Origin of the sequence: Gordonia sp. (in: high G+C Gram-positive bacteria) (assembly GCF_049647785.1) — a bacterium.
Classification (GTDB): Bacteria; Actinomycetota; Actinomycetes; order Mycobacteriales; family Mycobacteriaceae; genus Gordonia.
This window is the reverse complement of the sequence record NZ_JBARYI010000059.1, coordinates 1-44,230: the sequence shown is the minus strand read 5'-3', so window position 1 is coordinate 44,230 and position 44,230 is coordinate 1. Positions and strand designations below refer to the sequence as shown.

Here is a 44,230-nt window from a genome sequence, read left to right as displayed (position 1 = left end):
CTGGCCGCCACGCAAATCGAATCGCACGTCGGCTACGACAGTTGCCCGGTCAAATACCGCTGCAATGTTGGTCCCACCATGTCGGCGAGGTCGGCGAGGGGCATGGTCGCGATGGGATCAAGCTTGAGGATGTGCCGCGACACCAGGACTCCGAGGAGTTGGGATGCGGTTAGCGAGGTGCGGAGCGCCACGTGGTCGCCGGACGTGAGCCGTTCACCGATGGCTGCGAGGACGATCTCCGTCAGGAACGACCGCAGCATTGCCGGATCGGGCGCGGACAAGTTGGCTTTCACCAGCGCAACCGCCGCCGGGCCCGCGTCACCGTCCCACAGTCCAACGATGGTGAGGATCAGTTGCCGCCCCAGGTCTTCCACCTCTACGGCCATCAGGCCGGACAGGACTTGCTCGGGATCCACCGGAATCTCGACTGCCGCGATGAACAGTTTTCGCTTGGTCCCGAAGTAGTGGTGAACGAGTGCAGCATCGACACCTGCGGCTTCGGCGATGGCGCGCACAGAGGTTTTGTCGAAGCCGTCACGTGCAAAGGATTCTCTGGCGGCAGCGAGGATGGCGTCGCGAGTGTCGGGCGCGCCCGGCCTGCGTCCTCGTCGTCGCGGTGAGTCGGTCACGGGGTACGACGTTTGAGGGTCGCCGCCGCGAGAGTCAATGCAACGATCGTGCAGGCCAGAATGATTGCCATGTCACGCCACATCAGGCCGGTGGCCGAAGTGTGCGTCGCGACTTCTTGCAGCCCCTGCACCGCATACGTGAGAGGCATCGCAAGGGACAGTCCTTCCATCCAGCCGGGCAGATCGTTGCGCGCCACAAACAATCCGCAGAGGAACAGCTGGGGAATCACCACGATCGGCATAAACTGCACCGCTTGAAACTCCGTTTGAGCGAAGGCACTGGCCAACAGGCCGAGACCGACGCCGAGCATGGCGTCGAGCATCGCGATCAGGAACACCCAGCCGATCGAGCCCGCAACATCCAGACCCAGCAGCCAGTACGAGACGCCGACGGCCAAGACGGCTTGCACTGCCGCGACAACAGAGAATGCGATGCCGTAGCCGCCGAGGAGGTCGAGCCGACTCATCGGGGTGGTGAGGAGCCGTTCCAGGGTGCCGGATCGTCGTTCGCGCAGCATCGCGATGGAGGTGATGAGGAACATCGTGGTGAACGGGAGAATCCCGAGCATTACGGTGCCAACGCGGTCGAATGGATCGACGGGCACCATCGGATTCCGCGGTGCCTCGGAGAACATGTAATACAGCAGCACCATCAAGATCACGGGAATCATCACGATTAGCGCAACGGTTCGCGGGTCGGTACGCAGTTGCCGGAGAACACGGACCGCGGTCGCCAGGAGTAGTTTGGGTCGGATCGCCGCCGGGCTGCTGGTCATGCCGCACTTCCTTGAATGAGGGACAAGAAGGCGTGCTCGAGGTTCTCTTCGCCAGTTTGGGCGCGCAGTTCGTCGGGCGTCAGTTCCGCAACGAGTCGCCCGCCGCGCATCAAGATCAGGCCGTCGCAGTGTTCAGCTTCGTCCATCACGTGGCTGGAGATCAGCAGGGTGACGCCAGATTCGGCGAGCCGCGCAAACCTGGCCCACAGGTCGGCACGCAGGACCGGGTCCAGTCCGACGGTCGGTTCGTCGAGGATCAATAGTTGGGGCCGGGTCACCAATGCACAGGCGATGGATACCCGGTTGCGTTCACCGCCGGACAGGTCGCCCGCCAGGTGCTGGAGACGATCTCCCAGGTCGACTGATTCGATGGCTTCGGCGATCTGTTCTTCCGCGTCGAAGATCTGCGCGAAGTAGCGGATGTTTTCCTCGACGGTCAGGTCGGTGTAGATCGACGCCGACTGGGTGACGTAGCCGACTTCGCGGCTCAGGGTTCTCGCCCCGGCTGGGCGACCGAGAACGTCGATTCGCCCCTTCACGCGCTGCTGGGTTCCGACGATGGCCCGCATCAGCGTGGTCTTTCCACAACCTGATGGTCCGAGAAGTCCGGTAATCGACCCGCGCGGCACCGACACCGTGATGTCATCGACGGCCAGCACCTTGCCTCGTTGCACCGTGACGTTCTCGCATCTGACAGCCACCGGATAATTCACCATGTGATGAATTAAATGCCGGTCGACCGTCTCAGTCAAGGGACTGCGCCTACAAAAACTGGCCGTCGTTCGTACGGACTACACGCCTTCAACTTGCGCAAATCCACCTCGACCCGTTCTAGTGGAAGTTATCCAGGCCACCTCTCGAGGAGTTCACGTGAAGGCATCCTTCAAGCTCGCCGCCATTACCGTCGCTACGGCAACCGCTGCCGTTTCTGGCGTTGCACTCGCGCCGGGCACCGCTGATGCGGGCACCGTCGGTAAGTACTCGCAGCCGGCCTCGGGCGCGGTCTCGATTACGTCGGGCACCAGCGAGATCAACGTGATGATCATCAACCGCAAGGGCGCCGATTCGTGCACGGTCACCGCTACCCGCCCCCTTGGCGGCGGCGAAGTCCGAACCCTGACGCGGGTCGTCAAACTCACGGCTTTAAATCAGTACACGGCGATCGCCAACTTCCCCGAAGCACTGAACAACCGCACCTACACGGTCAGCGGCACCTGCGTGGGCACCAAGGCTCCCGAAGCCACGGACACACCCCCGTCAGACGTCGCCGAGCCCACCGAGAAGGTCACCACCAACCTGCTTGGCGGCAATAACAAGGTTGAAGTCAAGGTCAACGACGCCGTGAACTCGAACTATGGGCAGTGCTTGCAGATCGTCAAGGGCATCTCCTGGGACCTCGGCCTGCGTGGCGCTCCCCTCGAGACCGTTATGGGCATCGCCACCGCGTTCTGCCCCCGCTAGCACCCACCGCAATTAATCGTGCGGGTTTTTACCAGGTAATGGTCAAACCCGCACGATCAATTGTCTGCCCTAGACCGGGAACGCGCCCGCCCGCGGAAGCAGAGCCGGAACCGTGGCCCCGAGAACCTCGCTGAGCCAGTTGGCCGTACCCATCAACGATTCGAGGTGCAGCCCCGTCTCAATCCCACTCCGATCGAGCAGGTAGACGAGGTCTTCCGTTGCGATATTCCCGGTGGCATTGGGTGCGAACGGGCAACCGCCGATCCCACCGATCGACGAATCAAGCACCGTCACACCGGAATCCAGTGCGGCGACGGCATTCGCGTAGCCGGTGTTGCGGGTGTTGTGGAAGTGAGCACGCAGAGTTGTCCCCGGAGCCACCTCCGCAACGCCGGTGATCAGCCGCTTCACCTGAGACGGCACCCCGACGCCGATGGTGTCGGCCAACGAAATCTCATCAACGCCAAGTGCGGCCACCGCGCGTGCCAACTCAACGACGCCAGCCTCGGACACTTCACCCTCAAACGGGCAGCCAAAAGCGGTCGCGATCGTCACCGACAGTCCGAGTTTCGCCGCGCGCGCATCCTCGACCAGATCTTCCACAACGCGCACCGAGTCAGCGACCGACATCTGCTGGTTGCGCTGACAGAAAGTCTCGGATGCCACCACCACGCAGTTGATCTCATCAACCCCGGCCGCGAGCGCCCGATCAAAGCCGCGCCGGTTCAACACCAGCCCGCTGTACGAGACATCGTCGCGCCGTGGAATACCAGCCATCACCGCTTCAGCATCAGCCATCTGCGGTACCGCCCGGGGATGCACAAAACTGGTGGCCTCGATCCGGCGCGCCCCGCTGTCGATCGCCCGCTCGATCAGCGAAATCTTGTCGGCAGTCGAGACGGGAACGGCTTCATTCTGCAGTCCGTCACGCGGACTGACCTCGACGATCTGCACGGTCATCGGACCACGCTGTCCCGACGCAACTGCGAGATCGTTTCCGCGTCCACGCCGACCACATCCTGCAGGACGGAATCGGTGTCAGCACCCAGTTCGCGGCCAGCTACCGGCGTTGCAGGCGTCGACCGCGAGAACTTCGGAACCACGCCCGGTGCTGGCACCTGCTTGCCGCCGCTGTTGAGCAGTCGGATCACCATGTCGCGAGCCGCATAGTGCGGATCGGTCAACGTATCCGCGGCCGTGTAAATCCGACCGGCGGGCACACCGCTAGCTTCCATCCGCGCCAACAGTTCTTCGCCGGTCATCGTCGACGTCCATTCGCCGATCATCGCATCGAGTTCGGCCATTCGCTCACCGCGCGGCCCGTGCTCGGCAAAGCGCGGATCGTCCGCGAGGTCATCGCGCCCCATGGCACCGCAGAGTCGACGGAACACCCCGTCTGCGTTGGCGGCGATCAGCACCTCAACGCCGTCGGAGGTCGGATACACATTGGACGGGGCAACGCCGGGCAGCACCGAACCCGTTCGACCGCGGAGCACCCCGGCAATATCGAAGTCGGCCATTGACGATTCCATCAGTGCCGCCACCGCCTCGTAGATGGCGACGTCGACTTCCTGGCCCCGGCCACTCCGCTCACGCTCATGCACGGCCGACAGCGTGCCGATCACCGCAAACATGGCCGCGAGCGAATCCCCCAGGCTCACGCCGGTCCGACTCGGCGGATTCTCGGGATCACCGGTGGTGAACCGAATGCCGCCCATCGCCTCGCCGACGCTGCCAAATCCCGCGTCTGTCGCCCGCGGACCGGTCTGACCGAAGCCGGAAACGTGCACCACGATGATCCGCGGGTTAATCGCCGCCAGATCGTCGTAGCTAAGGCCCCATCGCGCCAAGGTGCCGGGGCGGAAGTTCTCCAGGATCACGTCGGCCTCGGCGGCAAGCTTGCGCACCAGGTCGCGACCAGTGTCGGTGTGCAGGTCGATCGCCACCGACTTCTTGTTGCGCGCGATCGACGGCCACCACAGGCTTTCACCGTCGACGTTGATGCCCCAGCGTCGCATCGGGTCGCCGTTCTCGGTGTTCTCCACCTTGATGACTTCGGCGCCGTAGTCGGCGAGCAGTTGCCCGGCAAACGGGCCCGCAATAAAGCTGCCAAGTTCAATGACCCGCAGGTCTGCGAGAGGTCCTGTACGAGGATTCTGAATGGTCGCCATGTCCATGATTGTACACAATCTGAAGTTCTGGACGCCAAACTCTTCGCGATTGCCCGGACCATCGACTGCGACGAATATGCTTAGCCCACAGCCACCACCAAAGGAGTCGCGTGACGTCGCCCGGTCAAACCGCCTACACCCGGATCCGCGAAGCGATCGTCGAAGGTCGGTACCGCCCGGGGCAACGCCTCATTGAACAGCGCATTGCCGAGGAAATCGATCTGTCACGCACCCCCGTTCGCGAAGCCCTGCGACGACTTGAGGCCGAAGGCTTAATCGTTAGCGAACCCAACCGGGGCGCGGCAGTCCGGTCCGTAAGCGTCGATGAACTCACCGACCTGTATGAACTCCGCGCCCGCCTCGAGGCCTACGCCACCGAACTCGCTGCACAGCGCATTGATGCTGACTGCTTATCTGAACTCGATTTGGCCATAACCGCTTTCGGCGACGCACTCGATGCGAACTTCCCGTCCGACCTGGAGCGAGTGCGCGCCATTGACGACGCGAACCACCGGATTCATCGGGCGATCCACCTCGGTGCAGGCCACCAACGCCTGGCCGGGCAACTCGAACGCACCACCGATGTCCCCCTCGTCTTCCAAGCATTCCGCCAGTACGACGCCACCCAAACGCTCAGGTCGCATAGCTTCCACCAGCTCATCCGCGACCTCATCGTCGCTGGCGATGGCCAGCGTGCGGGGGCCCTAATGTACGAACATGTCCTTCAAGGCCGCGATGTTCTCCTGGCACATCTTGAGGCCGCTGGCACCGACGACGTCGATTCCGTCTTCGACATTCCCGACAACAATTGAACAGCCGGGACTCACTTTGCATACAATGTGCGTATGACAGTCACCGACACGCACCGCATGCAGACCGGGCTTGAGGAAGTTCTGACCGAAGCTTTGGGCGAAGGCGATGCCCACGTCTTCGAGCTCTCCCGCGTGCCAGCCGGCGCATCCCGGCAAACATGGTCGCTTCGGGCCACCACCCCCGCAGGCACTCACGATCTCATCCTGCGCCTCGACCTCCCCGGCGCCCGAGAGGATTCCTCCCTCACCCGCGAGGCCGCCCTCATGTCGAAGGCCGGTGCCGCCGGTGTCCCGTCACCACGAGTTATCGCCGACGGCATCGAACACCCCGGGATCGGCGGCGACTTCATCGTGATGAGTCGCGTCGACGGCGAAACGATTCCGCGAAAGCTGCTGCGCGACAGTCAATTTGCCGAAGCCCGGCAGACCCTGCCAGCACAGCTCGGTGCTGCGCTGGCACGCCTGCACACCGTCGACGTCTCCGACCTCAACGATCTCCCCGACGGGGATGAACTCAACGTATGGCGCGATGAACTGCACCGTCTCGACGAGCCGATGCCGACTTTCGAGTACGCGGCTCGCTGGCTCGAGCAGCATCGCCCACCCTCCTCGCGTCGCACACTGGTTCATGGCGACTTCCGGAACGGCAACTTCATCGTCGGACCGGAAGGCCTGCGCGCCGTCCTCGACTGGGAACTCGCGCACGTCGGTGATCCGTTGGAAGACATCGGATGGCTGTGTGTGAAGGCATGGCGCTTTGGCGGCGATAAGCCCGTCGGCGGGTTCGGCAACCTCGACGACCTCGTCACTGCCTACGAAGCATCGTCGGGGTACCGCATCGACCGCGAAGCACTCCACTGGTGGCAAATCCTCGGCACCCTCAAATGGGGAATCATCTGCGTCCACCAGGCCCAACGGCACCTCAGCGGGGCTGCCAGATCAGTGGAGCTGGCCAGTATCGGCCGACGCGTGAGCGAAAACGAATGGGAACTCCTCGAACTACTGCGTTGAGTGGTTCGAGGAGTCCCCGGTTCGGTCGGACCGGCAGCTAGCGCAGGCCGAATTCCCAATTGCCGCCCGCCCGGTACTCCTTCAACACGCGGCGACCGACGGTGCTGATGTGAACTTCGTCGGGACCGTCGTACAGGCGGGCAAAGCGTGCCTCCCGGTACATACGCGACAGTGGGGTGTCGTCGGTGATGCCTTCGGCACCGTAAACCTGGACGGCGCGGTCGATAACGTTGTGCAACATGCGCGCGCCGTGCACCTTGATGGCTGCAATCTCCACGCGTGCCTGATCACCGCGGTCAATAGCCTCGGCAGCCTTCAACGTCAGCAGTCGGCTCGCCTGAATTTCGGTGTACGACTCGAAGACGTGCTGCTGCATTAGCTGCTTGTCGGCCAACGGTTCGCCGAAGGCGACGCGACTGGTCAGTCGGTTGCACATGAGGTCGAATGCCCGCTGAGCTTGGCCGAGCCAGCGCATCGCGTGGAAGATGCGACCGGGGCCGAGTCGCTCCTGAGCGATGACGAAGCCATTACCGCGCTCGCCCAAGAGGTTCTCGGCCGGGACACGCACATTGTCGTACTCCACCTCGTAGTGGCCACTTTCCATGCCCAGCACCGGGGTGTCTCGGACAAGTCGGTAACCCGGGTTGTCGGTCGGCACGATGATCATGCTGAATGCACTGTGTGCAGGCGCATCAGGCTCGGTCCGGCACATCACCGTGGTGTACGCGGCGATGCCGGCACCGGTGGTGAACCACTTGCGGCCGTTGATCACCCACTCGTCGCCGTCTAGGACCGCGCTGGTCTGCAAGCCGGTGGGATCAGATCCGGCGATACCCGGTTCGGTCATGGCGAAGCTCGGTGAGATTTCGCCGCTAACCATCGGCGCGAGATACTTTTCCCGCCATCGCGGCGATGCGTGCAGGTTCAGCATGATCGAGTCCTGCAGGGTCCACGTCCCGAGGGCAAGCTGCCCGTACTCGCTACGGCCCTGGACTTCGTTGATGTAGACGTAGTCGAGGAACGGCAGCCCGCCGCCGCCGATGTCTTTCGGGTGGCCCAGCGCCCACAGCCCGCGACGCTTGGCCTCGGCCTGCAGTTCCGCTAGCTTGGCGCGCGAGGCCGCGTCGCCTGCGTGCAACTCGTCTTCGGCGGGTTCCACGAGCTCGGTGATGAACTCGTATACCTGGTCGCGGAGCGGCCGAATATGTTCGGGCACTTCAAAAGTCATTTGTTTACTTCTCCAGAAGTCTCGGATTGTCGACCTGCAGCTTGGCCGCGACGGCCCGGGTCAGCAAGGCATTGAGTTCACTGCTCCGGTCGTCGAGATCGCCAGCCGCGATAGCCTCGGCGAATGCCGCACTGTCGGGATAGCCGAGAGCCGCGATCTCGCGACGATAGTTGTCCGGAGCGTCGTCGGAGGCCGTCAACTCCCGGTGGACGATCGACAGCGCATTAATGGCGACACGGACGTGAAACCCGACGCTGCCCGACGTGGCATCGAGAACCTGGTCCTGCAGAAATTCGCGCACCGCGTCGACTAATTCGGCTGCCGTCGGGGAGTTGTAGAAGGCATCTTCGGACGTCACTGACGATCCTCGGCCAGGCTGGTGGCGGCACCAACGTCGAACGCGTCGTAGCCTTCCGGAGCAGCGACCTCGACGATCGGATCGTCGCGGTCGTCGAACTCCACACGTAGCGCGCGACTCATCACCGCATGCATGTCGTACAGGCACGTAATGTATGTCAGTTCCAAGATTTGCTCGTCGCTCAACTCCTTGTGGAGGGCAGCAACGATCGCGTCGTCCACCCGACCACCGTCGTAGACGAGGGCATCGGTGTACGCCAAGACGGCGCGCTCGATCGGCGTGAACAGTTCCGACACCTGCCACGACGGGATGGCCTCGATGCGCTCCTGCGAGACACCGAGTGAACGGAGCGACTTACAGTGCTGAGAGAACACGAACTGACTGCCGCGGGCCCATCCGGCGCGGGTCTGGCCGAGTTCGCGCAGCACGGGATCGAGCAGACGCTTGGGGCTTCGATACAGCGCGAAACCCCGAACCGCATGCTTGAAGACATCGGGGACCAGCGCAAACACGGTCCACCAATCGCCGGGAGTTCCGGCTTCGGTGCCGGGCTCGGCGACGGGGTCGCGGTCCGGGCCAAACAGTTGGTCGTACATCCGCACGACGATGTCGGCGTCAACCTCGGAGCGGGGTACTTGGCGCAGGCGTGGCATTAGATTTCCAATCGGTTAGTTGTCGGCGACGGTGCGATCCGCGGCGGTCTTGGGTTCGTGGCGAATATCGGCGGCGGTCAGCTCGCGGGTGTAGGCCGCGAACTCGAGCAGGATGCCGTCGGGGTCTTGGAAGTACAGCGACCGCACAAATACGCCGGGATGCATCTCACGTGCGACGCCGGAGACGCTGTCGTCGTGGTTGAGGATGTACCCGACACGGACACCCTTGTCCTTGAGCTTTTGGCGGTACTCGTCAAACTTGTCTTCCGGGATGGTGAAGGCAACGTGGTTCATGGAGCCGACGGCGCTGGTGATGTCGGCCTTGCCGGGGATCCCGGATGCAGCGGCGATCCCGGGTGCAGCCTTGGGTGCGTTGGGGAACCAGAAGAACGCGAGGTGGTTGTCGCCGCCCATGTCGAAGAAGAAGTGCTGGCCTCCCCCGTCGGGTATTTCGATGGTCTTGATGAGTGGCATGCCGAGAACCTGGGTGTAGAACTCCACGGTTCGGGCCATGTCGGAGCAGACCAGGGCGAGGTGGTTGACGCCGCTGATCTCGAATTCAGTGTTGGTTGCGGTCACGATGATCGACCTCTCAAAAGCGTGGCGGGCAGCTCGATTGAGCACCCGATGGAACTTGACATGATTGTCATATCATATCCGATCCGCTCGCACTGGCTGCTACGATTCACGGGTGACTGAGGTCGGACTACCGGCGACCAGCCGCGGCCGAGCCACCCGCGAGAAGCTGATCGATGCCGCCAAAACCGTGTTCGCCGAACGCGGATTCGTCGACGCCCGCGTGTCCCACATCGCCAAAGCCGCGCATGTCGCCTATGGCACCTTCTACACCCACTTCGAGTCCAAAGAGGCGATCTTCTACCAGGTTGCCGACGAACTATTCCGCGAAATGTTCGCGCCACACGAACCCGTCGCCCACGCCGACGAGAGCCCAGCCGAACGCCTGACACACGCCAACCGCGTGTTCTGGGATCGCTACCGGGACCGTTCAGCGCTCATGGCGATCGTCGAGCAAGTCGCCACCATCGACCCGGAATTCGCGAAGTTGCGACACCAACATCGCGCAGAGACCAATGCGCGAACCGCAAACTCCATCCGCCACTGGCAACAGCAGGGCTTAGTTCCCGCAGACTTGAACCCACACACCGCAGCCCAGGCGCTCGGAGCAATGGTCGATCGCACCCTGTACCTGCGATACGTCTTGGGTGAGAACGACGAGCCCGACACCGCGTTCGAGACCGTGAACGCTCTCGCCGTGCGAGCACTGGGCCTCACCACCTAGCACTCCGGGGCCTTCCACCTGCCCACAGTCCAGCCATCGCCATGCGCCAACTTTCACCAAAACCTTGACACCATCCGAAAACTGAAACTAACGTCAGTTTTAGTTTTTCAATCGAAAGGGAGCTTTGCAATGAAACTGGGTGTCATGAGCCTCGGCGATCACCTCGCCGATCCCCACACTGGAATCCGCACAACGCAGGGCGAACGCCTCCGGTCGATCGTCGACAGTTCGATCGAAGCCGAACAGTTGGGCTTTTCCATGGTTGCCCTGGGTGAGCATCACTTCAACGACTACATCATCTCGTCGCCGAATATGCTGCTGGCCGCGATCGCCGAACGCACCAGCACGATTCGCCTCACCACCGCCGTTACCCTGCTCGCTACCTCCGACCCCGTTCGAGTGGCCGAGGATTTCGCGACTCTAGACCTACTCTCTGGTGGACGAGCAGATATCGTCGTCGGCCGCGGCATCAACAAAGATGCCTACGCCGCCTTCGGCCAACTCGACCCCGCCCGCGGTGCCGAAATTCTCGCCGAGAAGACTGCCCTGCTCAATCGCCTCTGGACCGAGAAGGAACCATTCAGTTGGTCCGGCGAGTTCCGCGGCCCCCTCGACGAGATCCAACTGAAGCCGAGTCCCGTCGCCGCTCCGCGGGTATGGATGGGCACCGGCACCACCGAAGAATCCGTACGCCGTACCGCGGCGCAAGGATTGCCACTGATGCTGCCGAGTATCTTCGGAAGCCTCGACGGATGGGGGCCGCTGGTCACGCTGTACCGCGAACTGATGACCGAGAAGGGCCTCGAGCCCCTCGTCGGATCGTGCAGCTACGTGCACGTTGCCGAAACCACCGAGCAGGCCCGCGAGCAGTGGAAGCCGTACCTGACAAATTATGTTCAGTGGGCCTACGACCTCATGGGAAACACCCGGGCAGTCGACTTCGACAAGCTCCTCGCAGGCACCGCAATGTGCGGCAGTCCCGATGTTGTCGTCGACCGGATGCTGGCAGTGAAGAACACCGTCGATCCCGACATTCACTTGGCGGTGTTCGACGTGGGCGGCCTTCCGCACGACATACTGATGGACAGTATGCGGCTGTTCTCCAAGCACGTGATGCCTAAGCTCTAACGCGGACCTTGGACGGATAGGATGTCGTCGAGCCGGGCCAGGTGGAAAGTCGATGGAGGAAGTTCAGATGGTCGATAGTCGCGCCGACCGCACCGGCAAAGGCGCCAAAGGCCGCCAGACGGAACAGACCATCAAAGATGCTGCACGCACCGTCTTTGCCAGGGACGGGTATCTGAATGCCCGGATCGCCGACATCGCCGAAGAAGCCGGCAAGTCCCCGGCGACGCTCTATAACTACTTTGACGACAAGAGCGACATCCTCGAAGTCCTGCTGGACGACTTTCTCGAACGCGCCCGTTTGACGACTACCGAACCGCTCCAAGACTTTTCGGTCAGTATGCTGCGCGACTCGATAGCCGCGTTCTGGCAGACGTATACGGAGTTCCTTCCCGAAATGGTTGGAGTCACACACGCGGCAGCCACCGACCCGCTTTTCATGGACATGTGGATGCGAATTCGGGAAGTCGGCGTCCGCAGCTTCGCGCACCTCGCCGCAGCAATGCAAGACAATGGCCGTCTTGACCCTTCGTTGGACCCCTACGTGGTCGCGTCGGCCCTCTCTTCGATGCTCGAACACAGCTGCAATCTCTGGCTGGGTACCAATGCCCAGGGCCTCGGTCGGCCGTCTTCGGACGAGGAAGCAATCAATACGATCACGGTCCTGTGGTCGCAGGCCTTGGGCATCGCCGACTAAACCTCCTGGCCCGAGCCCCCGCCTAGGTCCACCATCTACTCCCGAATCCCGATGGCGATGCCTCATGTCGACGATGTCGACGCCTGCAAACAACCTCTCGAGCAAGAGTCGACCCTCACCGTCGGAACTGGACGGTCGTCGACGGCCCGAGACTTCAAGGAGAGAAATGAAAACCTGCCAACCCGACATTCGCGATGCGTTCAAAGAGGTCATGGCTAACGTCGCCAGTCCGGTCTCCATCGTTACGACCTTCGATGGCGAGACTCCTTTCGGAACCACGGTAAGCGCATTTTCATCGTTGTCGATGAACCCGCCGATGGTTCTTGTCTGCCTCGACCGTCGATCGGACACCCTGGCCTCAGTCCAAGCATCTGGGCGATTCGGACTCAACATCCTGGGTTCAAACCAAACGGACACCGCGATGACGTTCGCAAAGAAGGGCACCGATAAGTTCCACGGCACACATTGGGATGTCCACGACGGCTTGCCGCGGGTCGCCGAAGCGCCCGGTTGGGTGGCATGCACCGTTACTGACTTCATCGAAGGCGGCGATCACCTCATCGCCGTGGGTGCGGTAGAGACCGCTGAACTCACCGATGGCCGCCCACTCGTCTATCACCGGCGGCTCTTTGGAACGCACGCACCACAAGGCTCATAAACCTGCTCGCACCACTGAACCACGAGGCGCAAGTCGGTGCAGGCAGATCTCCAAGAACTCAACTTTCCATACAATTTATGGACAACGTGCCGACAAACCACTGAATTGCGCGGCAATATGCTACATAATTCACTCAGATCACAGTCATTGTATGCAATCGACCGTGCTCCCAATAACAACGAGGAGACTCAATGCACTACACGGACGTCCTGCGACGCAACGCATCACGATTCCCCAACCGTCTCGCGCTCGCGATGTGCGACACCGAAGACCGCCGGACATTCAGCGAGCTATACCTCAGATCCACACGACTCGCGAACGCTCTCAGAGGCATCGCCGCCCCAGGATCTCGCGTCGCGATCCTGTCGGAGAACAACCTGGAGTACATCGAGGCGTACTACGGTGTCCCCGCCGCCGGGATGACGCTGGTTCCGCTGAACTTTCGACTGCACCCGCTCGAATGGGTCTGGACGCTCAATAACTCTGGCGCCCGGGTGATCCTGGTGACTCCCGACTACCTCGAAGCAATCGCCGACTATCGGAACGATCTGACATCGGTCGAGTCCATCGTGGTCATCGGCGGCAATGCCCCCGAGTTCTACAGCTACGAGGATCTACTCGGTGCCGCATCCGAGACTGCTCCCGACATCACCTTCAGCGACGATGACGACGCCTGGATCCTCTACACCAGCGGCACTACTGGAAAGCCCAAGGGTGCGCGCCTAAGTCACCGAAATCTCAACACCGCGCTCATTCAGTCGGTCATTGAGTACGCGCCCGGCCCCGACACCGTAATGCTCAATGCGATGCCGCTGTGCCACATCGCTGGCTATCTGGCTCCACTGCATCAGTACCGTGGCGGTTCGGTCTTGATGATGTCCGGTTGGGACCCCGAACGTTGGATGCAAATCGTCGCCGAGAGCCGCGTCACGAGTGGTGGCTTTGCTCCCACGATGATGCAGATGCTGCTGGCTCATCCGAAGATCAACAGTTACGACCTCAGCAGCCTGGAGTGGATGGGCTACGGCGCGTCAAAGATCCCCGCTGAAGTTCTACGCCAGACGATCGAAAAGTTCGGGCCGATTGTGTACGCAGGCATGGGCATGACCGAAGTCGGCGGCAACATGATTACCCTCGACAAGGCCGCTCACGTTCGGGCTGCGTCGGGCGAAACCCACCTGCTAGATGCTGTTGGTAAGCCGATGTCTTTGGTCGATATCCGTGTTGCCAATCCCGATGGCGAGACCTGCGCACCCGGGGAGATCGGCGAAATGGTTGTGCGCGGTGATCAGGTGACCACCGGCTACCTCGACAATCCCACCGCCAACGCATCCGCCTTTACCGACGGCTGGTTCCGGACCGGCGACCTCGCTCGCGCCGACGAGGAAGGGTTCCTTTACATCGTCGACCGAGCCAAGGACATGATCATCACAGGCGGCGAGAATGTCTACTCCGTCGAGGTGGAGAACGCTATCCACACGAACCCAAATGTGCTGGCCACCGCAGTCATCGGGCTCCCCGACGAGCGCTGGGGTGAGGTCGTCACCGCCATCGTCGTACCAAAGGCTAACGCCACCGTCAGCGAGGATGACGTCATCGCGAGCTGTACCTCCCAGTTGGCCCGATTCAAGCAACCGCGCCGCGTCATTTTCGCTGACGAGTTGCCTCAAACCGTCAGCGGCAAGGTCCGCAAGAACGTGCTTCGCGAGCAATACAGCTAGCTGCACTCCCGCCCACGCCCCAATCACCCCAGCCCAACTCGAAAGCGAAACCCCATGAGCAATTTGCCCTTCGAAATTGTCACCACCGGCCTGCTATTTCCGGAAGGTCCGGTCGTGCTCCCCAACGGCGACGTCCTCACCGTCGAGATCCACCGCGGAACCCTGACCCGGGTGTCGCCCGACGGCACTCGTACCATCGTCGCTGAACTCGGCGGCGGGCCAAACGGCGCCGCGATTGGCCCGGACGGTCGCGTCTACATCGCCAACAGTGGCGGCCAGAACCGGATTATGGTTGGGGAGTATGCGTTCTCCGGAGGCATCCCCGACGATTACGTCACCGGCAGCCTCCAGGCTGTCGACCTGACCACCGGCGAAGTCGAGACGCTTTACACCGAGTGCGACGGCCGCCCCCTCCGTGGCCCAAACGACATCGTCTTCGACGCCCACGGTGGCTGCTACATCACCGACTACGGGAAGAGCGACGGCGTCACCTCCGACCGCGGACGCGTCTTCTACTGCAAGGCCGACGGTTCCGGAATCACTCTCATTGCGTCCGACATGAACAACCCGAACGGCATCGGGCTCTCACCCGACGGGTCTCGCCTGTACGTCAGTGAGACGCTGACCGCCACCGTTTGGTGGTGGGACGTCGAAGGGCCCGGCCAGATCAAAGGCGGCCGCACCCTGGCGGGATCGGGTGGCGCCAACTATCTCTGGGGCTCGCCCGACTGGCGAAACTTCGACTCGCTCGGCGTTGAAGCCAACGGCAATATCTGCGTCGCGTCGCTGGCAACTCCGGGGATCATGGTCATCAGTCCCGAAGGAGAGACCGTGGAATTCGTCGAGATCGACACCGACGGCGACCCCGGCATCACAAACATCTGCTGGGGCGGCGACGACATGAAGACCGCCTACGTAACTGCGTCTTGCACCGGAAAGCTGCTGAAGTTCGCCTGGCCCCGCCCCGGCACGGAACTCAACTACCAGGGTTTAGCTAAATAGCCTCGCTCCGGATTAACTGTGCGGAACTAGCGCACGTCCGTACTCAGCAAAGCGGTCCCGCTCCCCACCGGGGAACGGGACCGCTTTGTATTTCTCCAAATTATCCGACGACGAGGCCTTCGCCGTCGTCGGTCACGTCGACCTTGACGGTGTCGCCGTCGCGGACGGTGCCTGCAAGCAGTGCCTTGGCGAGCTGGTCGCCGATGGCTTGCTGCACGAGGCGGCGGAGAGGACGGGCACCGTAGAGCGGATCAAATCCGCGTTCGCCCAGCCATTGCTTCGCTTGCGGCGTGACGTCGAGTTCCAGTCGACGCTGCTGCAGTCGCTTGGCGAGTCCGTCGAGTTGAATGTCGACGATCCGCACCAACTGGTCCGGCGACAGGGCGTCGAAGATGACGACGTCGTCGAGTCGGTTGATGAACTCCGGCTTGAACGCCGAGCGCACTGCCGCCATCACCTGGTCCTTGTCACCGCCGGCACCCAGGTTGGACGTCAGGATGAGGATGGTGTTGCGGAAGTCCACCGTGCGTCCTTGACCGTCGGTCAGGCGACCTTCGTCGAGGACCTGCAGCAGCACGTCGAAGACGTCCGGGTGAGCCTTCTCGACCTCGTCGAACAGGACCACCGAGTACGGGCGACGACGCACGGCTTCGGTCAGCTGACCGCCGGCCTCGTACCCGACGTAGCCGGGAGGAGCACCGACGAGCCTTGCGACGCTGTGCTTTTCGCCGTACTCGCTCATGTCGATACGAACGATGGCGCGTTCGTCGTCGAACATGAACTCGGCCAATGCTTTCGCGAGTTCGGTTTTACCGGTACCGGTCGGTCCCAGGAACAGGAACGAGCCGAGGGGTCGGTTCGGGTCGGCGACGCCAGCACGGGCGCGGCGGACCGCGTCCGAGACGGCCTTGACCGCGTCGAGCTGACCGATGACGCGCTTGCCGAGCTCATCTTCCATGCGCAGCAGTTTGGCCGTCTCGCCTTCGAGCATCTTGCCCGCGGGCACACCCGTCCATGCCGAAACCACTTCGGCCACCTGGTCGGGTCCGACCTCTTCTTGCAACATGACGTCGCCGGTATCCGGGTCGCCGCCGGACTTTTCGATCGCCTCCTCGAGTTGCTTCTCGAGGCCGGGGACCTTGCCGTACCGGAGTTCGGCGGCCTTGCCGAGATCGCCGTCGCGTTCGGCACGATCGGCCTCACCGCGCAGGCGTTCCAGCTCTTCCTTGACGTCGCGGACTGCGTCGATGGCGGTCTTCTCCGACTGCCATCGCGCCGACAGTTCGCTCAGCTTTTCGCGGTGGTCGGCGAGCTCGCTGCGGAGTGCTTCGAGTCGTTGCTTCGACGCGGCGTCGGTCTCCTTTTCGAGGGCGACTTCTTCCACTTCGAGGCGTCGGACGATGCGCTCCACCTCGTCAATTTCGACGGGGCGCGAGTCGATTTCCATGCGTAGGCGCGACGCGGCTTCGTCGACGAGGTCGATGGCCTTGTCGGGCAGGAACCGCGAGGTGATGTACCGGTCGGACAGGGTTGCCGCCGACACCAGCGCGGAGTCGGTGATGCGCACGCCGTGGTGCACTTCGTACCGTTCCTTCAGTCCGCGCAGGATGCCGATGGTGTCTTCCACCGACGGCTCCCCGACGTACACCTGCTGGAAGCGGCGTTCCAGTGCGGCGTCCTTCTCGATGTACTTGCGGTATTCCTCGAGGGTGGTCGCACCGACCAGCCGCAGTTCGCCGCGGGCCAGCAACGGCTTGATCATGTTGCCTGCGTCCATCGCGGAGTCGCCGGTGGCACCGGCGCCGACGATGGTGTGCAGTTCGTCGATGAACGTGATGATCTGTCCGTCGGCGGCCTTGATTTCGTCGAGGACAGCCTTCAGTCGCTCTTCAAACTCACCGCGGTACTTGGCACCGGCCACCATGGAACCCAGGTCGAGGGAGATGACGGTCTTGCCGCGCAACGACTCTGGGACGTCACCGGCAACAACACGTTGCGCCAAGCCTTCGACGATCGCCGTCTTACCGACGCCGGGTTCACCGATGAGGACCGGGTTGTTCTTGGTGCGACGGCTCAGCACCTGCACCACGCGACGAATTTCGGAGTCGCGGCCGATCACGGGGTCGAGCTCGCCGTTGCGGGCCCGCTTGGTGAGGTCGGTCGAGTACTTCTCGAGCGACTGGTACGTCGATTCCGGGTCTTCGCTGGTGACGCGTGCGGTACCGCGGACGGCGACGAATGCATCGCGCAAAGCTTCGGGTGTTGCGCCGGCACCGGTCAGGAGGCGTGCAGCATCGGAGTCGCCCGTCGCCAAACCGACCATGAGGTGTTCGGTGGAGACATATTCGTCGGTGAGCTCGGTCGCGAGCTTCTGCGCCGCGGTAATCGCAGCAATCGACTCCCGACTCAGCTGCGGCTGAGCGCTTGCGCTGGAAACCGTCGGCGCGCGGTCGACCAATCCCTTTGCCTCGTTGCGGATCCGGACCGGATCGACGCCGACGGCCTTCAGCAGCGGTGCTGCGATGCCATCGGTCTGCTCAAGGAGCGCTACGAGAATATGAGTGGGCCGCACATCGGGGTTGCCCGCTGCAGCCGCGTCCTGGACAGCTGCTTGCAGCGCTGCCTGCGTCTTGGTGGTGGGGGTGAAACTATCCACTGACATTCGCCCTTCTGTTGGTTACGCGTTCGGATCTACTCCGAACCTAAGTCTACGAGGCTCATGTTGGCCTCACGCATAGTCCAACCGTTCAAGACTTGAGCGTATTCCGCTTAAGTTTGGGGATTGAGTGATGTGCGACACGCTGTAGTAGGTGACTGCCAACGAGACCCGGCACCGATGACGGCGGCTCTCCGCCAACGGAATTCGGGCCAGGTAGCTATTCCACCCCGCCCGCAACCCGGTAGAGCAACCTTTAGCAAGTCTGAGGATTTCCCCAGTCGACAGATCGCCGGTCGGCGGCGCGCTAGTCCACAACCAGATTTGGGATACTAAAAGTCGTAGAAAATTACCGGATCGACCCCGATCGAGAATTCGGTCACGCGGGAGGTCGATAATCTGTCGCCCCCGGCAGCTATCGTGTGGGTTCTGACCAAGGAGATTGATGAGCGACGAATCCGGCACAGTCGTGCCCGTTTGGACTCTGTCCACGATCGAAGGCGCGACCGTCCCCGCCTTGGCGGACGAGGGTTCCCTTAGCCCCGAGCGTCTGTCCGAGCTCCGGTCCGCACTGGCCGCATTTGCATCGGCGCCGATGGTCACGTTGGAAGCGCGCCCACTTCCGGCCAAGCAGAAGCGATCGGGCGGCCTGCAACTCGACGCCATGAGCCCGCTAGCGCAGGAGCTCTCGCGACTGGTGACCAACTCATCGAAGGTGCCTGCTGTAGTTGAGGTCGCCCAATCCACTGAAACGCTGTACCGCATGCACGTGCCAGCGAAGTTCGCCTCAGAGTTCGGTAAGGGCCTTGTGAAGCAGATGCCGTCGAAGGCTGTCGACGGCGGTTTCTACGGCGACCTGATGAGTAGCACGGGTGTGGTAGCTAAGGCCACCTATGTGCCGGTCGAAGCAGCATCTGCCGGGGCAAAGGGAGCTGTCGTCGGCACCGCAACAGGCGCAGCGGCCGCAGGAGGTGCCCTGACAGTGGCCGCTCCGCTTGTACTCATGGCCGTCGCGGTGGCTGCCAGCGCGTACGCCGACCAACAACGCCAAAAAGCCATCGAAAACATCACTGCACTCCTGGAGAAGCTCCACGTCGACAGGCTGGAGGCCGAACGAAGCGAGCTTGATGGGTGTCGCGACGCGATCGACAAGGCCACTACCCTCCTCCTGGATCACGGCAAGGTCGGGGCATCTCTCGGACTCGACTCCGCTGTTCACGCGATCAGTGCTGCGACGCAAAGGGCGGTAACTCGCGTGACGAGGTGGGAGTCCGCGCTCGACGCGCTCGCTGGCAATCAGGTTGATGTTGCCGAACTGGAAGTAGCTTTCCCCGGACTCACCGACGACGGTGGCGGCGAGTTTCGCGCTCATCTCGAACTGGCGGCGCTCGCGATCGCACTTAAGCGCCGGGTCGTTGTCCTACAGGGCGTTGAGGTCGGCCAGAGCGATGTCGACAACCCTTTCGAGAGCTTCACACGGAGCCTCCGAGATGACCAGCGGCGAATCGCGGATCTGGAGGGTCGCCTAGAGATTGTCCTACGGCGGCTGTCGGTGCTCGAATTACGCTCGCCCAAACGGCTCCTCGACAAGGTGATGACCCGGAAGCAGGTCGATAGCCTTCTGGACACCTCGTACCGGCTGCATGCGCTAGCCCCAGCTCACAGCACAACGTGCCCGAACGCTGATGTCGTGATCGACATCGAGAAGCACAGCGACGGCACGTTGCTGGTGCTCCCGGCACGTGCCTCCTGAGCCGAGAGGTCTCTGAACGTACTGAAGTGATCGGCTACACCTGGTCCAAGAGACGCACGACCTCGCCGTCTCGCGCATTCTCATCGAGGGAATACCCAGCGAGGCGCTGGCGTTGACTCGACTGGATCGGTCGCGTTCCGTGTCCCCCGGGCTCAACCCATTGCCTTCGCGGAGTTCCGTTCGGCTGGAGCCGCGTTGCGCCTTTCGCCGTGAGGCGACCGAACGCGGCCGGTCCCCTACTTCCCCCCTGCCCCCAGCACCGCCCGCAGCGCCCCAGCGAACTCTTCCGCATCACGGCCACCAAGTCGCGAGTAGTTCAGCACCAGCCCCGCCACCGGATACCGTCCCGACTGGCTACTCAGGGAGCGCGTACGCCAACCGGCTTCTTCGAGAGCGGAAACCACATCGGCGTCGTCGTATCCCGGTAGCAGAACACATAAGTGCAGGCCAGCCTCGACACCGGTCACCGCGAGGTTGGGGCATTCGCGTTTGAGCGCGGCCACCAACCGGCTCCGACGATCGCTATAGACGCGGGCGGCGCGAGCCAAATGACGGTCCATCGCCCCCGAACCAATGAAGTGGCCCAACGCATCCGCCGGCAACGACGACGGCCCGCGCCGATGCACCGCCAACCACCGCTCCACCGACCGCCGCATCGCCTTCGGCGGCACACACCACGCAACCCGGAGGTCCGGTGCCAACGACTTCGACGACGTCCCGACGTAAGCCACGGACTCGGCGGCACCCGGCAAAGTCACCAGCGCGGGCAGCGGCGCGACGCCGTAGCGGAACTCACCGTCGTAGTCGTCCTCGATCACCAACGAACCCGTACGACGCGCCCACTCCACCAGCGACACCCGCCGATCGACGCTCATGCGATGGCCCAGCGGATACTGGTGCGCCGGGGTCGTGAACACGATCGCGGGCTGGTCACCGAGATTGGCCACATCGATACCGTCGGGATGAACATGGTGGAACCGCACCTGCAGCCCCTGCTCACGAGCCATCAGCACTGCGCCGCGATACCCCGGATCTTCGGTATGAAATACGACGTCCCCCACCTCTGCGACGAACGCCGCACACAGCGCCGCAATGGCCGAACGCGAACTGTCGAACAGCATCGGGTCGGCAGCCCCCATACCGCGGTGCCGTCGTAGGTGTCCGGACAACTCGGTACGCAACCGCGGACTGGGCTCCTCCCAAGGGTTCAGCCCGGCCAGCCCTTCCGCCGCCGCTTTCCGCACGGCACTGCGCCACGCGCGTTCGTCCACCAACGTCGCATCGGGGATGCCGGGCCGTAGGTCGCGCAACGGTCGCCCCTGCCGCGGCACAAACGCGGTCGCCGACGCCGGGTCTTGAACTTCGCGAGTCCGCGCCCCGGCTCGCGCAGCTTGACCGGCCCCGTCGCTTATCCGTGTCGCCGAACCGTGCACGGCGACAATGAAACCCGCGGCCGCGAGCTCATCGAACGCCCGCACGACTGTCCCCCGAGACACCCCCAACTGTTCGGCAAGCGCACGACTCGACGGCAACCGGTCACCGTCGGAGAGTGCTCCGTCGGCAATCCGGTCGACGATGGCCCCCACCAGATCGGCAGCCCCCGAGACGTCCCCGAGGACGAGGGAACCCGGACCAACAGTGCGCGCCATACGACCACCCTAAGTGGTCCCCCAAAATTGCGGGAAATGGACCTTCCAGCGCCGCCACTTTCCGGGTGGAATGACGCCATGAAGGTTTTCCGCCAGTCCGACCGTCTCCGCAACGTCCGCTACGACGTCCGCGGCCCCATCCTCACCGAGGCCATGCGCCTGGAAGCCGAGGGCCACGACGTACTCCGACTCAACCTGGGCAACATGCGCCCGTTTGGGCTCGACGCGCGACCGGAAATCGTCGACGCCGTTGCCGCGAGTCTCGGTTCGGCTCAGGCATATTCCGATTCCCGCGGAATCCTGCCCGCCCGCGAGGCCGTCGCCAATCACTACCAGCGGTGCAACGTGCCCAACGTGTCGCCCGACGACGTGTTCCTCGGCAACGGCGTCAGCGAACTCATCACCCTGACCTTGCAGGCGCTTGTGAATCCCGGCGACGAGATCTTGGTGCCCGCCCCGGACTACCCCACGTGGACAGGTGCGGTGAACCTCACCGGCGGCGTGCCTGTGCACTATTTGGCCGACGAGGAGAACGGTTGGAATCCGTCGCTCGCCGACATCGAGTCGAAGGTGACCCCGCGGACCACAGCGTTGGTGATGATCAATCCGAACAATCCCACCGGCGCCGTGTACAGCGCGGAGACTGTTCGCGGCATGGCCGACATCGCCCGCAGACACGGCCTGGTGCTGCTCAGCGACGAGATCTACGAGGACCTCGTCTTCGGCGATGCACGCCATCACCATGCCGCGCTCGCCGCCGGCGACGATGTTCTTTGTCTGACGTTCGGCGGTCTGTCGAAATCGTTCCGCGTCTGCGGCTACCGCGCCGGTTGGGTTGTCGCGACCGGTCCGGTGGAGAACGCCCGCGACCTCCTCGAGGGCATCACCCTGCTCTCCAACATGCGTGTGTGCCCCAACGTGGCTGGCCAATATGCGATCCCGATGGCGCTGAACGCCGGAACGCCGGGCTCGCCGATGCCCACCGATATCGTCGATCCCGGCGGCCGCTTGGAGAAGCAACTCGCCCTGACCTCCGACGCCCTCAACGCCATCCCCGGAGTGAGCTGCGTTCCGCCACGCGGCGCCCTCTATTGCTTCCCCCGCGTCGACCGGGAACTCTTCGGCATCGACAGCGACGAAGAATTTGTCCTCGACCTCCTCCGCTCCGAACACATCCTGGTAACCCACGGCACCGGCTTCAACTGGCCCGAGCCCGACCACTTCCGCATCGTCTGCCTACCCGAAGGCGCGGTGCTGGAGCGAGCAGTGTCGTCGATCGCCGGATACCTGGAACGTCGCAGCCAGCGAGGCTGACGTTCGCGTAGTTCGTTGGTCTTCGCTCCGTCCCAGACGGAGCGGAAGCCGAGGAAGTACGCGAACGCGTCGGTAGATCCACCTCGACATCCCTCCGCTGCCGTCGAGCGGAAGGGAGAGGCAAATCTCAAACCGCAGGTGATTCCCAGGCCCCGGGTGAGAAAGAACTCGAGAACCGTGTCTCCCAGGGGTGCCGCCGCGCTGACGACATTGATCGCCTCATCGAGTCCCCGGCTCGCGCGCAACCCAGCAAAGACGACGCGTCTGCCAGTGCGTCGGCTTAATGCAGGAATCCAACGCGACGAAGACTGTGGTTAACGACATCGAGGAGTTCGTCGACACGCTGGGGAAGCTAACCGAACTCACCCGTTAAGGCGTTGCCGCGGTCCGTTCGGGGATGCGATAAACCACCGCCGTGATGCCGGAACTCCTGCGATCCGCGCGTCCGTGGTGTGTGATGAGTTCACCCGCCGAGCATGTCTGAAAGGACTTCCAATGTCCAGATCACAGCGTCTCCAGAACTTCCGTGAGCGGCGTGGCGTGCGTTCCGCCCAACGCCTGGCATTCCTGGCCTTGCTAACAGTGGGCATACTCTCCCTCACTGGAGTCCCGGCCGCGCATGCGGCACCGTCATCGACCACCGGTTTCGCGCTCCCATTCTCCGGTGCGCCAGCTTTCGAATACGTCGCGCCGACCAAGCTGACCAGGCCCGGGCAGCTCAATCAGCCGCTCGGCCAGAAGGCCGCGGACGCGATCGCCGCCAGGATCGGCCTGCATCGCAACGATGCACTGTCGGAGAAACAGTCCCGCGACCTGGTGAGCGGTCGCGGGGCTGGCGGCAACCGTCAGGCCGCCAAGACCATCGACGCCTCCATCCTCATCCTCACCAACACCGTCGGACGCCCCATGCTGTCCAAGATCGACGGCCAGGTCACGAAGTCAGTGCTCGGCAGCTACGGCGTCTATGTGAACACGCGGGGACAGTTGCAGAGCCCCGCCAACGCCGACGCGCCAACCCGCCAGGTCAATACGCTGATCGCACCCGGCGGGTATGTGGGCCAGTGGTTGCGTGCCAATGGCGCCACGCACACCCTGGCCGCGCTTTACCGATCGGCGTACACGGTGGAAGTGCCGTTTGGCTTTGTCGCGCAGCAGATCTCGGGCACAGCACAGTTGGTGACCAACACCAAGGGCGGCGTCAAGTCGACGGTCGGCATGTCGATGGCTCCCCCGCTGTGGATCGTGAACTTTGCACTCATTTACATCGTCAGTCCCCGACTCGCTGCGGCGATGCCTGCCTACTGGACGCCGATCCCGCCGGTCGTCGCGCGGGCTATCGAAGCCAGCCCCACGGGCCAGGTACCCTACGCCCGCTACCAGAAGTACTTCCGTTGACGGGACAATCGCTCAATACTGCGAGTGATCGGGCGGATCGAGGTTGACCATCATCTGCCGGTAAGTGGCAAGATCTGCGGGCCGTGGGTCGCGCAGTTCTACCGAACTACGGAACGACGAGTAGGTGTCCGGGTCGAGGCGCACCGCGATTTTCGGTGTTGGTGCCGAGATTGCCGTCAGCGTCGGTCTGCCGCCGCTCCGACCCCCTACGCCCCAGTGCTCGGGAATGCCTGGCTCCCGGACCGGCAAACCTGATCGATGCGGCGGAACGGCTGGTCGGAGCCTACCCGGTCGCTGTTAGGTGCGATCTGGCCCAGCACTTCTTCATCACCGGCGAGAGTCACGTCGCCAACGCGAAACTACCCACCGTTACCCAGCCGAACTACGCGAATGCCCCACGCGACTATCCTTGGTGCCAAGTGCCACCGGCCCGTGGCACCAGAAACACAAGACTGTGGAAACACCATCGTCGAAGACGGAGAGGCGGCAATCATGCGCGAGAAGACCCGACTGAACTGCCCGTGCGGCGTGGCACTCAAAGGCGAGAACGAGGACGACATCGTCAAGAAGGCCCAGGAGCACCTAGCCGAAGACCATCCCGGAAAGGACTACTCGCGCAACGAGATCCTCTTCATGGCCCACTAGGGATCTTGTCGCCGCCGACCGCATCGCGCGCGGCCTTCATCAGCCGCATGCCGTGATAGACGAGCAGGGCGGCCACGGAGCCGAGTGAGATCCCGGTGAACGTGAGATCGCCGATCTGCCAGGTGAAGTCGGCGATGCCGATGATCAGCGGGATGGCTGCGGTCATTTGATTAATCGGCTGGGAGAAGTCGACGTGATTGGTAAGCCAGATCCGGACACCAAGGATGCCGACGAGCCCGTACAGCACGACCGTCGCGCCGCCCAGCACACCCGGTGGGATGGCCGAGATAATCGCGCCGACTTTCGGGCACAGCGACAGCACAATCGCGACCGCCGCCGCAACCCAGTACGCGGCGGTGGAGTAAACGCGCGTGGCCGCCATGACGCCAATGTTCTCGGCGTAGGTGGTGGTCGCGGTACCGCCGCCAGCACCGGCAATCATCGTGGCGAGGCCATCGCCGATCAGGGCGCGGCCGGTCACCGGGTCAAGATCGTGACCGGTCATCTGCGCAACCGACTTGACGTGTCCAATATTCTCCGCGACCAGCGCGATCACGGCCGGAAGGAACAGCGGCAGAACGGCCAGGTGAAACGTCGGGGTCTCGAAATCTGGCAGGCCAATCCACGGGGCAGCTGCAATCGCGGACGTATCAACATCGCCCATCGCCAATGCCAGCAGATAGCCCGCAATCACCGCAATAAAAATCGCCAGCCGGCCGATCAGGCCACGGAAGAACGCCAGGACCACCACCATCAACACCAGGGTCACGACGCCGACGACGGGCCCCTTCTCGAAGTTGTCTTTGGCGGCCGGAGCGAGGTTGAAACCGATGAGCGCCACCACGGCACCGGTGACAATCGGCGGAAGCACAACATCGATCCAGTGCGTACCGACCAAATGCACCACCGCACCGATCGCCACCAGTACCGCACCTAAGACGACGAGCCCGCCCAGCGCGCTTCCGGTGCCGTGCGATCCGACCGCCGCGAGCACCGGGGCAATCACCGCGAAGCTCGACCCCAGATAGCTGGGCACCCGATTCCCGGTGATGAGCAGGAAAACGACGGTGCCGATGCCGGAGAACAGCAGGGTTGTCGCTGGCGGGAATCCGGTCAGAACCGGGACCAGGAACGTCGCGCCGAACATCGCGACAACGTGCTGCGCGCCAATGCCGATGGTTCGCGGCCACGACAGTCGTTCATCAGGTGCAACGACGGCAGCGTCCGACGACACTGGCTTCCACGTGAGCATGGGTCGCAGGTTATCTGGTTGAGCCCCGCCCAGACGGCGCAACGCGTAGACGCCTAGCCAGAGTGGCCCGACAGCCAGTCAGCGGCGTTGGTGAAGAAGTCGGGATGACAGATCAGTTCGGCTTGGGTTTGTGGCTCGATCTCCATCAGCGTCGTCTGGATGTCGGCGTCTGCACTGAGGCGCATCGCGCGCTTGATCTGCTGTGATGCATACCCTGGAACCTCCGACCATCGCCTCGCTATCGCCAGTGCTTCGCCGAGCGCGTCGTCCGCGATCTGAGTAACCAGTCCCAGCCGCAGGGCTTCCTCACTACCGATCAATTCGCCGGTGAGCAGCATGTCGAGAGCCTTCGCCTCGCCGACGATACGGGCCAGGGTCTTGGAGACGCCGGCGTCCGGGCCGAGCGCCATCTTCGCGAAGGTGGCACCAAATCTGGCTGTCGGCGAGGCAATCCGCAGGTCGCAGCCGAGTGCCATCCCCAGGCCCCCGCCTATCGCGGGTCCGGGAACGGCCGCAATTGTCGGTTGCGGAATGCTCGCGAGCGCCACCGAGAACGCGTGTAGCTGCTGCATCCACGCGACCGTCGGCTCGACCTCGCGCGGTGCCATTTCATCGAGTCGGCTCAGGTCCATGCCGGTACAGAATGCGCCGCCAGCACCGGTCACGATCACTACGCGCACCTCGCGATCGGCGGCGAGCGTGTTCACCGCGTCTACGAGATGCGGGATGCAAGACGGGCTCATCGCATTCTTGCGATGCGGCCGGTTGAATGTCAGGACGCCGATGCCAGGCTCCGGCCAATCCACCATCACCACATCGTCGCTATTGGATTTCTCCGCATTCACCGCGCACCTCCATCACTCTCGACCGCTGTTCAGTGGCTGACCTAACCCCAAATCATACTGACTGTACGTCCGGTCACCAACGCTGGGTTAGCCCAATTTTCCGTTCAGGGCCTGAGCAAGCGGTCTACTCGACGCTAGACTGACCGTACGTTCGGTCAGTATAAGGAGTTCTCATGCCCTACGTCATTACTCAGCGGTGCTGCAACGATGCGACCTGCATCGATGAGTGCCCCGTCGACTGCATCCGGCCAACGCCGTCCGACCCGGATTTCGCCACGGCCGAGATGCTGTACATCGAACCGGACACTTGCATCGACTGCGGGGCATGTGCGGACGCTTGCCCGGTTGGTGCCATCTTCCCCACGGAGTCGCTGGCCGACTCCCTGTCGAAGTATCCGAAGATCAACGCCGACTACTTCCAATCGCACCCCTTGGTCCCCGACTCCGCACCGATCTCCAAACCGGCACGACCGTCGCACGAAGCCGGACCACTCCGGGTGGCAATTGTCGGGGCGGGTGCGGCGGCGGGCTACACCGCCGAAGACCTGCTGTCCCGCGGGAACGTCGAGATCGACATCTTCGATCGCCTACCCTCGCCGTGGGGTCTGGTCCGGTACGGAGTGGCGCCGGATCATCCGGAGACCAAAGAAATCACCGACGGCTTCACCGCTGCGCTCGCCCGCGATTCAGTGCAGTTTCACCTGAACGTCGACGTCGGACGCGATATCACGCACGCCGAACTGCTCGAGCACTATCACGCCGTGATCTACGCTGTCGGCGCGTCCGCCGACAAACGCATGGGGATCCCCGGCGAGGATCTGCCCGGAAGTCACTCCGCGACTGAGTTTGTCGCCTGGTACAACGGTCATCCCGACTACGCCGACCGCACCTTCGACCTCAGCGGCGAGCGCGCGGTGGTGATCGGCAACGGAAACGTCGCGCTCGACGTGGCCCGGATTCTGTGCAGCCCGCACGACCGTCTCGCCTCCACCGATATCGCCGACCACGCCCTGGCGGCGCTGCAGCAGAGCCGCATCAGCGAAGTGGTGATCGTCGGGCGACGCGGCGTGGCAGACGCCGCGTTCACCTCCCCCGAGTTCCTAGCACTCGGAAACCTGCCCGACGTCGACGTCATCGTCGACCCCGCCGACCTCGAGGGAGTAGCGGCCGACGCCGCGTTTCCAGCATCGCTCAAACTCGACCTCGCTCGCGAATACGCCGGTCGGACCAGGACCGAGGCATCCAAGCGCATCGTCTTTCAGTTTCTGCGATCACCCGAGCGCCTTGCGGGAGACGACCGCGTTTCAACCATCGATTTGACGCTCAACCGTCCCGCGCCGTCACCTGACGGCACGCGCATCGAGCCCACCGACAACACCGAGTCACTGTCGACCGGGCTCGTGCTGCGCGCGATCGGCTATCGCGGCCAACCCATCGCTGGCTTACCGTTCGACGATGGGGCCTGCGTTGTCCCCAACACAAACGGCCGGGTGGAACCGGGAGTTTACGTGACCGGCTGGATTAAACGCGGCGCGCAGGGCGGCATCGGCTCCAACAAGCCCGACGCGGCCGAGACCGTCGACGCCCTCCTCGCCGACTTCAACAGCGGCACCCTGCGGACGCCAACCCGGACCCGCGAGGGGATCAGCGACCTCGTGCGCGACCGGTGCCCCACCGTCATCGACAAGGCCGCCTGGCTAAAGATGGACGACGCCGAACGAGCCGCCGGGGCCCTACAGGGCAGGCCGAGGGTGAAGTCACCGCACCCGGCGCGCTGATCGCGCCACATCAACCAACCAAGCCGTATCAACCAACCAAAAGGAGGCCGGCCAGTGCATTTCGCACCGGCCGGCCTCCTTCGCGCACAATCCCCAGTTTGCCCTTTTGCTTACGCGTAGAGCTTGTCGATTGTGTCGACGTACTTGGCGTAGATCGACTTTCGACGCAGCTTGCCAGTGGGCGTCAACTCGTCTCCACCCTCGGTCCATGAGACCGGCAGGATGGCGAACTTCTTGATCTGCTCCACTCGCGAGAGCTTCCCGTTGCCGACGTCGACGGCCGCCTGCACCGCATCGCGAACGGAGTCGACTTGCGCGAGGTCAGCGAGCTCGCCGGTGAGCCCGCGGTCGACCGCGAACTCCTGCGCTGCCGTCGGCTCCAGCGTGATCAGCGCGACGTTGTACGGGCGACGATCACCGACCACGTACACCGTGCCGATCAACGGCGACTGGGGCACAATCGCGTTCTCGATATTGGTCGGCGACATGTTTTTACCGCCCGCATTGATGATGAGTTCCTTCTTGCGGTCGACGATCGTGTAGTAGCCGTCCTCGTCCACCGTCACAACATCGCCGGTGTGCACCCAGCCATCCGCATCCTTGGCTTCGGCGGTCTGGCGCGGGTCGTTGCGGTATCCCTTCATCGTGAACGGGGCTCGAATGAGCAGCTCACCGTCCGCCAGGACACGTGCCTCGTAGCCCGGCAGCAGCGTGCCGATGGTGCTTACGCGCGCCAACTCCGGCGGGGCCGCCGTCACCATACCGACCTCCGACATACCCCAAATGTCGGTGACGGGAACCTTGAGCTTTCGCATAAATGCGAACACCGCGGGCGGGCACGACGCCGCGCCGGACATGGCCCAACGAACCTGCTCGAGCCCCAACTGCACGCGGATCGCCTCGATGACCTCCGGGACATCGGCATCGAAAGCGGCGCGCAGGTCGTCGTTCGCGGCGAGCTTCGCCTCAACGCCGGCCTTGAGCTTCTCCCACACTCGCGGCACCGCCGAGAAGATGGTGGGCCGGACCTTCAGCAGCGTCGGCAGCAGCTGCGCCATGTCGTTAAGCGTGATCAGATGCACGCCGTTGATGACCCCGAAGTAGTAGGTGATGCATCGGTCGGCGGCGTGAGCTGCGGGCAGGTACGAGATCACCCGGTCGCCGTCCCGCATTTCAAACACTGAGGTCAGCGCATTCCCCATCCCGAGAACACCGCGATGGGTGTGCTCCACACCCTTCGGTGGACCGGTGGTTCCCGAGGTGTAGATCATGCAAAGTACGTCATCGGGCTGCACTGCCTTCCACACCGCTTCGAAGTCGAAGTCGTCGGCGGGGCTCAACGTATCGAGATCGCCGTCTTCGACCACCAAGATGTGTCCCACGGCCACCCCCGACTCGTGCACCTTGGCCACATACTGGCGCTCGGTCACGAGGATCGATGCGCCGGAGTGCTCGAGCAGGTACTTCACCTGATCCACCGACGAGGTGTTGTAGATGGAGAAGGTGGTGGCACCGAGGTGATTGGCGGCCATCTCAACGAGATTGAACTCGGTCCGGTTGGTCAGCAGGCAGGCGAAAACATCGCCCCGGCCGAGGCCCAACTTCGCGAGCCCGCCCGCCATTCGGCGCACTTCTGCGTTGTACTCGGCCCATGTATAGCTGTGGCTTCCGTCGAAGCTGCTCAGTGCCGCAGCGTCGGGGTTTGCAGCCACCCGAGACTGAAACGCCTCGGGAAGGGTACTGAATTCTGCCATGGGATCTCCTGGTGATGAGGACTGTCGGGTTCGGGACGCGCCGTTGATTAAATTGGCGGGGCTTCCGAGCCCGTTCTCTGCGATGTCAGTCACATCACTATCTCACTGACCGTCCGTACAGTCACTAGGTTGAAGGCTAGTTTCGGAAGCAAACCTCCTCGCTCGAAGCTGCCGTCACAACCAGCGCCCACGACAAAGCGGAGTCGGCGAGAATCACTCGCCGACTCCGCTTCACAAGGGTCTTCATCATCGATCCGAACTGGACTCGATCACCTAGCTGCCCGCCACAGCGGCCGCCTCACGCCGTGGGCTGTTCGACGTAGTCAAAGACATCGCGTACCACCGTCATGACCTCGCCGTCCGGCGACGCCAAATCGGCCAGGGCTGCCCGATCAGCAAGAAGGCCGCCGAGAATCATGTCGACGAACGTCGAGGCGATCTGGTCCGGGGTGCGGTCACCGCGGCGTTCAAACCAAACCCACATCCACTGCACCGACCCCCACACCTGCATGGTCACGATCTCCGAGTCGACCCGACGGAACACGCCGTCATCAGCGCCGCGGTCAATCTCCTGCGCGCTCATCGCCTGAAGTTCGCGGCGCAGTCGTCGTACCTGCTGCATCTCCGGGTCGTCGGCCAACTGAACCACTTCACGTTGACTGGCGAACGTGGCGTCTCTCGACACCACCTGCAAGTACACCGACGCTGCAATAATCGCCGCGATCCGCTGTTCGGGCCGCTCAAGGCGTTCCCATAGCGAGCGAACAGCCTCAAGCTGGCTCGTCATGTAGTTCTCTTCGAGCTCACGCAGCATCTGCGCCTTGGTGCCGAAGTGATGGACGATGGTCCCCTTCGACATGCCCAGTTCCTTGGCGACGTCGCCCAGATTCGCCCGCTCGTAACCCACATCGGCAACATGCCGAATAAAGGTATCGAGGATTTCCACTCGCCGACCCACCGGTCTAGCCACGCTTCATACACCGCCTTCGACGTTTGGCTGTCCGAAGAAACCCTACCCTCACCGGGTCAGCGGCTTGGCCAACCGTTCACCGTGCCCGCGAGAGAACTCGATTCGAGATCACCTCGTTCATGATCTCGGTGGCACCACCGCCGATGCTGAGCAACCGACCGTCGCGGTAGAGCCGTTCAACTTCATTCTCGCGCACATAGCCCATTCCGCCGAAGATCTGCACGGCTTCGTGCACCACGAACTCGCACGTTTGGGCGGCAGTATTCTTCGCCATCGCGACCTCGACGCTCACCGCTTCGCCGCGAACGTACCGCGCCACAACGTCGCGCACGAAAGTACGGGCAACGGTGATCTGCGTGGCCATCTCGGCAATCTTGTGCCGAATCACCTGGCGGCTCGCGAGCGGCGCGCCGAACGTCACCCGATCCTCCACCCATGGAAGAACCAAGTCGAGCGCCCGTTGAGCGGTGGCATACCCCTGAACCGCGAGGTTTAGGCGTTCACCGTCCAACCTAGTCATGAGTTGTTTGAAGGCAGTCCCCTCCGCACCGACAAGGTTCGCCGCGGGCACCCGCACATTGTCGTAGTGCAGTTCAGCGGTGTCCGAGCAACGGCAGCCCATCTTCTCCAGCCTGCGTCCGACGGAGAATCCTGGAGTGTCGGTGTCGACAATCAGCAACGACAGCCCGCTGTGTCCCGGTCCGCCGGTCCGCACCACCGTGGTCACGAAGTCCGCTCGAGTTCCGGACGTGATGTATGTCTTTGCACCATTCACCACGTAGTGATCGCCGTCGCGCACCGCCGCCGTCCCCACCCCGGCCACGTCTGATCCGGTACCGGGTTCGGTGATGGCCAGGGAGCCGATCTTGCGACCGTCCAGTGCGGGACGGACGTACTTCGCGATCTGTTCCGGATCGCCGGCCGCGGCAATGTGGGGCGCGGCGATCGTATGGGTCAGGAGTGCTCCGCACAGTCCCGGGCTACCGCCATGCCCGATCAATTCCTCGATCAGGATCGCGAGATCGATGTAGTCCCCGGCGCCGCCAGCCGCCTCGGGAAATCCCAGTTCCAACAGGCCGGACTTCGCAGCGGCCCGATGAAGTTCGATCGGCACGCTGCCGTCTTGCTCCCAGGTGTCCATGTTCGGTGCAACCTCACGCTCAGTGAAGGCTGCGACTAGCGCACGCAATGCCCGACGTTCGTCGGTCTCAAAAGGGTCAGCTGAGTTAACCACCATCAGTGCTCCCGCCCTAGCGTTCGAGTCGGACCGGAAGCGCCGTGACACCGTTGACGAAATTCGACCGCAGGCGCGACGGCGGACCGGCCACCTCGATGGTCGAGAACCGTTCGATCAGTTTGCTCAGGAGGGTCCGCCCTTCCAGCCGCGCCACGCCGGTGCCGAGGCAGAAGTGGGTTCCGAACCCAAACGAAAGGTGTGGGTTGTCCGCCCGCGTGATGTCGAACGTGTCTGGATTGGGGAAGACCTCGGGATCTCGGTTTGCCGCCGCGTACGACAGCACCACCTTTTGGCCTGCCTTCATCTGCTGGCCACCGAACTCGGTGTCCTGCACGCAGGTCCGACGGAATTGCAGGATCGGCGGGAACATCCGCAGCACCTCCTCGATTGCCGACGGAATCAGTTCGGGGTCCTGACGCAGCATGCGGAACTGGTCGGGATGCTCCGACAGCAGCATCACCGTGCCGTTGATCATGTTTCGGGTGGTTTCGTTGCCGGCAATCACCAGCAACTGAAAGAAGCGGTCCAACTCGTCGTCGGTGAGACGACGACCGTCGACCTCCGCGTTCACGACCAGGCTCCACACATCGTCGGTGGGATTGGCACGCTTGGCGTCAGTTTGCGCGCGAGCATAGGCAAACAGTTCGCGGAACGCCGACGCGTACGACCCCTTGTCGACGACCTCCGGGTCGTCGAAGCCGACCATCCGGTTGGTCCAGTCGAACAGCAGGTGTCGCTCCTCCGACGGGATCCCCAGGATGTCGGCCAGCACCAGCAGCGGCATCTCCGACGACACTGATTCCACCCAGTCCACTTCGCCACCGTCACCGAGACTGTCGACGATGGAGTCGGCGTGCGCCTCGATCGACTCGGCCATGCCGTTCACCACGCGCGGCGTGAAGGCCTTGCTGATGATCTTTCGCATCTGGGTGTGCATCGGCGGATCGATATTGAGGATTGCCTGCCGTTGGATCGCCAGTTCGGCCGCACTGACCTCTCGAACCCAGGTGCCGCCTTCGTATGAGCTGAACAGATCGGGTCGGCGGCCGGCCGCCATCACGTCAGCGTGCTTGGTCAGATACCAGAACCCGGGGCCGCCCGCGAAGTCTTTCCCCTCGGGTTCGGGAACCCACACCACGGGTGAGTCCTGGCGCAGCGCTGCGACCTCGGCATACGGGTAGCCGTCGACGTAGGTGTCGGGGCTTCCGAAGTCAGGAATGGTGAGAATCATTGGTACTCCTTAGGAATCGGTCGCGATGGCCTTGGCCCACGCGTAGTCGGCCTTGCCATTGGCGTGCCGCGCCACTTTGTCGACGCGGATAAAAGCTTTGGGAATCTTGTAGCCGGCCAGGTCGGCCCGGCATTGGTCGCGAAGGTGCTGTTCGGTCACGGCGGGGTCGTCGGCCTGATAGACGGCCACGACTTCTTGGCCCCACCGGTCACTTGGCCGTCCGACGACCACCGCGTCGCGAACCTCCGGCAGTCCGCGGACAATCTGTTCGACCTCTTCGGCGAACACTTTCTCGCCCCCGGTGTTGATGGTCGTCGACTCCCGACCGAGGAACTCGTATTCGCCGGTGGCGGTGTATCGCGCCCGATCCCCGGGGATGGAGTAGCGGCGCGAGCCGATCGTGACGAACGTGGCCGACGTCTTCTCGGGGTCGCCGAGGTAGCCGACCGGGATGGGTCCGCCCTGGGCTAGCCATCCGGTCTCGTCGCTGCCTTCGTCGAGCACACGCGTGCGGGTCTCGTCGATCAGGGCCGTGTTGCCGCGTGCGGTGAACCCTGCTGACGCGGTTCCGGATCCGGCTGCGGGGGCTGCGCGCTTAGCATGCAAGCCGGTCTCCGACGAGCCAAGCATGTCGCTGATCCGAACGCCCGGAATCAGCTCGGCGAGCTGGCTTTTCGTCGCTTCACCGAGTGCCGCCCCGCTGCTGACGATCAGTTTCAGGGCGGGCAAAGCCCGGGGGTTTGCGACCAGTTCCGACACCAACGGTGCGCCGAAGGCATCGCCGACAATCGACAGGGTGGTGACGTGGTGCTCGGCGCAGGTGTCGAGAACGGTGGGTGCGTCAAATCGTTCCGGTGAGGGTTGGATAACGACGGTCGCACCCGACAGCCATCCACCGAGGGCAATCCCGGCACCCGCCCCGTGCATCAGCGGCGGCGCGGGCAGCACCCGGCCTCGCTTGGTCAGGGCACGCTCGGCCGCTTGGTCCAGGTCAGCGACATTCCGCACACCGAGCGGCCCGGCGATAAGGTCGCCGATCCGCCAGATCACCCCCTTCGGCATGCCGGTGGTGCCGCCGGTGTACAGAATGTGGCGGTCATCCGGCGACGACGCGGGCTCCCCGGCCTCCGGGTCGACGCCCGCCAACGCGTCCTCGTAGGCGATCGCCCCGTCGACGAGCGGCGCGCCGCTGCCGTCGTCCACCTGGATCAGTACCGGTTGTTGCTCAAGCTGGTCCAGCGCATCGATCAGCGTCGGCGCGAAGTGTCCACCGAAGAGCACGGCAGATGCACCCGAATCACGCAACAGGTAGGCGAGCTCGGAGGCGGTGTACCGGTAGTTGATGTTGAACGGTGCCACCGACGCCTTGTGCGCGCCCAGGATGCCCTCGAGGTATTCGGCGCTGTTGTACAGGTAGATACCCAAGTGGTCTTGGCCCGTCTCCCACGGATCGACGGAGTCGCGTCGCCCACCGAGACCGTGAGCCCTCAGCACCGCCGCAAAACGCCGGGTCCGATCGGTGGTCTCGCGCCAGGTGAAGACGCGATCGCCGTCGATGACGCACGGTTCATCGGCAAGCCGGTCGGCGATCGCCTCGTGGAAGGTCGCAATGTCGAACTCGGTCATGCTTACACTCCGCTCTCGGTATGCCAGACGGGATAGCTCTCGCCGTCGACGGGATGGACAAATTGCAGGTGCAGGACTGCTCCCGCTTCCGGGCGGCCGCTGATGCTCGCGTACATCCACGGGCCCTCGGCTAGCTCGACGACGCCGACCATGTACGGCACCGCGCCGGCGTATGCCGCATTGGGCGGCTTGTGCACCGTGGTCCAGGTGACCAACGTTGCCTCGCCTGATCCCGGCACCCATGACAGGTCCGAGGCACCGCACTGCGGGCACAGCGTCGCTTCGGGAGCGGCCGCCGCAGCGCAGCGGTCACAGCGCTTGATCATCAGTTCCTCGCGCGCGGCGGCGTCGAAGAACACCTCGCTCTTCCCGTCGCGTCGCATCGAGGGCATCGCATCGGTCGTGGTCATCGGCCTTCTCCGCTCAGAATCAACGTGGCATGGTGTTCCAGAACTCCGCCGCTGCCGCTGACCATCACCACGTCGGTGTTGTCGACCTGACGTGACCCCGCGTGCTCGCGGGCCTGCATCACGGCTTCGACAATCGGAGTAAATCCGGTCAGGTAATAGCTCGAAAGCTGTCCACCGCCGGTGTTGCACGGCAGCGCTCCCCCCGGTGCCAGTGCGCCAGATTCGACGAATGCCCCGCCTTCGCCCTTCGCGCAGAAGCCGTAGTCCTCGAGCGTCACCAGCACCGTGAACGTGTAGCTGTCGTACAGCTCAAGCAGGGTGACGTCGGAGACGGTTGCTCCGGCCATCTGCAACGCAGCGGGACCGGCCACCGCCGCTCCGGTTCGCAACCCAAAGCCCGACGCCGGGTCGAGGACCTGTCCCGGATGCGCCTGCGCCCATCCGAGGATGTCTACCGGCGGACGCGCCAGGTCGCGCGCCCGCTCGACCGAAGTCACCACGACTGCGGCACCGCCGTTCGAGACGAGGCAGCAATCCAGTAGATGCAGCGGGTCTGCGATCAGCGGTGACGACTGATGATCGTCGATGGTGATGGGAGCGGTGAACTGCGCGTCTGGGTTATGCGCCGCCCACGCCCGCTGCCCTACCGCGATGCATCCGAGTTGGGCGCTGGTGGTGCCGTAAGTCTCGAAGTGTCGGCGGGCGGCCATGGCGTAGAACAGATTCGGGGTAATGGCCCCGATCCCGACGTGGTACGACGCGAAACCCTGAGGCACCTGCCGCTGCTTTCCGAAGGCGTCGCGGGCCGATCCCTTTTCGCGCAGCGGTGCGTCCGCAAAAACGCACACCACGGTGGTCGCCTCGCCGGAGGCAATCGCTTGGGCGGCCGCCGACACCATCACCGCGGGGCTAGCGCCGAGCGCATGGATTTCGGAGAGCAGCCGCAGATCGCGGAGCCCGAGGACTTTCTGCAGGGACAGTTTCGGCGACCCCTTGGTTCCGGGGCTCATGAGTAGGCCGTCGACGTCTGCCACGGTCAGGCCCGCGTCGGCCACGGCCAGGCGTACCGCTTCAGCGGCGAAGTCGGTGGCGCTGCGCCCGTACACTTTGCCGACGTCGGTGAGTCCGAGACCGGCGATCGCGGCTTTCGCGTGCGCGCTCATCGGCTTTCCCAACGTGGAGACCGTTTGGCCGCGAATGCCCGCGGACCTTCTTTGGCGTCGGCGGTGCGCATGATCTTCGACGCGGCGCGGCCACTGACCCGCCACGCTTGCTCGTCCCAATCCGACAGCGCCGCGCTCTCGTATGTCACTCGCTTGCTTGCTTGTACGGCCAGCGGCGCGTTGGCCGCGATCATCGTGGCGAGTTCGCGCGCCGCATCAAGGACCTGCTCTGCGGGAACCACCCGGTTCACCAGCCCCCAGCGGAGCGCCTCCTCCGCCGAGATGGGGGTACCGGTCATGACGGCTTCGAGCGCGATCGACAGCGGCATGCGGCGGGCAATGCGGAGCAGTCCGCCGCCGGCCGCGATGATGCCGCGTCGAACCTCGGGCAGGCCGAGTAGCGCATTTTCGCTCATCACCGCGAGGTCGCAGGCCAGGACAAACTCCGTGCCGCCACCGAGGGCGTAGCCGTTGACGGCCGCGATCAGCGGCTTGTCGATGAGTTGCTGCATGATTCCGCCGAACCCGCGTTCACGCTGATCGGGGCCGAGTAGTGATCGGCCGGCGGCGACCTCTTTGAGGTCTGCTCCGGCGCAGAAGTCCCCACCCGCGCCGGTCAGGATGCCAACACGCAGTTCCGGGTCGGCGAGGAATTCGTCCACGGCGCCCTGGAGTGCGATCGACATCGCGGCATTAACCGCGTTCTTCACTTCGGGCCGGTTCATCGTGATGATCGCGATGTGACCCTCTTTACGGAGGTAGGCCGGCCGCTCGTCGAGCACGCCCGCCGTTTCCGATTCCGTCATGTTCGCCCCCGCTTCCGCCGTGTCGACGCTTGGATTTGCCATACTTCGCATCCTATGACCGTACGGACGGTCAGTCAACCATTTGAGGACCATTGACTCACCCAAGGTTCATGCGGTTTAGTTACTGACCGTACGTTCGGTCACTTACCTATTAGGGTTCCACCCAACAGCGTTCGGTGACTCGTCCAACGAAGGGGCAGACATGGTTACCACGCAGGCTGCAGTACTACGCGCTGCCGATGGTCCGTTTCAGATCGAGACGGTCGAGGTGAACGAACCGACCGCCGGAGAGGTCGTCGTCCAGATTGCGGGTGTCGGCATTTGCCACACCGACTTTCTGCCCCGCACCCCCGTGGCCAAGCCGCCGATCGTCGTCGGACATGAGGGTGCTGGCACCATCGTCGCCGTCGGTCCCGGCGTCACCAATAGGGCCGTCGGCGATCGCGTGATCTTGAGTTTCGACCACTGCGGGCAGTGCCGGAACTGCGGCGACGGCCAGCCCGGCTACTGCCGAGAGTTCTGGCCGCGCAACATGTCTGGGTACCGTGCGGGCCGATCTACGACGATCCGCGACGAGAACGGCGAAGCGGTCATGGGCCAGTGGTTCGGGCAGTCGTCGTTCGCCGAGTACGCCGTTGTGAAGGCAACCAACACGGTGCCGGTAGACCCCTCGCTACCGATCGAACTGCTCGGCCCACTCTCGTGTGGCGTCATGACCGGTGCCGGCTCGGTTTTCACTTCGCTCGACGTACGCCCGGGCAACAGCCTCGCGGTTTTCGGAACCGGGACGGTGGGCCTATCGGCCATCATGGCCGCCCGGGTGGCCGGGGCTACCCGAATCGTCGCCGTCGACCGAAACCCCGATCGGCTCGCTCTGGCGCAAAAGTTCGGTGCCACCGACACCGTCGTCTCCGACTCCGGCGATCTCACCAGTGCCATCAAAGCGCTGGCCCCCGACGGACTCGACTTCTCCCTCGACACCACCGGCGTGCCAGAAGTCATCACGGCGGCGATCGATGCACTGCGGATGCGTGGCGTCTGCGGATGCGTCGGCGTACAACTTAAACCGCTTGTGCTGCAGCCGAACCAACTCGCCTTGGGGCGCACCGTCAAGGGGATCCTGGTCGGCGACGCCTCCCCGCACCAACTGATTCCGCGGCTCATTGAACTGTGGCAGGCCGGACGCTTCCCGTTCGACGACCTCATCGAGACGTTCCCGCTCAGCGCCATCGATGCCGCAGAGCAGGCGATGAACTCCGGGCGAGTGATCAAACCCGTACTCATCCCCAAACCTGCGTCGTCCACCCCGGGCACACCCAAATTCACTAAGGACCAGCAATGAGCACCGCTTCACCAACTCCCGTCTCCACTTCTCCGCTGACCTACCCCGACCTGTTTATCGGGGGCGAATGGATCGCGCCGACCACCGACGCACGGATCACCGTGTCGTCTGCCAGCACCGAACTGCCGTTGGGCACGGTCCCGGCAGCAACCGAGGCCGACGTCGACCGGGCAGTCGCGGCCGCCCGGCGCGCCTTCGACGACCCGCAGGGCTGGTCCCAGTGGGAGCCGTCACGCCGCGCCGCCGCCCTCGATCGTTTCGCTGACGAACTCAGCGCGCGCAAGTCGGAGACTGCCGTGCGAGTCAGCGCCCAAAACGGAATGCCGATTCGGTTCAGTTCCGCCGTCGAAGGCACCGTGCCGAGTACTGTGCTGCGCTACTACGCGGACCTCGTGCGTGCCGATCCTGGGCCGGAAAACCGCACGTCGCAGGTCTTTGGCAGCACCGAAGTCCAGCGAAATCCAGTCGGGGTGGTTGGCGCCATCATCCCGTGGAACTTCCCGCAGACCCTCGCCTTCTTCAAGCTCGCCCCCGCCCTGGCCGCGGGGTGCACCGTGGTGATGAAACCGTCGTCGGAGACCGTCCTCGACGCGATGGTCGTTGCCGAAGCCGCAATCGCGGCGGGGTTACCGTCCGGAGTGTTGAACATCGTTCCCGGATCGGGTCGAGTCGCAGGCGCCCACCTGGTGGCTCACCCCGACGTCGACAAAATCGCGTTCACCGGTTCTACCGATGCAGGTCGCGGGATCGCCGAGACCTGCGGCCGACTACTGAAACCGGTCACCCTCGAACTGGGCGGCAAGTCGGCGGCCATCGTGCTCGACGACGCCGATCTGCCGAGCACCTTGAAATCAATGTTCGCCGTGAGCCTGATGAACCAAGGCCAAAGCTGCTACATCTGCACTCGAATCCTGGTCTCACGTCCGCGTTACCACGAGTTCGTCGACGGTCTCACCGAGATGGCTCGAAGCCTCACCATCGGCGACCCGCTCGACAAATCGACCATCATTGGCCCGGTTGCCACCGCGCGCCAGCGCGAGATCGTCGAGAACTACATCGCGCAGGGGGTAGCGGCCGGAGCGCGCATCACCACCGGCGGCGGCAGGCCCGCCGACTTCGACCGCGGCCACTATGTGGAACCAACCGTATTTGCCGACGTCGACAACAGCTTCACCATCGCGCGCGAGGAGATCTTCGGTCCGGTGCTCTCGGTAATCCCGTTCGACGATGAGGACGACGCGGTCCGGATCGCCAACGACTCCAACTATGGTCTCGGCGGCACCGTGTGGACCACGGACCTCGACCGCGGCCGGTCGGTGGCCGCCCGCGTCGACACCGGCAGTATCGGCGTCAACTGCTACACGATGGATCACGGCAGCCCGTTCGGCGGCGTTAAGGACAGTGGTCTCGGCCGTGAACTCGGGCCCGAAGGACTGCTCGCCTACCAGCAGTACAAGTCGGTCTACCTTCCCTGACCGGGCGTGGCTCAGGTAGCGAACTACTGCCCCGTTTGTCTATCGGCCATCCACAACCACACCCCGGTGCAGCGCGACGAGCCGATCCGCCCAATCGTCGGCGATCATGCCGGTCCGCCCGTATTCGGCGAGCAGGGCACCGACGATCGAATCGACCATCGTCTCGATGTCTCCGTGCAGGCGGAGTGAACCGTCGTCGATCCCAGCCGCGAGTTCTTCGGCCAAGGCTCGACGATGCACCTGCAAAACGGTTCGGAAAGTGGCCGAAAATGCCGGGTCGGCATTCGAGAGCAGCGCCGCGAAACCGCCGAAACCGATCCCCTCGAGGATCATCGCCGAGGCATGCTCCACTACCCACCGGAGTCGTCCCTCGCCGGAGATGTCGTGCTCCTCGGGGCCGGGCGGATCGGCGAGTTCTTTCAGCGCATCGGCCAGCATCTCGTGCCGATCGGAGAATCGCCGATACACGGTGGTCCGCGCGACGCCCGCATTCGCGGCAACCCGCTCGATCGTGACCGCCGACGGCCCCTTGGTCCTCAGGAGCTCACGCGCAGCATCGGCAATCTTCGCCGAGCCAGCGGAGCGCGGTGTCGCCATTGGAACCCCCACCGTCGAGTGATCAGAAACATACGATTCGACGCTACACCAACTGTATCGCTACGCTACATGTAGCGTTTCAACCGGAGCGTCTGACATTCTTTCACCCAGGAGGCCTCCACATGTCTTCGACCCAACGCGACGCGAAGGTCATCCCGCTATTCATCGGCTACGTGCTGATGCTGGCGCAGTTCATCTTGCTCTGCCTGTTCCTCATGAGCCTGGCCTTCGACATGTCCACCTCCATGAAGGTGGGAACTGCCATCGCCTGGGCCGTTCTCCTCGTCGCATCGCTCATCGCCATGGCAAACCAGGCAACGGTGAACCGCCGCCTCGAAGCCAAAGGCGCATACCCAAGCCCGCACCTACTGGTGCCAACCGAGCGACCAGCCCGCGTCTCGGAGTACATGAACCTGTACCGCAACGACAACCCCGCTCGCGAACTCATCGACAAGTAGGTACGCGGAGGCGCGATTGGTCGGATTGAGGTAACCTTCGTTACTGACGGGTAATTTAGTGACGGGTTCGCTACCTTTACCCCGATATTCCCGAAGCTTCGGGCCGCCGCAAACTTGACGACCCAAAGTCCCGAGAACGCCTGGCGCGCTCCGATGCCTGATTTCCCGGAGCAGCCCATGTCAACCGTGCAGCCACCGAGCACCGCGCAACCACTGCCAAAGATGCAAAGGTCGCGGCTCGTCCGCTTGATCATTGCCCTTCTGGTCACCATCCCCCTGGTCCTAGCGGCCGTCTATATGTGGGTTCTGTGGGATCCGACCAAGAAGGTCGACCAGATGCCCGTCGCGATCGTCAACAGCGACACCGGCTTCGTCAAAGACGGCGAGAAGATTGAAGCGGGCGATAGCGTCACCGCGAGCTTGATGAAGTCGAAGCCGCTCGGCTTCGAGATCGTCAGCCCGCAGAAGGCCTCCCAGGGCTTGCGCGACGGCAGCTTCTATTTTGTCCTCCAAATCCCGGAGAACTTCAGCGAAACGCTCGGCACTATCGCGACCGTCGCTGATGCACCCGCACTGATCACGGTCACGTTCAACGACTACAACACGTTGAAGGCTTCCCAGATCGGTGGCGCCGCAATGGAGAAGATCCAGCAGTCGGTCCTCAAGGGTGTCGCAACCACCACGGTTGGCGGGCTCGTAGACGGCGTGCAGTCGCTCGGCGACGGTCTCCGGACTGCGGCAGACGGATCGGTTCAGCTCTCTGACGGAACCAAGACCCTGTCCGACGGCATCAACAACGAACTGCAGCCGGGTGCAGCCGCGGCCGCGGCCGGCGGAGCCAAGCTCGCCGCTGGCGCAGGCACGCTGTCCGCAGGTCTCGTGACCCTGCAGGCTGGAACTGACAAGCTCGGCGACGGCGCAACCCAGATCGCCGACGGCATCGAACGCCTTGCTGGCAACATCCCGCTCGCCGAGGTTGAGGCGCTCCTCAAGCAGGCGCAGGCCGCAGTCCCGAACTCTGCACAGTTGTCGAAGGTCACCGAACTGATCGAAGGCCTCAAGGCGCTGCAGGCCGGTAGCCGCCAGGTCGCGAACGAACTCACCGATCCGAACGCTCAGTACCGCGGTGGCGTCAACAAGCTCGTCGACGGTGGAGCACAGTTGGCCTCCGGCTCGGCTGAACTCTCCGCTGGTCTGACGAAGCTCGAGGCCGGTGTCGCGAAGGTCGGCGACGGCGCCAACAAGCTCAACGCCGGTGCCACCAAGCTCAGCACCGGATTGGTCGCGGGCTCGGAGAAGGCACCCGACTTCGGCGACGAAGCTGCCCGCGTTTCGCTGGCCCAGCTGATCTCGACGCCGGTCGCCAAGGAAACAAAGCACATTGCCCAGGCACAGTTCTTCGGTCCGGGCGGCGCGACGATCATCCTGATCATCGCGACGATGCTAATCCCGATCATCGCGTTCATGAGCTTCCGCGGATGGCGCTTCGTTAACGAGGACGAGACGCCCCGCAACTTCCGCGCCACAGCCCGCCGAGGCCTGCTCGTTAGCGCGATCAGCTTGGCTGGTGTTTTGGTTGTCGGCATCGGTGCGTGGTTGGCACTGAGCCCGGCGCCCGATCCGGTGCACCTGTGGCAAGTGATCCTAATTTCCATCGCGGCGACGCTAATGAACGTGGCTCTGATCTCAGTGCTGTTTACCCTGTTCGGCTATGTGGTTGGAGCCTTGAGTTCATTGTCGTGGATGATGCTGCAACTGTTCTCGTACGGCGGTATCTGGATGGTCCAAACCGTCCCGGCGCCGTTCCAGTGGCTGCATTGGATCTCCCCGATGACGCTGGTCCAGCACGGATACATCGCAGCCTTCAACGGCGTGTCCGGCTTCTGGCCGACCTTCGTGAGCTTGCTGTTGATCGCCGTAGTTGGTGCCGTCGCAACCTTCGCGGCAACCCGCTACCAGCGGCGGAAGTTCGTGGAGTCAACCGACGGTCAGACCACCGACGACAGCCCGACGCAGGTCTTGGCCCCGGCCTAGCACTCTTGCCTCACAGCTGCGCCCCGTCTCCAACTCGGAGACGGGGCGCAGTTGCGTTTGCGGCAAGCGTCACCCGGATGGGCGCACGACGAATCCCCCGACCGGCCGGGGTGTCCGGCTGGTCGGGCGGGTTACGCCCCCAACAGGCGCTCGAGGTGGGCCTCGAGCCGAGAATCCTCCGGAGCCGGCGGCCCGTGCGGGCCGTTCACCGGCAACAACTCCGCGTGGTGGGTCGGGT

At 63.6% G+C, this 44,230-nt stretch carries 40 protein-coding genes; 18 read left to right on the top strand and 22 right to left on the bottom strand.

Features of this window, described 5'->3' with window-relative positions:
- Nucleotides 1–32: 32 nt before the first annotated feature.
- The 3 genes from WBA38_RS09625 to WBA38_RS09615 are packed head-to-tail and all read right to left on the bottom strand — an operon-like array spanning nucleotide 33 to nucleotide 2,121.
- Entirely contained in the window at nucleotides 33–629 is a 597-nt protein-coding gene (locus tag WBA38_RS09625; protein WP_424294536.1) for a TetR family transcriptional regulator, read from the bottom strand.
- Nucleotides 626–1,405 (bottom strand): ABC transporter permease, encoded by a 780-nt coding sequence (locus WBA38_RS09620; protein WP_424294535.1) that lies wholly within the window; start codon nucleotides 1,403–1,405, stop codon nucleotides 626–628. Before WBA38_RS09620 ends, WBA38_RS09625 begins: the two co-directional genes overlap by 4 nt.
- Complete coding sequence (locus WBA38_RS09615) at nucleotides 1,402–2,121, bottom strand: ABC transporter ATP-binding protein (RefSeq protein ID WP_424322568.1); 720 nt, start codon at nucleotides 2,119–2,121, stop codon at nucleotides 1,402–1,404. The genes WBA38_RS09620 and WBA38_RS09615 overlap by 4 nt, the downstream gene beginning before the upstream one ends.
- A gap of 154 nt (nucleotides 2,122–2,275) precedes the next feature.
- Here WBA38_RS09615 and WBA38_RS09610 point away from each other — a divergent pair, with 154 nt between their 5' ends.
- Complete coding sequence (locus WBA38_RS09610) at nucleotides 2,276–2,866, top strand: hypothetical protein (RefSeq protein ID WP_424294533.1); 591 nt, start codon at nucleotides 2,276–2,278, stop codon at nucleotides 2,864–2,866.
- 69 nt (nucleotides 2,867–2,935) lie between these two features.
- Here WBA38_RS09610 and WBA38_RS09605 read toward each other — a convergent pair whose 3' ends face one another.
- Both WBA38_RS09605 and WBA38_RS09600 read right to left on the bottom strand, forming a co-directional pair.
- The gene (locus WBA38_RS09605; protein ID WP_424294532.1) at nucleotides 2,936–3,826 is read right to left on the bottom strand and encodes a hydroxymethylglutaryl-CoA lyase; all 891 of its coding nucleotides are present in this window, start codon (nucleotides 3,824–3,826) and stop codon (nucleotides 2,936–2,938) included.
- Nucleotides 3,823–5,037, bottom strand: coding sequence for a CaiB/BaiF CoA transferase family protein (locus tag WBA38_RS09600; protein WP_424294531.1), 1,215 nt, complete (start codon nucleotides 5,035–5,037; stop codon nucleotides 3,823–3,825). Before WBA38_RS09600 ends, WBA38_RS09605 begins: the two co-directional genes overlap by 4 nt.
- Before the next feature lie 110 nt (nucleotides 5,038–5,147).
- On the opposite strand from WBA38_RS09600, the gene WBA38_RS09595 reads away from it, so the two are divergent.
- Nucleotides 5,148–5,849, top strand: coding sequence for a GntR family transcriptional regulator (locus WBA38_RS09595; protein WP_424294530.1), 702 nt, complete (start codon nucleotides 5,148–5,150; stop codon nucleotides 5,847–5,849).
- Nucleotides 5,850–5,882: 33 nt separating this feature from the next.
- Nucleotides 5,883–6,860 (top strand): phosphotransferase family protein, encoded by a 978-nt coding sequence (locus WBA38_RS09590; RefSeq protein ID WP_424294529.1) that lies wholly within the window; start codon nucleotides 5,883–5,885, stop codon nucleotides 6,858–6,860.
- 37 nt (nucleotides 6,861–6,897) lie between these two features.
- On the opposite strand, the gene WBA38_RS09585 is transcribed toward WBA38_RS09590, so the two are convergent.
- From WBA38_RS09585 to WBA38_RS09570, 4 genes are read right to left on the bottom strand one after another with little or no spacing between them, the layout of a single operon-like run.
- The gene (locus WBA38_RS09585; protein ID WP_424294528.1) at nucleotides 6,898–8,088 is read right to left on the bottom strand and encodes an acyl-CoA dehydrogenase family protein; all 1,191 of its coding nucleotides are present in this window, start codon (nucleotides 8,086–8,088) and stop codon (nucleotides 6,898–6,900) included.
- A gap of 4 nt (nucleotides 8,089–8,092) precedes the next feature.
- The gene (locus WBA38_RS09580) at nucleotides 8,093–8,446 is read right to left on the bottom strand and encodes a DUF6285 domain-containing protein (protein ID WP_424294527.1); all 354 of its coding nucleotides are present in this window, start codon (nucleotides 8,444–8,446) and stop codon (nucleotides 8,093–8,095) included.
- Complete coding sequence (locus WBA38_RS09575; RefSeq protein WP_424294526.1) at nucleotides 8,443–9,099, bottom strand: carboxymuconolactone decarboxylase family protein; 657 nt, start codon at nucleotides 9,097–9,099, stop codon at nucleotides 8,443–8,445. Before WBA38_RS09575 ends, WBA38_RS09580 begins: the two co-directional genes overlap by 4 nt.
- A gap of 15 nt (nucleotides 9,100–9,114) precedes the next feature.
- Nucleotides 9,115–9,678, bottom strand: coding sequence for a VOC family protein (locus WBA38_RS09570; RefSeq protein ID WP_424294525.1), 564 nt, complete (start codon nucleotides 9,676–9,678; stop codon nucleotides 9,115–9,117).
- 112 nt (nucleotides 9,679–9,790) lie between these two features.
- Here WBA38_RS09570 and WBA38_RS09565 point away from each other — a divergent pair, with 112 nt between their 5' ends.
- The 6 genes from WBA38_RS09565 to WBA38_RS09540 all read left to right on the top strand — a co-directional run bounded on the left by WBA38_RS09565 (nucleotide 9,791) and on the right by WBA38_RS09540 (nucleotide 15,602).
- On the top strand, nucleotides 9,791–10,399 hold the full coding sequence (locus WBA38_RS09565; RefSeq protein ID WP_424294524.1) for a TetR/AcrR family transcriptional regulator: 609 nt from the start codon (nucleotides 9,791–9,793) through the stop codon (nucleotides 10,397–10,399).
- A 129-nt stretch (nucleotides 10,400–10,528) separates the two neighbouring features.
- Nucleotides 10,529–11,527 (top strand): LLM class flavin-dependent oxidoreductase, encoded by a 999-nt coding sequence (locus WBA38_RS09560; protein ID WP_424322567.1) that lies wholly within the window; start codon nucleotides 10,529–10,531, stop codon nucleotides 11,525–11,527.
- A 52-nt stretch (nucleotides 11,528–11,579) separates the two neighbouring features.
- Nucleotides 11,580–12,221, top strand: coding sequence for a TetR/AcrR family transcriptional regulator (locus WBA38_RS09555; RefSeq protein WP_424322566.1), 642 nt, complete (start codon nucleotides 11,580–11,582; stop codon nucleotides 12,219–12,221).
- A gap of 166 nt (nucleotides 12,222–12,387) precedes the next feature.
- A complete protein-coding gene (locus WBA38_RS09550) occupies nucleotides 12,388–12,879 on the top strand; it encodes a flavin reductase family protein (protein ID WP_424294521.1) in 492 nt (163 codons plus the stop codon).
- Between the two features lie 191 nt (nucleotides 12,880–13,070).
- Nucleotides 13,071–14,600, top strand: coding sequence for a class I adenylate-forming enzyme family protein (locus tag WBA38_RS09545; protein WP_424294520.1), 1,530 nt, complete (start codon nucleotides 13,071–13,073; stop codon nucleotides 14,598–14,600).
- A gap of 54 nt (nucleotides 14,601–14,654) precedes the next feature.
- Complete coding sequence (locus WBA38_RS09540; protein ID WP_424294519.1) at nucleotides 14,655–15,602, top strand: SMP-30/gluconolactonase/LRE family protein; 948 nt, start codon at nucleotides 14,655–14,657, stop codon at nucleotides 15,600–15,602.
- A 100-nt stretch (nucleotides 15,603–15,702) separates the two neighbouring features.
- On the opposite strand, the gene clpB is transcribed toward WBA38_RS09540, so the two are convergent.
- A complete protein-coding gene (gene clpB / locus WBA38_RS09535; RefSeq protein ID WP_424294518.1) occupies nucleotides 15,703–18,258 on the bottom strand; it encodes an ATP-dependent chaperone ClpB in 2,556 nt (851 codons plus the stop codon).
- Between the two features lie 445 nt (nucleotides 18,259–18,703).
- On the opposite strand from clpB, the gene WBA38_RS09530 reads away from it, so the two are divergent.
- Nucleotides 18,704–20,011 carry a hypothetical protein gene (locus WBA38_RS09530; RefSeq protein ID WP_424294517.1) on the top strand — a complete coding sequence of 436 codons (1,308 nt, stop codon included), beginning with the start codon at nucleotides 18,704–18,706 and terminating at the stop codon, nucleotides 20,009–20,011.
- Between the two features lie 236 nt (nucleotides 20,012–20,247).
- Here WBA38_RS09530 and WBA38_RS09525 read toward each other — a convergent pair whose 3' ends face one another.
- Nucleotides 20,248–21,660 carry a PLP-dependent aminotransferase family protein gene (locus WBA38_RS09525; protein WP_424294516.1) on the bottom strand — a complete coding sequence of 471 codons (1,413 nt, stop codon included), beginning with the start codon at nucleotides 21,658–21,660 and terminating at the stop codon, nucleotides 20,248–20,250.
- 36 nt (nucleotides 21,661–21,696) lie between these two features.
- Between WBA38_RS09525 and WBA38_RS09520 the strand changes: the two genes are divergently transcribed.
- The 3 genes from WBA38_RS09520 to WBA38_RS09510 all read left to right on the top strand — a co-directional run bounded on the left by WBA38_RS09520 (nucleotide 21,697) and on the right by WBA38_RS09510 (nucleotide 25,014).
- On the top strand, nucleotides 21,697–22,974 hold the full coding sequence (locus tag WBA38_RS09520) for a pyridoxal phosphate-dependent aminotransferase (protein WP_424294515.1): 1,278 nt from the start codon (nucleotides 21,697–21,699) through the stop codon (nucleotides 22,972–22,974).
- Nucleotides 22,975–23,469: 495 nt separating this feature from the next.
- Nucleotides 23,470–24,369, top strand: a complete 900-nt coding sequence (locus WBA38_RS09515) for a hypothetical protein (protein WP_424294514.1) — start codon at nucleotides 23,470–23,472, stop codon at nucleotides 24,367–24,369.
- A 492-nt stretch (nucleotides 24,370–24,861) separates the two neighbouring features.
- The gene (locus tag WBA38_RS09510) at nucleotides 24,862–25,014 is read left to right on the top strand and encodes a DUF1059 domain-containing protein (protein WP_424294513.1); all 153 of its coding nucleotides are present in this window, start codon (nucleotides 24,862–24,864) and stop codon (nucleotides 25,012–25,014) included.
- Here WBA38_RS09510 and WBA38_RS09505 read toward each other — a convergent pair.
- Nucleotides 25,001–26,266 carry a uracil-xanthine permease family protein gene (locus WBA38_RS09505; protein ID WP_424294512.1) on the bottom strand — a complete coding sequence of 422 codons (1,266 nt, stop codon included), beginning with the start codon at nucleotides 26,264–26,266 and terminating at the stop codon, nucleotides 25,001–25,003. The genes WBA38_RS09510 and WBA38_RS09505 overlap by 14 nt on opposite strands.
- A gap of 53 nt (nucleotides 26,267–26,319) precedes the next feature.
- A complete protein-coding gene (locus WBA38_RS09500) occupies nucleotides 26,320–27,111 on the bottom strand; it encodes an enoyl-CoA hydratase/isomerase family protein (protein WP_424322565.1) in 792 nt (263 codons plus the stop codon).
- A 173-nt stretch (nucleotides 27,112–27,284) separates the two neighbouring features.
- On the opposite strand from WBA38_RS09500, the gene WBA38_RS09495 reads away from it, so the two are divergent.
- On the top strand, nucleotides 27,285–28,889 hold the full coding sequence (locus WBA38_RS09495; protein ID WP_424322564.1) for an FAD-dependent oxidoreductase: 1,605 nt from the start codon (nucleotides 27,285–27,287) through the stop codon (nucleotides 28,887–28,889).
- 110 nt (nucleotides 28,890–28,999) lie between these two features.
- Here the strand turns inward: WBA38_RS09495 and WBA38_RS09490 are convergent, their stop codons facing one another.
- The 8 genes from WBA38_RS09490 to WBA38_RS09455 form a co-directional block, all read right to left on the bottom strand.
- Complete coding sequence (locus tag WBA38_RS09490) at nucleotides 29,000–30,643, bottom strand: AMP-binding protein (RefSeq protein WP_424322563.1); 1,644 nt, start codon at nucleotides 30,641–30,643, stop codon at nucleotides 29,000–29,002.
- A 298-nt stretch (nucleotides 30,644–30,941) separates the two neighbouring features.
- Complete coding sequence (locus tag WBA38_RS09485) at nucleotides 30,942–31,613, bottom strand: TetR family transcriptional regulator (protein ID WP_424322562.1); 672 nt, start codon at nucleotides 31,611–31,613, stop codon at nucleotides 30,942–30,944.
- 76 nt (nucleotides 31,614–31,689) lie between these two features.
- Nucleotides 31,690–32,850 carry an acyl-CoA dehydrogenase family protein gene (locus WBA38_RS09480; RefSeq protein WP_424322561.1) on the bottom strand — a complete coding sequence of 387 codons (1,161 nt, stop codon included), beginning with the start codon at nucleotides 32,848–32,850 and terminating at the stop codon, nucleotides 31,690–31,692.
- 13 nt (nucleotides 32,851–32,863) lie between these two features.
- Entirely contained in the window at nucleotides 32,864–34,081 is a 1,218-nt protein-coding gene (locus WBA38_RS09475) for a cytochrome P450 (RefSeq protein WP_424322560.1), read from the bottom strand.
- Nucleotides 34,082–34,090: 9 nt separating this feature from the next.
- Nucleotides 34,091–35,707 carry an AMP-binding protein gene (locus WBA38_RS09470; RefSeq protein WP_424322559.1) on the bottom strand — a complete coding sequence of 539 codons (1,617 nt, stop codon included), beginning with the start codon at nucleotides 35,705–35,707 and terminating at the stop codon, nucleotides 34,091–34,093.
- A gap of 2 nt (nucleotides 35,708–35,709) precedes the next feature.
- Nucleotides 35,710–36,117, bottom strand: a complete 408-nt coding sequence (locus tag WBA38_RS09465) for a Zn-ribbon domain-containing OB-fold protein (RefSeq protein WP_424322558.1) — start codon at nucleotides 36,115–36,117, stop codon at nucleotides 35,710–35,712.
- Nucleotides 36,114–37,280 carry a thiolase family protein gene (locus WBA38_RS09460; RefSeq protein ID WP_424322557.1) on the bottom strand — a complete coding sequence of 389 codons (1,167 nt, stop codon included), beginning with the start codon at nucleotides 37,278–37,280 and terminating at the stop codon, nucleotides 36,114–36,116. Before WBA38_RS09460 ends, WBA38_RS09465 begins: the two co-directional genes overlap by 4 nt.
- A complete protein-coding gene (locus tag WBA38_RS09455) occupies nucleotides 37,277–38,086 on the bottom strand; it encodes a crotonase/enoyl-CoA hydratase family protein (RefSeq protein WP_424322569.1) in 810 nt (269 codons plus the stop codon). The genes WBA38_RS09460 and WBA38_RS09455 overlap by 4 nt, the downstream gene beginning before the upstream one ends.
- Before the next feature lie 202 nt (nucleotides 38,087–38,288).
- Here WBA38_RS09455 and WBA38_RS09450 point away from each other — a divergent pair, with 202 nt between their 5' ends.
- Both WBA38_RS09450 and WBA38_RS09445 read left to right on the top strand, forming a co-directional pair.
- On the top strand, nucleotides 38,289–39,428 hold the full coding sequence (locus WBA38_RS09450) for an NAD(P)-dependent alcohol dehydrogenase (protein WP_424294146.1): 1,140 nt from the start codon (nucleotides 38,289–38,291) through the stop codon (nucleotides 39,426–39,428).
- Nucleotides 39,425–40,903 (top strand): aldehyde dehydrogenase, encoded by a 1,479-nt coding sequence (locus WBA38_RS09445; RefSeq protein ID WP_424322556.1) that lies wholly within the window; start codon nucleotides 39,425–39,427, stop codon nucleotides 40,901–40,903. Before WBA38_RS09450 ends, WBA38_RS09445 begins: the two co-directional genes overlap by 4 nt.
- Before the next feature lie 39 nt (nucleotides 40,904–40,942).
- Here the strand turns inward: WBA38_RS09445 and WBA38_RS09440 are convergent, their stop codons facing one another.
- Nucleotides 40,943–41,500, bottom strand: coding sequence for a TetR/AcrR family transcriptional regulator (locus WBA38_RS09440; RefSeq protein WP_424322555.1), 558 nt, complete (start codon nucleotides 41,498–41,500; stop codon nucleotides 40,943–40,945).
- Between the two features lie 122 nt (nucleotides 41,501–41,622).
- On the opposite strand from WBA38_RS09440, the gene WBA38_RS09435 reads away from it, so the two are divergent.
- Nucleotides 41,623–41,958 carry a hypothetical protein gene (locus tag WBA38_RS09435; RefSeq protein ID WP_424294510.1) on the top strand — a complete coding sequence of 112 codons (336 nt, stop codon included), beginning with the start codon at nucleotides 41,623–41,625 and terminating at the stop codon, nucleotides 41,956–41,958.
- Between the two features lie 177 nt (nucleotides 41,959–42,135).
- Complete coding sequence (locus tag WBA38_RS09430; protein WP_424294509.1) at nucleotides 42,136–43,992, top strand: YhgE/Pip family protein; 1,857 nt, start codon at nucleotides 42,136–42,138, stop codon at nucleotides 43,990–43,992.
- Nucleotides 43,993–44,230 lie beyond the last annotated feature (238 nt).

What these genes read in the sequence shown, in the direction of transcription:
- WBA38_RS09620 (WP_424294535.1), bottom strand. Translation starts at nt 1,405, where the DNA reads ATGACCAGCAGCCCGGCGGCGATCCGACCCAAACTACTCCTGGCGACC.
- WBA38_RS09615 (WP_424322568.1), bottom strand. Translation starts at nt 2,121, where the DNA reads ATGGTGAATTATCCGGTGGCTGTCAGATGCGAGAACGTCACGGTGCAA.
- WBA38_RS09605 (WP_424294532.1), bottom strand. Translation starts at nt 3,826, where the DNA reads ATGACCGTGCAGATCGTCGAGGTCAGTCCGCGTGACGGACTGCAGAAT.
- WBA38_RS09600 (WP_424294531.1), bottom strand. Translation starts at nt 5,037, where the DNA reads ATGGCGACCATTCAGAATCCTCGTACAGGACCTCTCGCAGACCTGCGG.
- WBA38_RS09590 (WP_424294529.1), top strand. Translation starts at nt 5,883, where the DNA reads ATGACAGTCACCGACACGCACCGCATGCAGACCGGGCTTGAGGAAGTT.
- WBA38_RS09585 (WP_424294528.1), bottom strand. Translation starts at nt 8,088, where the DNA reads ATGACTTTTGAAGTGCCCGAACATATTCGGCCGCTCCGCGACCAGGTA.
- WBA38_RS09575 (WP_424294526.1), bottom strand. Translation starts at nt 9,099, where the DNA reads ATGCCACGCCTGCGCCAAGTACCCCGCTCCGAGGTTGACGCCGACATC.
- WBA38_RS09560 (WP_424322567.1), top strand. Translation starts at nt 10,529, where the DNA reads ATGAAACTGGGTGTCATGAGCCTCGGCGATCACCTCGCCGATCCCCAC.
- WBA38_RS09555 (WP_424322566.1), top strand. Translation starts at nt 11,580, where the DNA reads ATGGAGGAAGTTCAGATGGTCGATAGTCGCGCCGACCGCACCGGCAAA.
- WBA38_RS09550 (WP_424294521.1), top strand. Translation starts at nt 12,388, where the DNA reads ATGAAAACCTGCCAACCCGACATTCGCGATGCGTTCAAAGAGGTCATG.
- WBA38_RS09545 (WP_424294520.1), top strand. Translation starts at nt 13,071, where the DNA reads ATGCACTACACGGACGTCCTGCGACGCAACGCATCACGATTCCCCAAC.
- WBA38_RS09540 (WP_424294519.1), top strand. Translation starts at nt 14,655, where the DNA reads ATGAGCAATTTGCCCTTCGAAATTGTCACCACCGGCCTGCTATTTCCG.
- WBA38_RS09530 (WP_424294517.1), top strand. Translation starts at nt 18,704, where the DNA reads ATGAGCGACGAATCCGGCACAGTCGTGCCCGTTTGGACTCTGTCCACG.
- WBA38_RS09525 (WP_424294516.1), bottom strand. Translation starts at nt 21,660, where the DNA reads ATGGCGCGCACTGTTGGTCCGGGTTCCCTCGTCCTCGGGGACGTCTCG.
- WBA38_RS09520 (WP_424294515.1), top strand. Translation starts at nt 21,697, where the DNA reads ATGGACCTTCCAGCGCCGCCACTTTCCGGGTGGAATGACGCCATGAAG.
- WBA38_RS09515 (WP_424294514.1), top strand. Translation starts at nt 23,470, where the DNA reads ATGTCCAGATCACAGCGTCTCCAGAACTTCCGTGAGCGGCGTGGCGTG.
- WBA38_RS09510 (WP_424294513.1), top strand. Translation starts at nt 24,862, where the DNA reads ATGCGCGAGAAGACCCGACTGAACTGCCCGTGCGGCGTGGCACTCAAA.
- WBA38_RS09505 (WP_424294512.1), bottom strand. Translation starts at nt 26,266, where the DNA reads ATGCTCACGTGGAAGCCAGTGTCGTCGGACGCTGCCGTCGTTGCACCT.
- WBA38_RS09495 (WP_424322564.1), top strand. Translation starts at nt 27,285, where the DNA reads ATGCCCTACGTCATTACTCAGCGGTGCTGCAACGATGCGACCTGCATC.
- WBA38_RS09490 (WP_424322563.1), bottom strand. Translation starts at nt 30,643, where the DNA reads ATGGCAGAATTCAGTACCCTTCCCGAGGCGTTTCAGTCTCGGGTGGCT.
- WBA38_RS09480 (WP_424322561.1), bottom strand. Translation starts at nt 32,850, where the DNA reads ATGGTGGTTAACTCAGCTGACCCTTTTGAGACCGACGAACGTCGGGCA.
- WBA38_RS09475 (WP_424322560.1), bottom strand. Translation starts at nt 34,081, where the DNA reads ATGATTCTCACCATTCCTGACTTCGGAAGCCCCGACACCTACGTCGAC.
- WBA38_RS09470 (WP_424322559.1), bottom strand. Translation starts at nt 35,707, where the DNA reads ATGACCGAGTTCGACATTGCGACCTTCCACGAGGCGATCGCCGACCGG.
- WBA38_RS09465 (WP_424322558.1), bottom strand. Translation starts at nt 36,117, where the DNA reads ATGACCACGACCGATGCGATGCCCTCGATGCGACGCGACGGGAAGAGC.
- WBA38_RS09460 (WP_424322557.1), bottom strand. Translation starts at nt 37,280, where the DNA reads ATGAGCGCGCACGCGAAAGCCGCGATCGCCGGTCTCGGACTCACCGAC.
- WBA38_RS09455 (WP_424322569.1), bottom strand. Translation starts at nt 38,086, where the DNA reads ATGACGGAATCGGAAACGGCGGGCGTGCTCGACGAGCGGCCGGCCTAC.
- WBA38_RS09450 (WP_424294146.1), top strand. Translation starts at nt 38,289, where the DNA reads ATGGTTACCACGCAGGCTGCAGTACTACGCGCTGCCGATGGTCCGTTT.
- WBA38_RS09445 (WP_424322556.1), top strand. Translation starts at nt 39,425, where the DNA reads ATGAGCACCGCTTCACCAACTCCCGTCTCCACTTCTCCGCTGACCTAC.
- WBA38_RS09440 (WP_424322555.1), bottom strand. Translation starts at nt 41,500, where the DNA reads ATGGCGACACCGCGCTCCGCTGGCTCGGCGAAGATTGCCGATGCTGCG.
- WBA38_RS09435 (WP_424294510.1), top strand. Translation starts at nt 41,623, where the DNA reads ATGTCTTCGACCCAACGCGACGCGAAGGTCATCCCGCTATTCATCGGC.
- WBA38_RS09430 (WP_424294509.1), top strand. Translation starts at nt 42,136, where the DNA reads ATGTCAACCGTGCAGCCACCGAGCACCGCGCAACCACTGCCAAAGATG.